Origin of the sequence: Virgibacillus sp. LDC-1 (assembly GCF_030137545.1) — a bacterium.
GTDB lineage: Bacteria > Bacillota > Bacilli > Bacillales > Amphibacillaceae > LDC-1.
The window spans coordinates 57,672-99,326 of the sequence record NZ_JARUVL010000010.1 but is presented as its reverse complement, the minus strand read 5'-3'; the positions used below and the strand labels follow the sequence as shown (position 1 = coordinate 99,326).

Genomic DNA, 41,655 nt, shown 5'->3' with positions numbered 1-41,655 from the left:
TCGCTTTGACTTGGTCAATAGAATAACCTCCCAATCGCTATATTTTTATCTTACAATAAAAAAACTGAACTGCGAAGCAAGAGCCGTACGCTCTCCTACTTACACAGTTCAGTTTACACTCCCGAAACAAGTGGACCGTTATTCTATTCTATCTCACATAATCGGAAGTTCACCCAATTAGGCTAAGTGAAAGGTAGTTCAACGTGTTGTTTCCCACTCACTAAATGGGTATATAATAAATTCAGAACGACCTATAATATCCTCTCTATCGATTAGCCCAAGTCCGTTGCGACTATCTTTACTTATCGCTCGGTTATCTCCCATCACAAAATAGCTTTCTTCAGGAATCTCAAAAGGACCAAAATTTCCTGTTCGATTCAATGCTTCTTCTGTTAAGAAATCCTGATTGAACACCTTTTTGTTAACATATAAAGTATGATCTTTCACTTCAATTGTATCCCCAGGCAATCCAATAACACGTTTCACATAATTTTTAAAGGGCCGTTCAATAATAACGATATCTCCTCTTGCAGGCTCGTTTATAATATAAATAAATTTATTGAAAATAACTCTTTCCCCATCTTCAAGTGTCGGTTCCATACTTTCACCTTCCACAATTGATGTGGCGAAGATAAACGAGCGGAGGAAGAGAGCTAATAAAATAGCAACAAAAATAGCTTTTATCCACTCGATTAATTCATTCTTTTTCTTTTCTTTTGCCAAAGAAGACATCCTCTCTTCAAAAACCATCATCATTTAAAATATATTATGTAGTTGACGATAGTAAATATAATGCCATAAGCAAAACTAAATATAAAATAATTTGCTTTTGCTTTTATAGTATCATAATCAAGCATTGCTTACGACTAATGGGTGCTATTAAATAATAAATTTACAAATAGGTTGTTAAGAAGATTCATGTATACTATTTTCTTGAAAAGTAGAAAAAAATGTTATTTACAGAAATATTATGCTAATGTTAATAATAACTAGAAAAAGGAGGATGATGACAAATTAACATGTATACGAATGACAGACTCAAACTCCTTCAACGAATTGAATCACTTCGTCAACGAATGACAACGGTTGCCCTAGAAAAAGGATTGACCAGCTTGGAATCTATCTCCATTAGTCAAGAGCTAGACCGCTTACTAAATAATTACGAGCATATGAAGCAAAACGATTTTCAAGCTACCAGAAATAGAGAAGTAAACTCAAAAACTCCACAATAACGTTAACGGGATAAAGTAGTAAAACCAACTGCTTTATCCCGAATTTCTTATTGAACGTAATTTTATAGGAAGAGAAATTAAGAGTCTCCGAAAAACAATATAAAGGGAATGGATACCTTATTGGAGAGGAACAACATTGCTAGCTCCTAAGACAACAAATTATCGTTCTCTTTGTGCTCGTTGTATGTCATTGCTCCTATCTAATGCTAGATAATTTATATTAAATGAGAAAAATAGGATAATTCGATTCCTTTTTGTTTAAAATGGGAAGAATACCATTTTCTGAAATGAGGAGGAATTCTCTATGAAGGGGCTCGATTTCTCAAGGTTTTATTCCTTTGGTCTAACGGATGAACATATGCTTGCACTAGTTATCTTAGCTGGAGTGATTTGTTGCTATTATATATTTCGTCCTATCAGTTCTTTATTGATTTTACTAAAATCAAAAATGCTGCTTTGCTACATTAATGGGAGCTTGTTATTTCTAGTTCTCTTTTTTGTGATTGGTAATTGGATAGAGGTATCGACAGAGATGCTGCTTTCATCGTTAAAAATTGCATTACAAACTTTAGCTTTATTTGGAGTCCTATTATGGTTTATTCATCTTTTCCTGCAATGGACGCGGAGGACTGGTTCCTAGATAGAATGGAAAGCTAAGAAGTAGCCAAAGTTTACATAGAAGCTTTGGCTACAAAAAGTGTAGTTACATTAACTTTTCCGTTCGAACGATTTCTTAGTCGGAGGCCATTCCATTTTTCCTAAAGATGAGGGAGTGAAGTAGGATGAGTAATGTCTCTGCTTTGGACTGGATTGCTTTTTGGGTTTCCAGTCAATATATTGATAGATTATTTTCTTTGCATAAGACAAAGACATTTTTGTCTGAGGGTTACGATAGCTTTGATCAATTTTTCCTAAATGCTCGAGTTCTTTAAAATCTTCTTTTGATGGAGGAATATGAAAAAAGTAATGATCTACCTTAACAAGCAGGGTTGAATGCTGATTACTAAATTTAGGATGCTCGGAAAAATGAAGTCCGACCTTTTTAGCTTTATCTTCTTGAAGTAGCTGTTTAATTGCTTCTTTTTTAATAAAATATAAGTGCTGAGGCTCTGGTGCAGTTTTAGCATGTCTATTAATCGTATAAAGTGCTTTAGCTAACTCGCCGATCGAAATATTCTGTTTCATAAAAAGTATGCCTCCTTTCTTTATTCGATATCGATAGCTTGTCCATTTCTAAGTTGTATGTGTCTAGGTGGATTTCTATTCCAATCGTACAGTAAAGCTAGTTTAGATGCAATTGGGAAAATCAAAACTATTGTTTGCATGATAAAGGAAATTTAGTCAAACATAGCAAGAGCGAATACATGTAACACATGAATTCGCTCTTGCATGAAAAAAGATAGGTTGATTGAGGGGATACGTTAATAGCTGCTAGTAATATCTTGGATAAAAATACGGGTTATTTCCGTAACCACCATATCCGCCATATCCGCCATAACCGCCGTAACCACCATAACCGCCAAAGCCTCCGCCATATCCATATGGTGAAGGTGGATAGAAAGGACGACCTGGACGACCATAAGGGAATCCATAGCCACCGCCACCGAATAGGAATGGACTAAAGGCAAGCCCAGTTAGAAAAGGAAGGAACCGTTCATCTTCTTCCCGATTTTCCGATTGGCGGTTATACGGGAAGTATACTGGATGTTGGTAATTCATACGAACACTCCCTTATACAGATTTACAATTTCAGTATATGCATCTGTCCATAAAGTGCGCCTGCCTATATAGAAGTGTATTAAATCTTATATTTAATTAGTTACATTCCATTTAATGTGATAACTTGAATTTCCGGCTTGCAAAGAAAGCGGTATGGCACACGTGTCGTACCAATACCTTTACTTACAAGCAGTGTTAGGTCCTTGCTCAATTCATATCTACCTTGCACATATTCTTCAGCAAATGCTGGGGTGTATACATGCCCGATAAATGGGAGACGAACCTGGCCTCCGTGGCTATGACCTGAGAGCTGTAGGTCAACCGGAAACGCTTTGGTCGTATTTGCATAATCGGGTTCATGGGAAAGGAGAATTGCGAATAGATCAGGGTTACTGTTTTTTAATGCTAAATTTAAATCAGGTTTACCTAGCATCACATCATCGATCCCCGCAACGATAATTCGATCTGTTTGGTTTTCTATAGTGGTGTGACTGTTTTTTAATAGCTTAAAATCAGCCTGCTCCATGACATTTTTTACGATTTCTGTCCCATAACCTCCATGATCATGATTACCGTAAACCCAATACTTTCCCTGAGGAGCTGTTAATGTTGCTAATAGATTAACAAGCTCGTTATTCCATTTGTATTTATTCGGTTCATCTACTAGATCGCCTGTAAAAACGATTAAATCTGGTTTTATTTCATTTATTTTAGCTACTAGTTTTTTAAGTTGATCAAGTGTATATTGAAATCCAATATGTGTGTCTGAAAATTGGACAATGGTAAATCCGTTAAAGCTAGTCGGAACTTTTGGCGATGAAATAGTTTCTCTTTGAATATGGAGTAATGTAGGTTCAATTTCTCTAGCATAATAGTATGAACCACCACCAAGACCGACGAACGTTAAAAAGCTTCCAAGCATTTTTTTGAGAAACGACCGCCTGTTCATTCTGTCAAACCTTTCTCTAATCAGTATATTTATCTATTCGAATTATAGCACGAAAATAGAAACTATAACTGGTAAAAATGTAACAATTTCAGCTGGTATATTTTGACTTCATTAATAAAATAGAATAGTATGAATAATGAGTAAAAAATGAAGGGGGATTCAGTTATGAATGGAAAGACAGTGATTGTTACTGGTGCTTCAAGTGGAATGGGAAAATATATGGCAAAAAAATTTGCTGATGAAGGGGCTAATGTCGTTCTAACAGGGAGAAAAGAAGAAAAACTAGAGGAAGCAAAAAAAGAACTACTTACTACTGCAAAGGGAAATCTTTTAACTGTATCCATGGATGTTCGAAACACAGAAGATATTGCTAGATTAATTAAAGAAACAACCGCTGCCTTTGGATCAATCGATTATTTAGTGAATAATGCAGCTGGGAATTTTATATGTCCTGCAGAAGATCTGTCTAAAAATGGCTGGGATGCGGTTATCGATATTGTTTTGAATGGCACTTTTTATTCTAGTCAAGCTGTTGCAAAGTATTGGATAGATAATAAGATAAAAGGAGCAATCATCAATATGGTTGCAACGTATGCGTGGAATGCAGGAGCGGGTGTTGTGCATTCTTCTGCCGCAAAAGCAGGTGTATTGAATATGACACGGACGTTGGCGGTAGAGTGGGGGTCAAGATATGGTATTCGAGTGAATGCAATTGCACCTGGACCAATTGAACGAACAGGTGGAGCAGATAAATTGTTTCAATCAGAAAAAGCTGCCTTGCGCACCATTCAATCTGTCCCATTAAAACGCCTAGGAAAGCCAGAGGAAATAGCAGAGCTTGCCTTCTTTATGCTGTCGGAAAAGGCTAGTTATATGAATGGAGAAGTAGTTACTTTAGATGGAGGACAATGGCTAAATCAATACCCGTTTTAAGACGAGTTGCGGCTAACCGAAGAATCGTAATTTGGTTAGCTGCAACTAAATGAGCGTTAGGTGTTAGTTACACGAATCACAATTGCCATCTAAAAAGATTTTTTCCCCTTCGAGTTGGATAGTGCAATGTGAAATATTATATTGTTTCGTAATTAAGTTGGTCGCCTTAAGGAGTAACTGATCTCGATTAATTCCTTCATTAACAACAAGGTGACAGCTCATCGCTGGAAATTCATTTGTAATCGACCATACATGTAGATCGTGAATCTTTTTTACACCTTCTAAATCGGATAAGGTTTTCTTCATTTTTTCAACATCGATTCTTTCCGGTTTTCCTTCCATTAACACATGAAGCGAATCCTTTGATATTCTTATTCCGGAGATTAATATTAATGCAGCTACAACTACACTAGCAATTGGATCAGCTAGGTTCCATCCGAACAAATAAATAAGTATCCCTGCTATAATTGCTCCAACAGAACCTAATAAGTCGCCTAAAACGTGAAGTAATGCACTTCGAATATTTAAATTATCGTGTGAATCTCCACGCATTAAAAGCCATGCAACAACAACATTAACGAGTAGTCCAATAAACGCAATGATCATCATACTAGCATTAACTTCAGGAGGCTCCAGAAATCGACCGAAAGCTTCATAAAAAATATAGAGGGAAATAATGATTAATGTAGCTCCATTAAGAAAAGCTGCCACGATTTCAAAGCGTTTATAGCCGAATGTTTTATCTACTGTGGCATTTTTTTCGCCAATTTTAAAAGCAAATAAGCTTAACCCCAGTGCAGCGGCATCACTCAGCATATGCCCAGCATCTGAAAGCAGTGCTAAGCTGTTCGTTAGTAAGCCTCCTATTACTTCAATAATCATAAAGGTTGAAATTGCAATAAAGCTCCAAAATAAAACGCGTTTGTTTGCCGTGTGATGATGTGCATGTCCTGCACCATGGTCATGATGATGGCCCATAATTACCCTCCTAATGTATGTTTTGTATGTTCAATAGTTTGCTCCAGTAAGTTCATAACATGATAATCGTCTGGTGAATAATAGTACATCGTTTTTTCACGTCGTTTTTTCACGAGATGAAGCTGTCGTAAGTATTTTAATTGATGTGAGATCGTCGATTGCTGCATGTTCAATTCGCTTGCAATTTCATTTACGGAACACTCCTTATAAAATAAGAGATGTAATATCTTTATTCTCGTTGGATCAGAAAGTGCTTTAAATATATAGGCTACATCTTCAATTAACTTATCATCTAAAGGTTGATAGGACATAACGTTCACCTCTTTATAATATGAGCATATGTTCATATTATAAAATAGTTGCGTGTTAAATTCAAGTCAATACCATTTTTCTTGGAAAGTAACTGTGGTAAACTAGATATGGAAACTCCTTTAGTGGGATAAAGTAACAATAGTTTGAATGAAGGAGCGTATGCAATGAGTTTGATAGAAGATAAAAAGCTTGCTGATGTGTATGTTGCTGATTTAATGATTCCATCAGAAAAGGTGGCTCATGTTCAAGTAAATAATCCATTAGAGCACGCATTATTAGTGCTCGTAAAATCAGGATATTCTGCAGTGCCTGTATTAGATGCTTCCTATAAATTAGCAGGTACGATTGGGAAAACGATCATTTTAAACCAAATACTTGGTCTTGAACGATTTGAATTTGAAACGTTAGCAGACAGACGTGTCGAAGAAATCATGCATACAGATATACCAATTCTGTCTCGAGAGGCTTCGTTCATGGAAGGACTTCATGCAGTGATTGATTATCCTTTTGTATGTGTTGCTGATCAAGAAGGGTACTTTGATGGGATTTTAACACGTAGAGCAATCTTAAAGCAGCTAAGAAGGAATATAAGTATGGAACCAAACGAAGAAAAATAACTATCTTTTTAACGTATTTCCAAAAGTATTATCCTTTCTTAAAAAACGTGAAGCGTGTAAGTTCAGTTTTTAGGTGTAGTTCACTTGATTCGCTCTCTAATGTATACCTTTATTAACTCTGGTGATAATAAGCATGAATATACGGATAATAAAGAGGAGTGAAAGAAGTGGCACGTATTGGAGTAGAACCTACATTGACTCAAGTGAAGGAAGCTTTAATGGAGATGGGACACGAGGTAGTTGATGTGCATACAGAGCAAGATGTCGCACAATGCGATTGTTGTGTTATTTCCGGGCAAGATAAGGATATGATGGGTGTATCAGATACATTCTTAGAAGGACCAGTCATTAATGCACAAGGTCAAAGTGCAGCAGATGTTGCACAAGAAGTAAATGACCGCTTTTCGTAATGGTTGTTTGGAAGGCTCTCAACAATTGTTGGGGGCCTATTGTATGGAAGGATAGCAGTTTAGTATTTGAATGGACAATACTAACATACAAATGTTAGGGTATATAAGGATAAAATGAATATTTAATGACTTTATTACAATAATTATCACTTAAAATTGACTTAAAAAAAGAGGTTTCTTATAATAGTAATCGAAGCCAATAATCAAAACAATTCTGGAGGGATTACATATGGCAGAAAGAATGGTAGGAAAACAAGCACCACGCTTTGAAATGGAGGCAGTACTTCCAAATAAAGAGTTTGGAAAGGTTAGCCTAGAGAATCTTATGAAAGAAGATAAATGGACAGTTCTTTTCTTCTATCCAATGGACTTCACATTTGTATGTCCAACAGAAATCACTGCAATGTCTGATCGCTATGATGAATTCGAAGACTTAGATGCAGAAGTAATTGGTGTATCTACAGATACTATTCATACACATAAAGCATGGATCAATACGTCACGTGATGAAAATGGGTTAGGGGATTTAAAGTATCCACTTGCTGCAGATACGAATCATATTGTTTCCAAGGATTATGGTGTGTTGATTGAAGAAGAAGGAGTTGCATTACGTGGATTGTTCATCATCAATCCGGAAGGCGAATTGCAATATCAAACCGTATTCCACAATAATATTGGTCGTGATGTAGATGAAACATTACGTGTACTTCAAGCGCTACAAACTGGTGGGCTTTGTCCAGCAAACTGGAAGCCTGGTCAAGAAACACTTTAATAAATAAGCAATACGTACAGACGAGATTATAAAATAAGAATAAAATGCAAAGAAAGGGCTGGCCCCATGATTGCTGGAGGTAACTAGCTCCAGGCGGGCCAGTTTCTTTAATTGAATAAAAAAATAATCGACGTAGTATAGAAGGAGGCAACTAGAATGAAATTACGCGATCAAATGCCCGAATTAGAGGGAGCAACAACGTGGTTAAATAGCGATCCAATACAAAAATCGGACCTATTAGGTGAACGACCAACTTTAATTCATTTCTGGTCTGTTAGCTGTGGCTTATGTAAAGAAGCGATGCCTAATGTGAATGAATTTAGAGATGAATATAAAAATGAATTAAATGTGATCGCAGTTCATATGCCACGCTCTGAAAAAGATCTTGATCTTGAACAAGTAGAGGAAGTGGCTAAGGAACATGATATTACACAGCCGATATTTGTGGACAATGCCCATAAATTAACGGATGCTTTTGATAATCAATATGTTCCAGCGTACTATGTTTTCGATAAGGACGGCCAATTACGTCATTTTCAAGCTGGTGGCGGTGGTATGAAAATGCTACGTAAGCGGGTCAACCGGGTATTAGGAAAAACAGATAAATAATAGATACATTTTAAATGATTAGACCGAGAATGGTTATGGTGCAATTGCATGCATAACTGTTTTCGGTTTTTTAATGAAATTTATATTAAATCACACGTGACAACATATGTTCGTATTGTTATAATGGAATAACAATTAATGGAAGGGAGCAAATTAAATATTTTTTGAAATTTCGAAAAAGCTATGGCGTTTTATTTCGGAAACCGTTATATTAGATATTACGAAATAAAATACGCTTGAGGGGGGAACCTTTTGGATACGTTTAGAAAATTAAAACAATACTATTGGCCATACAAACGGTATTTCTTTGTATCGTTGTTCTTTTTATTTTTTGTAACAGGTATTACCGTTGTATATCCAATCATTCTACAGCTAACGATTGATGAAGTTGTATTAAAGGATAAATATGCTTTAATTCCTTATATAGCAGCCGCATTTATTGGACTAATGGTCATAAAAGGGATTGCTACTTTTTTTCATCAATATTTAGGAGATATGTTTGGCATAAAGTCTGTTTATAAGGTAAGGAATGCACTTTATGAAAAACTACAAGTACTTTCTTTTAAATACTATGATAATGCAAAAACTGGCGATATCATGTCAAGATTGACTTCAGATGTCGAAGGATTTCGTTTTTTCCTCTCTTTTGGTTTCTCAGAGCTTATCCGTATCCTGTTATTAATTGGATTAAGTCTTAGCGTTATGTTTTATTATTCTATTCCACTTGCATTGGTAACAATGGCCGCAATGCCATTTCTAGCGGTTGTTGTTTTTAAATTTGATAAACGAGTTCACCCTGCGTTTCGGGGTATTCGAAAGTCATTTGGAAGATTGAATACGAGGGTTCAAGAAAATATTAGTGGAATGAACACAGTAAAGTCTTTATCACGCGAGGATTTTGAGATTGGGAGATTTTCTACGAATAATCATGACTATCGTCAAAACTATATTAAAACTGCAAATATATGGTCTAAATACTTCCCGCTAATGGAGTTTATTGGCAACTTCTGTGCTGTTGCTTTGCTTGCTTTTGGAGGATATTTAGTAATCAATCAAGAGCTGGAGCTTGGCGAATTGGTTGCGTTCTTTAGTCTTGTTTGGTATATCATGGGGCCGTTAATGAACCTTGGTTTTGTCGTTAATATGTTCTCACAAGCAAAAGCATCTGGTGAACGATTAAATGAAATTTTAGATGCAGTCGAGGATATTGTAGAACGAGAGGATGCACTAGATACGCCGATAAAAGGGCATGTAACGTTTAAAGATGTAACATTAACATATGTACAGGATGATGACACAGCATTAACAAATATTAATTTCGATGCGCCGCCAGGAAAAGTAATCGGACTCATTGGAGCAACTGGCTCTGGAAAAACGAGTATCACACAATTACTGACGCGATTTTATGAGCCAGAGTCTGGAGAAGTACTTGTAGATGGGCGTCCTGTTTCCCAATATAAATTAAAGACGTTACGAAAACATATTGGATTCGTGCTTCAGGAATCATTTTTGTTTTCTACCTCTATTCGTGAAAATATAGCTTACGGGAGTCCAGATGTAACAGAGGAAGAAATTATCGATGCTGCCAAGCGAGCGCAAGCACATGATTTTATTATGGAAATGCCAAAAGGCTATGACACGCTTCTTGGAGAAAGAGGGATGGGATTATCAGGAGGTCAAAAGCAACGAATAGCAATTGCGAGAGCTATCTGTATTAATCCAAGTATATTAGTTCTTGATGATGCAACCTCTGCAGTAGATATGGAAACGGAATTTAAAATTCAGCAAGCATTAAAGGAAGTGATGAAAAATCGAACAACATTTATTATTGCGCATCGAATTTCTTCCCTTAAGCATGCAGATGAAATACTAGTGTTGGATGATGGGGAAGTAGTTGAGCGTGGGACGCATGACTTCCTACTACAAAATAACGGACCTTATCAACGCATTTATAATATCCAGTATCAGGATCGAGAAGCTATTATGAATGCAGCACATTCATCATGATGAAGATAAAAATTATAACAAAGATGAAGGTTCACGCGCTGAGTAGGGGTAGAAGCTCTATTCACCCCTACTGTATGCATGTGTACGTTGAAAAGGAGGGTAAATAAATGACTGCAAAAAAGGCAGAGAACGGTGAGAAGCGTCATTTGAAAAGGTTTCATTATACAATTGATCAAGCAATTGAGAAACCGTTTAATTGGAAGCAAATGTGGCGCTTACTGAATTATTTAAAACCATATTCGAAAACATATTTGCCTGGTGCAATTCTTATGATGCTATTATCAACAGCAGTTCGTTTAATTGTTCCGATATTAATTGGAAAAGTAGCTATTGACGTCGCGATTGCAGAGAAGGATCCGACATTACTCACATACCTCGTTCTTGGTATAGGTGTACTATATCTCCTAAACTATGTAGGTAATATATTTCGCATTAAATGGGTTAATATACTTGGGCAAAATGTTATTTATGATTTAAGAAAACATTTATTTACACACGTGCAATCTTTGTCCCATCGATTTTTTGATTCCCGGTCTGCAGGCTCTATTTTAGTGCGAATTATGAATGACACGAATTCATTACAAGAGCTTTTTACGAACGGTATTATTAATCTCCTTATGGACATTGTGACATTAATTGGGATTATTATAATTTTGTTCTCGCTAAGTCCAAAGCTCGCTTTGGCAATTATGGTCGTTTTGCCATTAATGTTTTATATCTCTACGAAGCTGCGAAGAAATATTCGCCGCTCTTGGCAAAATGTTCGTATTCAGCAATCGCGCATGAATTCTCACTTAAACGAAAGCATTCAAGGTATTCGAATTACTCAGTCGTTTTCTCAGGAAAAAGAAAATACGGAATTTTTCCATGGATTGAATAACGATAACTATTTAAGCTGGCAGGAAGCAACAAAGAAAAGTGCGATGTTTCGTCCATTAGTAGAATTAAGTAATGCTATTGGAACCGTGATTTTAATTGCCTATGGTGCATACCTCATTTTACTTGGAGTAGATAATGGAGGAATTGAAATTGGCACATTCGTTTCTTTCGCTTTCTTTCTCGGCATGTTTTGGGATCCAATTTCTAGGTTAGGACAAATGTATAATCAGTTATTAATGGCGATGGCTGCCTCAGAAAGAATTTTTGAGTATTTAGATGAGCAACCGATTGTCGATGAAGTAAAAAATGCACATGAATTTAAAGAGATGAATGGAGAAATTGAATTTGAAAATGTTCAGTTTTCCTATAATGAAGACCGCATTGCTTTAAAAGATATTTCATTACGCATTAAAGCCGGGCAAACGGTCGCATTGGTTGGACACACTGGTAGTGGAAAATCGACGATTGCTAATTTAATTAGTCGCTTTTATGATCCAACATGTGGGTCCGTAAAGGTTGATGGTCATGACTTGTGTAATGTTAGTTTACGAAGTCTTCGAAATCGAATAAGTGTCGTTCTTCAGGATACATTTATTTTCTCTGGAACAATTATGGAAAATATCCGCTTTGGACATCCTGCTGCAACAGATGAAGAAGTAATCGAAGCTGCAAAAGTAGTCGGTGCTGATGAATTTATCCAACGACTTGCAAAAGGATATGAAACAGAAGTAGAAGAACGAGGCAACATTTTATCAGCAGGTGAAAGACAATTGCTATCGTTTGCACGTGCATTACTAGCAGATCCAAGCATTCTAATTTTAGATGAAGCAACAGCTAGTATTGATACGGAAACAGAAGTTAGAATTCAAACAGCGCTTCGACGCTTGTTAAAAGGAAGAACAGCTATCATCATTGCGCATCGATTATCGACTATTCGCGAAGCAGATAATATTTTTGTCTTGGAAAATGGAACGATCTTAGAAAATGGAAACCACGAAGCGTTAATGGAGCAAAAAGGAGAATACTTTGACCTAGTTAAATCTCAATTTCAAATGCTTGATGCGATTTAACTATAGAGCAATCTCTATTACAGATAGAGATTGCTTTCTATTTGCGTTATAATAAGTTTATCCATCAATCTTCCTATTTATGGAGGAAGAAACTAGGCATTTTAGAGCTTGGAGGAAATGATATGAAAAGAGAATTTGCAGTAATTGGACTTGGTCGTTTTGGGGGCAGTATTTGTAGGGAATTGTGTATGGAAGGTATGGAAGTGTTAGCAATTGATAACGATGAGGATAAGGTAAATGAATATAAAAACATCGCTTCCCATGCGGTGATTGCAGATTCGACAGATGAAGCAACGTTAAAGGAAATAGGAATTAAGAATATTGACCATGTTATTGTGGCGATTGGCGATAATATTCAAGCAAGTATTTTAACGACAGTTATTCTAACGGATTTAGGGATTAAGAAAATAACGGTTAAAGCGCAAAATGATTATCATGAGAAGATATTAAACCGAATTGGGGCGAACCATGTTGTTCACCCAGAACGAGACATGGGGAAAAGAATTGCACATAGTATTATTTCAAATAACATACTTGATTACTTAGAATTATCGGAGGATCATAGTATTGTTGAGGTTAAGGTCGGCACAAAAATGCTTGGTAAATCGTTAATAGACCTTGATATTCGTGCAAACTATGGTTGTAACGTAGTGGCGATTAAGCAAGGTAAAGATATTAATGTGTCACCTTTAGCGGAAGAGATTTTAATGGAGAATGATATTCTGATTGTAATTGGGGCAGATAAAGATATTTCTCGCTTTGAAAAGCATTTAGTCATTGATGATGAATAATAAAAGGTTCTCTGATAGACGTGGTGGTGGATTTTTACTCCACCATTTCTTTTTTATTAGATGTAGGTTAAATTTTGCGGTGTCGTCTTCTATTGAAGCCTTAATTGAACAGAGGGCACCACCACATTAGTATAAAGCCTAATAGAAAAATCCACGGAGTTTTATATACTCCGTGGATTTTTTTTATACTTCCATAATGATTGGTAAAATCATANAATTGAACAGAGGGCACCACCACATTAGTATAAAGCCTAATAGAAAAATCCACGGAGTTTTATATACTCCGTGGATTTTTTTTATACTTCCATAATGATTGGTAAAATCATAGGGCGTCGTTTAGTTTTTTCATATAGAAACGGTGCAATTGTATCTGTAATTTCATTCTTAATTTGTGACCATTGTGTCGTTTTGCGCTTCATAATCTTACTTAAATGTGCTGCCACAAGCTTTTGCGCTTCGTTGATTAAGTCCTCAGATTCACGCATGTATACAAACCCACGTGAAATAATGTCAGGACCAGCTGAAATTTTGAATTCTTTCATATTAATGCTTACAACGACAATCACAAGTCCTTCTTCAGACAAGATGCGACGGTCTCGTAAGACGATGTTTCCGATATCACCGATACCATTACCATCAACGTAAATGGATCCAGAAGGAATCTTCCCAGCTATTTGTGCACTATCTTTTCCGAGTGCTAACACATCTCCATTATCCATTACAAAAGAGTGAGAAGGATCTACATTACAAAGCTCTGCAAGCTTTGTATGTTCTTTTAGCATCCGATATTCTCCATGAATAGGCATGAAGTATTTAGGCTTCATTAATCGGAGCATGAGCTTTTGCTCTTCTTGACTACCATGGCCAGAAGTATGAATGTCACTTACCTTATGATGAATAACATCCGCGCCAGCTCGATAAAGACTGTTAATCGTTCGGCTTACACTAATTGTATTTCCAGGGATTGGTGAGGAAGAAAATACAACGGTGTCACCAGGAATAATTTGAATTTGACGATGCGTTCCGTTGGCAATTCTTGAAAGAGCTGCCATTGGCTCACCTTGGGAACCAGTACAAAGAATCGTTACTTCATGTGCTGGAAGGCGATTAATTTGATTCGCTTCGATAAACGTATCCTTAGGTGCTTGAATATATCCTAACTCTTGTCCAAGTGTAATGGATGACTCCATGCTTCGTCCAAATACTGCAATTTTACGATTGTTTTTAACAGCAGCCTCTACAACTTGCTGTAAACGATAGATGTTAGAAGCAAATGTCGCAAAAATAATTCTTCCATCTACACGTGCGAATATATCATTAATATTTGCACCAACTACTTTTTCTGATAGAGTGAAGCCGGGAACTTCACTATTTGTACTATCGGAAAGTAGGCATAGAACGCCTTCTTTTCCAATCTCCGCCATCCTAGTTAGGTTGGCTGGCTCTCCAACTGGTGTAAAATCAAATTTAAAATCTCCAGTATGAACGATATTTCCTGGAGGAGTTTTAACTACAATTCCATAAGAATCAGGGATACTATGTGTCGTACGGAAAAAACTAACGGATGTTTTACGGAACTTGATAACATCATCTTCTTGAATCGTATTTAACTTTGTTGATCTTAATAGACCATGCTCCTCTAATTTGTTGCGAATTAAACCAATTGCAAGCTTTCCTGCATAAATAGGAATCTTTAACTCGCGTAATAAATAAGGAATACCTCCGATATGATCTTCATGACCATGCGTAATAATGAGACCTTTAATTTTTTCTTTGTTTTGAATTAAATAGGAATAATCTGGAATTACATAATCGATTCCAAGTAGTTCATCCTCTGGAAATTTTATTCCAGCATCGATCAGGATGATTTCATCTTGGAATTGCACACCATACGTATTTTTTCCGATTTCACCTAATCCACCTAATGCAAAAACAGCGGTTTGATCATTTTTAACAAATTTCATCGGTTATACTTTCTCCACAGAAAAATGTTCTGATTTTTTCTCATAATCCAGGTGTGCGCCCTCAAGTGGCTGGATAAATTCAATATTGTAATTGCGATCGATTATTTTTTTTCTTGCTTCTCGGTTTGATTCGGCCTCAATATATAAGCTTTTTGTATGTTCTCGAACAGGAACTTGATGCATGGATTCCTGGTATAATACTTTAAAAATCATTTCATCTCTCCTAACATGTATTGTTTTTATTGAATTAAAAAGGTTCTCCAAATGACATGGAGAAAAAAGGTCATACTATGAATTTTGCAATTATAAATAGCACTACTACCTAGAGCGGTAGTACCCCTCTTGTTTGCAGTTGGTAATATTAACCGATCCATAATACGAATCCCCTCATGCTTCCGTAAAACATTCAGGTATTGTAGTTGTGATTGGGTTTTTGTGGTAGTCCCTGTTTCCACTATCAGATTTATTTTAAGCTCTAATATCAGCTCATATCGTAACAACAAAGGTTCATACTCATCCGTACCGAACACGGTTCAAATTAATTTTCCTTATAAGTAGTTGGTACACGACCTCGGCCTAAAAAATCCTTCCAGCGTTTTTTAAGCTTTTCTTTTAAACGCTTTAGCATGAATGATGCATCTCCTTTCGAATATTTAAGAAAAGCATAAAAACGTTCTACCGATCCAATCCCTCTTAATATATAGTATAGTATGATTTACTGGTTTTTTAAATAAAAATACTTTATTTATCCAAAAAATTATTTATATAACAATTTTATTGATACAATAAAGCTAAATAATTTTACTATAAAATCATAAAAAATACTCTGTTAAGAAGGTCAGATTAATTAGCTATTTGTATTTTTCGCAGGGTATAGATTCTTATGCATCGAATCTAAAAAGGAGTATGAACATGACAAAGAACATCGTATTTTTTGATATCGACGGCACCTTACTAAATGACGCAAAACAAATTCCATCATCTGCAAAAAAGGCGATTCAAGCATTGCAAAAAACGGGTGTGATGGTTGCAATTGCTACAGGAAGAGCTCCTTTTATGTTTAAAGAGCTTCGGGAGGAATTAGGAATAGACTCTTTTGTAAGCTTTAATGGTCAATATGTTGTGCTAGAAGGGAAAACAATATATGAAAATCCTCTTGAAAAAGAAGAACTTATTCATTTGTATGAAGCGGCTTCTAGAGAAGAATTTCCGATGATTTTTATGCATAGTGACGAAATGCGGGCGTCTGTTGAGAATCATCCGTATATAGAAAAGAGTATGGTTTCTACTTTGAAATTTGATTATCCACCGATTGATACGACGTACTATGATAAACAAAAGATCTATCAAGCGCTCTTGTTTTGCAAGGATCAGGAAGAAAGGAAGTTTCGTGAGCTGCATCATGCGTTTGATTTTATTCGGTGGCATGATGTTTCCTGCGATGTTTTGCCCGGAGGAGCATCAAAAGCAATCGGAATCAAAAAATTAATTGAAGCGTATGGAGTAGATATCGCACATACTTATGCGTTTGGCGATGGGTTGAATGATATTGAAATGATAAGAGAAGTAGGAACAGGTGTTGCAATGGGGAATGCGGTAGCGGAGCTCAAAGAAATTGCTGATTATGTCACTGATCCTGTTAATCAAGGTGGCATTGCAAATGGATTAAAGCATCTTCAGCTAATCTAAAATAAAAGGCTGTTCCACGAATACGTGTGGAGCAGCCTTTGAATTACAACTTATTATTCGATTACTTTTGCGTTTTCTGGAATTGCAAATGGATTTTTTTCATTAATATGATCATAAAACATAATCCCATTTAGATGGTCGATTTCATGTTGGAAAACAATGGCAGCATAATCCTTTAAGCGAAGTTTGATCGGGTTTCCTTCTAAATCAATTGCTTTTATAGTAATACGCGCATATCTCGGAACATACCCTTCTACACTTCGGTCAACGGATAAACAGCCTTCACCAGCAGCTAAATAAGCTTTCTCTACTGAATGGCTAATAATTTTGGGATTAAATAAACCATAGCTATAAAATTTCCCATTAAAATCTTCAAAATGTACAGCAATCATTCGTTTAGAGATACCTAGCTGTGGTGCTGCTAGTCCAACTCCAGGTCGAAGGTTATGTGCTTCACAAACCTTCTCGTCTTGACTGTTTTTTAAAAATTGTAGCATATCCGCTAAAAGTTGCTTTTCTTCGTTTGTAGCAGGTAAAGATACTTCGTTTGCTATTTCTCTTAAAGCGGGATGACCTTCCCGCACAATATCCTTCATCGTTATCATCCTGTGTCACTCCAAACATTATTTCAGCTTTCTAAATTCTAATTAAATAGTTTAACATAATTTATGCAAGAAAAGCATAATTTGTCTATAGGACAAGTATAACTTATTTTTATTCAAAAATTAACATACTTCTATGGTATACTGATTTACATGGAAATTTGATAAAATCATCATGAACGGACGATGAATAAAGGGGAGTGCTTTCATGCCTGCTAAGAAGAAAATAGGAGCAATTATTATGCTTGGGCTTGCTGTCTTACTATCTGCCTGTGGCGAATCTACACAAGAGAAAATATATACTCATTTAGAAGAAGCGGTGGCATTAGAAGCGGATTTTGAAGCGCAGCAGGATGAAATAACTGCATTAGAAACACAGGAAAAGGAAATATATGATAAAGTAATTGCACTTGGTACGGATGAATTTGATCAAATTAAAAAGCTTTCCAAGGAAGCGACGGAGATTATTGAAGCGCGTCATGAAAAGATACAGCTAGAAAAGAAAAGCATCGATGCATCTAAAAAAGAGTTTCAGGAAATAAAAGATTTATTGGATGATTTAAAGGAAAAGACAATTAAGCAGAAGGCTCGCAATATGTACGAAACGATGATGGAACGATATCAAGCATATGAACAGCTTCATGATGCATATGTTGATTCCATTAAATTGGAAAAAGAGTTGTATGCACTTTTTCAAGATGAAGATTTAGAACAAGCAACCTTAACAAAGCACATCGATAAATTAAATGCCAGTTATGAAACGGTAATCAAAGCTAATGAACAATTTAACAAATCTACAGCAAATTATAATGCACAAAAAAAAGAATTCTATGAAGCATCAGATTTAGATGTAACCTATGAATAAGTGTGAAACTTATTAAAGGGCATCCTTCAAAAAAGAAGGGTGTCCTTTTGATTTTTTCGTTTATTCTTATGGATAAATCAGTAATTTTCAAATAATGTCTTAAAATAATACAGATTACATTATGAATGTAACAGTTTGTATCTGATTTATAATATTGGAGTAACATTTTGAAAGCGTTTCACGATTAAATAATAGTATGAAACAAAGTAGTTGACCTATGATGGGGTATTAGGCTAAACTTTAAATGTATTCAAAGTTGTATCAATTTTTTTTGTGGTATTTATGTAACAGAATTGAGCGCATCTAGATTAACAGGAAAAGAAAGTGGGTACATAAATAAGACAAAATGGTACACAATTTTTCTTTGTTTGGGAACGCTAGAAATAGATTATTAAATTGGAGATAAGAAAGGAAGAGGTGAACGATTTGAAACACGTATTAGAAAGTGTTGAAAGTAAGTTCGAGATGTTTCAGATTCTTAATGAAGATGGAAAGGTAGTCAATAAGGATGCAATGCCGGAGTTGTCTGATGATGAATTAAAAGAGCTTATGCGCAGAATGGTTTATACGCGTATTCTTGATCAACGCTCTATCGCATTAAATCGTCAAGGACGTCTTGGGTTTTATGCACCGACGGCCGGACAGGAAGCATCGCAATTAGGGAGCCATTTCGCGTTAGAAAAGGAAGATTTTATTTTACCTGGGTATCGTGATGTACCTCAATTGATTTGGCATGGCCTTCCACTTTATCAAGCTTTCCTCTTTTCAAGAGGTCATTATCATGGAAATCAAATGCCTGAGGGTGTTCATGCGTTAAGTCCACAAATTATTATCGGGGCACAATATATTCAGGCTGCTGGTGTTGGACTTGGCATGAAGATGCGAGGTAAAAAAGCTGTAGCGATCACATATACAGGGGATGGTGGTACATCCCAAGGAGATTTCTACGAAGGAATTAACTTCGCAGGAGCATATGATGCGAATTGTATCTTTATGGTTCAGAACAATGGATTTGCTATTTCGGTACCGCGAGAAAAGCAAACAAAAGCGAAAACATTAGCGCAAAAAGCAGTTGCAGCTGGAATAGAAGGAATCCAGGTGGATGGTATGGATGTGCTTGCTGTATATGCTGCTACAAAGCATGCACGTGAGCGCGCAATTGAAGGAAAGGGACCTATGCTCATTGAAACAATGACTTATCGTTATGGACCACATACAATGGCTGGAGACGATCCGACGCGTTACCGTACTTCTGATTTAGATTCTGAATGGGAAAAGAAAGATCCGCTCGTTCGTTTCCGTAAGTTTCTAGAAGATAAGAAGCTCTGGTCTGAGGAAGATGAGAACAAAGTTATTGAAGAAGCAAAAGATGATATTAAAAAAGCGATTAAAGAAGCAGATAAATATCCGAAGCAAAAAGTAACTGATTTAATCGGACACATGTTCGAAGAGCTCCCAACGAATTTAAAAGAGCAAATGGAAGAATATAAAGAAAAGGAGTCGAAATAAATTATGGCACAGATGACAATGATTCAAGCCATCACTGATGCATTACGTACAGAACTTAAAAATGATGAAAATGTATTAGTGTTTGGGGAAGATGTCGGTAAAAATGGTGGTGTATTTCGTGCTACAGAGGGATTACAAGCTGAATTTGGTGAAGAGCGTGTATTTGATACACCGCTAGCTGAATCTGCGATTGGTGGTCTCGCGATTGGACTAGGGCTTGAAGGATATCGTCCAGTGCCGGAAATTCAATTCTTCGGCTTCGTTTATGAAACAATGGATTCCATTAATGGACAAATGGCTCGTATGCGCTATCGCTCAGGAGGAAAACACCATTCTCCGATAACGATTCGTTCTCCTTTCGGTGGTGGGGTGCATACACCAGAGTTACATGCGGATTCGCTTGAAGGACTCATTGCTCAGCAGCCAGGAGTGAAAGTAGTAATCCCTTCCACGCCTTATGATGCGAAGGGGCTATTAATCGCTTCTATCCGAGATAATGATCCGGTTGTTTACCTTGAGCATATGAAGTTATATCGTTCATTCCGTGGAGAAGTTCCTGAGGAAGAATATACGATAGAATTAGGAAAAGCGGATGTAAAGCGAGAAGGAAAGGATGTTACGATAGTAACGTACGGAGCAATGGTTCATGCTTCACTGAAAGCCGCCGAGGAGTTAGAAAAACAAAATATTGATGTTGAAGTAATTGACTTACGAACTGTTTCTCCAATTGATATTGATACGATTTTAGCTTCTGTAAAGAAAACTAATCGTGTTGTTATCGTTCAAGAAGCTCAGCGCCAAGCTGGGATTGCGGCTCATGTTGCAACAGAAATTCAAGAAAGAGCAATTCTTCATTTAGAAGCCCCAATATTACGAGTTGCGGCTCCTGATACTGTATATGCGTTTTCCGAAGCGGAAGAAGTATGGCTACCAAATCATCAAGATATTATTGAAAAGGTTCAAGCAGTCATAAACTTTTAACATTAACGGATAGGAGGTAAGGATATTATGGCATATGAATTTAAACTCCCTGACATTGGTGAAGGTATTCATGAAGGTGAAATAGTAAAATGGTTCGTCAAAGAAGGCGATGAGATCAAAGAAGACGATGTGTTATGTGAAGTGCAGAATGATAAAGCTGTCGTTGAAATTCCATCCCCGGTTGACGGTACAGTAAAGAAGATCCATGTAGATGAAGGAACAGTAGCGGTAGTTGGTGATACGTTAATCACTTTTGACGCGGAAGGGTATGAATCAGAGGATAATGATTCTGACCAAGCTAAACAGGAAGAGCCACAGCAAGAGGCGTCTGTAAAAGAAGAGAAAAAAGAGGAAGATACAAAAAGCGAACCAGCATCAGAGTCATCAGAAGAGCTAGAAAACACACGGGTAATTGCAATGCCATCCATTCGAAAATACGCACGTGAGCAAAGTGTGGATATTCGAAAAGTAGCTGGAACTGGTAAAAATGGTCGTGTATTGAAAGAAGACATCGATCGTTACTTAAATGGTGATCAGAAGGTAGCTTCAGGTGAAGAAAAAGAAGTAGAAAAGTCGACTCAAACTGAAGAAAGCAAATCTACTACAGCCGCACCAATTGTTCAAGGAGAATATCCAGAAACAAGAGAAAAAATGAGTGGAATTCGGAAAGCAATTGCTAAAGCAATGGTTAATTCAAAAACGAAGGCACCTCATGTTACATTAATGGACGAAGTTGATGTAACTGAATTGGTTAATCACCGTAAGAAATTTAAGGAAATAGCAGCAGAGCAGGATATAAAGCTTACTTACTTGCCTTATGTTGTGAAGGCGCTAGTATCTGCTCTGAAAAATTATCCGATTTTAAATGCTTCTATTGACGATGATACAGATGAGATCATTCAAAAACATTATTACAATGTTGGTATTGCTGCTGACACAGATAAAGGGTTACTCGTACCAGTTGTAAAAGATGCAGATCGTAAATCTATATTTGCTGTTTCTAAAGAAATTAATGAATTGGCAGAAAAGGCACGTAGTGGTAAACTAGCACCTGAGGAGATGAAGGGAGCTTCTAGTACAATTACAAATATCGGTTCTGCTGGGGGACAATGGTTTACACCGGTTATTAATTATCCGGAAGCAGCTATCCTCGGTATCGGAAGAATTGCAGAAAAGCCGATTGTTCGTAATGGTGAAATTGTAGCAGCACCAGTACTTGCGTTATCACTAAGCTTTGATCATCGCATTGTAGATGGAGCTACTGCTCAATTAGCCCTAAATCAAATCAAGCGTTTATTGAACGATCCACAACTAATCATGATGGAGGCGTAAGTATATGGTAGTAGGAGATTTTCCAATTGAAGTCGACACATTAGTCGTTGGAGCTGGTCCTGGGGGATATGTAGCTGCTATTCGAGCAGCACAGCTTGGACAGAAAGTAACCATTGTTGAAAAAAACGCTTTAGGTGGTGTGTGCTTAAATGTAGGTTGTATTCCTTCCAAAGCTTTGATACAAGCAGGACACTTAGCTGAGCATGCACATGGATCTGAAGAATTGGGAATTAAAACGGAAAATGTTTCTGTTGACTTTTCTAAGGTGCAGGAATGGAAAGGCAAAGTAGTTAATAAGCTTACTTCTGGAGTAGAATCTTTATTGAAAGGAAATAAAGTGGATATTGTTGCGGGAGAAGTATACTTTGTTAATGACCATACAGTAAAAGTAATGGATGATAAGAGCTCGCAAACATATACATTCAATAACTGTATTATTGCTACTGGTTCTAGTCCAATTGAAATCCCAGGCTTCCCATTTTCGGATCGAGTTCTTGACTCCACTGGAGCATTGAATTTAAATGAAATTCCGAAGAAGATGGTTGTCATTGGTGGCGGTTATGTTGGAACAGAGCTTGGCTCTGCCTATGCTAACTTTGGTACTGAAATTACGATATTAGAAGGAACAAAAGATATATTAAGTGGTTTTGAAAAACAAATGAGTCAGCTTGTTAAAAAACGCTTAAAGAAAAAAGGAACGACAATTATTACAGAAGCAATGGCAAAAGGTGTCGAGGAAACAAAGAATGGTGTTAAAGTCACCTATGAAGCTAAAGGAAAAGAAGAAATAATTGAAGCTGATTATGTTCTCGTAACTGTTGGTCGTCGTCCAAATACAGAAGAAATTGGACTAGAGCAAGCTGGCGTGGAAGTCACAGATCGAGGATTGGTGAAGATTGATAAGCAATGTCGCACAAGTGTGAAAAACATATACGCGATTGGCGATATTGTTGAAGGACCACCATTAGCTCATAAGGCTTCTTATGAAGCTAAAATTGCTGCTGAAGCGATTAGTGGTGAAAAATCAGAGATTGATTATTTAGGTATACCAGCTGTTGTGTTTGCTGATCCTGAGCTTGCATCAGTTGGATATACAGAAAAACAAGCGAAAGAGGCTGGAATTGAAGCAAAAGCTTCGAAGTTTCCATTCGCGGCAAATGGTCGTGCATTATCATTAAATAATAGTGATGGGTTCTTAAAGCTGGTTACTCGTAAAGAAGATGGTCTTGTAATTGGTGGGCAAATTGCTGGTCCGAATGCTAGTGATATGATTGCAGAAGTTGGCTTAGCAATTGAAGCAGGTATGACTGCAGAAGATATAGCACTCACGATTCATGCGCACCCATCATTAGGTGAAATTACAATGGAAGCTGCTGAGGTTGCAATTGGTAAACCTGTTCATATGATGAAATAATAAAACAAACTGTTCTTCTCATCTAGAGAAGAACAGTTTTTTATCTTTGTAATAGGTAATTTTAATTGTTCGCAAGGTTACGATCTTGCTTGAGACAACTTTAGGTTTTAGTCCTATAAACTAAAATTTTGTTGGTTGTTTTTTTCGATTCCTTTCTGCTTCCTTTACTTCAAGTCGAAATGATTTAATTAATGAGAAGACGACTAAAATCATAATAAATGCAAATGGAAATGCCGCGATAATAGAAGCCGTTTGTAATGCACCTAACCCACCTTGCCATAAGAGGATGGCCGCTGCACTTGATTGAATAATTCCCCAAATAAATTTAACACGATTAGGAGGATATAGACTTCCACCAGTCGTTTGCATTCCTAAAACGAATGTCGCAGAGTCGGCGGAGGTGATAAAAAAGGTACTAATGAGTAAAATCGCTATCATGGACATAACCGTTCCAAATGGAAAATTCTCAAGGACAGCAAATAGCGCTGTTTCTGTTCCTAACTCATGTACATCTTTGATGATGTTGGCATCCTGAAAGAATTCTAAGCTAATAGCGGAGCCACCAAAAATCGAAAACCATAATGCCCCAAAAATCGTAGGAACAAGTAATACGCCTAAAATAAATTCACGAACAGTTCTACCTCGTGACACGCGTGCAATAAATGTGCCGACAAATGGCGCCCAAGCAATCCACCATGCCCAATAGAAAATAGTCCAGTCTTTAATCCAAGTTGCATTTTCTTCATTGAATGGTGTCATACGCAAGCTCATACTAGGTAGATTTTGCAGGTAACTACCGAATGTCGTTGTAAATAAGTTCATGATAAAATTAGTAGGACCTAGAAAAAGTAGGAAAAGCATTAAGACCAGTGCTAATACAATATTTGCATTACTTAAATATTTGATCCCTTTATTTAGGCCAGTCATAGCAGAGGCCATATAAAGTACAGTGACAATTAAAATGATAATTAATTGGATTAAAAAGGACTGATCTATTCCAAATACATAAGATAACCCACCACTTATTTGAATGGCACCAAATCCAAGTGATGTGGCTACCCCAAAGATTGTTGCAAATACAACAATAAAATCGACAAGCGTTCCCCATGCTCCTTTTATTCGATCCCCGAATAATGGCTCTAGTACAGCACTAACTACCCCAGCAGATTGCTTGCGGAATTTAAAGTATGCTAATGCAAGGGCAATAGTTGCATAGGTAGCCCAAGGATGTAATCCCCAGTGAAAAAAGCTATACCTTAAAGCCGTTTTTGCTGCATCGTTGGTTTCTGATTCTCCGAATGGAGGTGTATGGAAATGGGATAGGGGTTCTGCAGCTCCCCAAAAAACTAATCCAATTCCCATTCCTGCACTAAACAGCATTGCAAACCAAGTAATATAAGAATACTCAGGTTCATCCTGTGGCTTTCCTAGCTTGATGTTCCCGTACTTGGAAAAAATCAAAAAAATCGCAAATAACAAGAACCCAGTTGTGCAAAATAAGTAGAACCAACCAAATTTATCAACTAAAAAATTTTGAATAATTCCTGTAATATGATCTAAATTGCCAACAGGTAATACTTCTTTTGGAATGACGCCCCATAAAATAAATAATGCCGCAACAATAGTCGATATGTAAAACACACGTGTTACCTTTTTCATATTCATTTCCTTTCTTTTCTTTTTTCGATAATTATGAAGTTTACATTTTCACAAAGCTATGCTTTCGTTATTATTTCCTGTCTTCATCATTTACATTCGATATATTCCCTATACCTTTCATTTGATTACTTGAAACATAAAAATAGAGAATCCCTATAATGGGTAGTCATAATCTTCTTCTATCCTTTATAATGGTGGTATCGTATGGACAGCATGGCATATACATAACGGAGGAGAGGTTTGCATGAAAAAAATAATCGTACTTTTATTTGCTTGTGTATGGATGGTGCTTAGTATAGGTTGTTCTAATTCTTCTTTAAAGGAAGAAGGATCGGATACAGAAAAAAATGAGGAAACAAAGCCTCAAACGACTACACCATCAGAGAAAGCGGAGAAACAGGAGGAAGAATCGAATACAGTAGCGAAAGAAGAGGAGCAAACAAAGGAAGAACCAGATGCAAACAAGCCGATGTATCGTATAAATGATAAAACTTGGCATATTCAACCAATTGATCCAGAAGGAAATAAAAAAATAGTATTACTAACGATTGATGATGCTCCTGATGAACATGCATTAGAAATGGCAAAAACGTTGAAAAAGCTAGATGCAAATGCGATTTTCTTTGTAAATGGACATTTTCTCGAAACAAATGAGAAAAAGGAAATTTTAAAAGAAATTCATGATATGGGATTTGTTATTGGAAACCATACATACAGTCATCCGAGTTTGAGCGATATTGATGAACAAACACAAAAAGAAGAAATATTACGTGTGAATGATATGGTGGAAGCAATCACTGGTGAACGTCCTAAGATTTTTCGGGCCCCTTTCGGAGATAATACGTCATATTCAAACGAACTCTTACAGCAAGAAAACATGATAAGAATGAATTGGGTGTATGGCCATGATTGGGAAAAGCAGTATCAATCGAAAGACGCGATTACGGATATTATGCTTCATAATCAGTTTTTAGGAAATGGAGCAAATCTTTTGATGCATGACAGAGAATGGACAGCAGCAGCTTTAGAAGATATTGTAAACGGATTACGAGAGCAAGGCTTTGAAATAGCTAATCCTGCTTTAATTGAAACAAAATAATCATCTAAACTAAACAACACTCTAATGGCTTCTTTATTTAGGCGATTAGAGTGTTTTGTTTATCCCTCATATAAAGTGTAGTAAGCATTCTGTAAGTCTAAGAGTTGTTGTAAAGAAGGAACTCCACCTCCAATCTCATTCTATTTGAGACACATTTTCCAAATGTGTTATACTATTTGTGTTGAAAAATCAATTGTGACATATTATAATATAAATATGATAACCTTTTAAAAAGGAGCTGGATCAAATGGGGACGATCGTCTGTCAAGAATGTCAACAGGTTATTGACCATTATGATGATGAAAAAGTAACAACCCTTTATGGAACCTGCCCAAATTGCAATCAAAAATAGAAGGATAAAGTATGTGTCATATTCCACAGTAGCGTGCTTGTGCTACTGTGTTTTCTTTACTTTTATTTTAAACATGCTAGGATGGAATTGGAAAGCGAGGGGATGATATGAAGTGGCAGACACGCGTAACCAAGCTGTTTGGTATTGAATATCCAATTATTCAAGGTGGCTTAGCACATCTAGCATATGCAGATCTAGCAGCAGCGGTATCAAATGCTGGAGGGCTTGGACAAATTACAGCGATGAGTCTACCTCACCCAGAGCACTTAAGAAAAGAAATTCAAAAGGTGAAACGAATGACCTCTAAACCATTCGGGATAAATTTCGCAATTGGACAACATGGTCGACCGTATGAGGAAATGGTAGAAGTAGCAATAGAGGAACAAGTGCCCGTTGTATCTGTAACAGGCGGAAATCCAAAGCATGTATTAGATAAGCTTGTGGGTCAACCGATGAAGAAATTAGTGCTTGTTGCTTCTAAACGACAAGCGATAAAGGCGGAAGAATTAGGAGCAGATGCAGTAATTGTAGTAGGCCAAGAGGGTGGTGGTCATTTAGGTCGAGCAGATACAGGCACGTTTGTCTTAATTCCTCAAGTAGTAGATGCTGTTTCTATTCCAGTAATCGCCTCAGGTGGAATTATTGATGGACGTGGGTTCGTTGCATCACTCGCACTTGGAGCAGAAGGAATCGAGATGGGAACAAGGTTTATCGCAACAAAAGAATGTGTTGATGCGCACCCAATGTATCAGAATGCGATTTTAGCGGCAGATGAAACGGCAACCGTTGTAATTAAACGGTCACTCGGAATGCCTGCTCGAGCATTAAAGAATCAATGGACAGAAGAAATCTTAAAGCTAGAAAAGGCTGGCAAAGGCTATGAAGATTTAAAAACATACATAAGTGGTGTTGCTAATAAGCGGTTTATACATGACGGTGATGCCGAAAATGGGTTTGGATGGGCAGGTCAAGGTGCTGCCGGAATTACGGATATCCCGACTGTTCACGAATTGGTTTCTAGAATAGTAAACGAGGGTAACAACATCCGTCAAAGCTTGATAAAAAAGGAGAAATAGTATGAGCTATCAATATCCAATTGATATAACGTGGACGAAGGAAGAAATCGTTGCTGTTGTGCAATTTTTTACCTTTATCGAAAAAGCGTATGAAGGTAAAGTAGAACGAGGCGCGTTGCTAGATAATTATAATCGCTTCAAGGAAATTGTTCCTTCTAAAGCGGAAGAAAAGCGTCTTTTTGCTCAGTTTCAAAATGAATCCAATTATTCAAGTTATCACGTAATCAAAAAAGCACGTGAAGAACAAACGAAGATATTTACGATGAAATAAACAAGGTTTTACGATTCGGATTGTGGGATCTGCGTACTAGCCGAATGCGCTTCACTTGCCGTAGGCAACGCTTTTACTTCCTCAGAAAATGCGGGCTTCCATACTAAAATAAGACTGAATATATTCAGTCTTATTTTTTATGATTGAACCTTGTAAGATTTTATAACGTTTTTCTCGCTTGTAATGCTTTATGGTAAAACGGAATAAGAGGATCAATTGTTTGCTTCGCGTTTTCCATAAATTTTGCCCCATTTGTAACAATGGAATCCTCAGGAGAAAAGTGTTGACCAATGAGAAACTCTGCTTTTTTCACATTGCGAAAACGTTCTAAATGGTCCATTTCCAACTCTTCTAATGGAATTGCCGCTTTTTTCATATGATCCAGGGAAATAACAAAACTAGCAGGTAATGCTTTTAATTCCTCAAAGCTATCCATGAAAGCTTCGGCAATTTCCCGTTTAAAATCAAGTTCATAGATAAGGGCGAGCCAAATGAATACATGATCATCGAATAAGCCAACTTGGAAGTGTGGATGCTTTTTATAACCGCGTTTATTATCAGCGATAGCAAGCCACGTATCGTTCGGTGGATTCACTGTTCTTCTCGCATGCTTGGCAATATGTAAATGCATTTCATTGCCTGTTTGTACAGCTAAATAGTCAACTAATTCATTACCTATTTGCTTGAATTTTGGTTGTATTCTTGTTTGGATTGCTTCCATTCTTCCTTCAAGTCCAGGAATGGAAAAAGTGTTAAAGTCTTCTTTACTAAAACCGCTGAAAGTCATTTCTAGTAATCCTCTCTTGTTTATATTCTATAGAAGTAACCTAAGCTATCATTAATTATAATAATTATTATTAAGGATTTAGTTCGTTCAGTCAAGCCTTACAGCTCATGTTTAATTTTATACCAATTGGGTATTTTTAAAATAATCGTTCTGATTTTAGTGAACGAAATGATGGGAGCATCATATATATAAAGAAAACTAAAAGATATGTTGAAAAGGTTGCATGAATTTTTAAACTGGAGAAATGACTAATAGAAGAAGATGCACTTGTTGAAATTTATTATGGTGAAAGGTGTGATTAGGTTGAAATACGTCATTGAAGCAATGCGAAGAAAAGAAGAACAAGAAAAGCTCCCAGTACTACGAATGGAAATTGATTATGAACTATTAACCCTTTATGAAGCAATGCAGGATGAGGATAAGATAAAAATTATTAAGACAAAAGAAAGGTTGCTGCAATTGACACGGCAATTGCAAAAGATAGAAAATGATGTGCTCTTATAATTTTTAAGAATGGTCTCTATTTATTATTATACATAGAGATCTTTTTTTGAATTTGTATCACGTATAAATTGATAAGGATAATCAATGGACTCATTTCATAGTAGTTTCGCTTTGTGAATGACTCTTTTCTTTTGTTTTGATAAGCTAAAGGAGAATGAAACGTATTGGGGGCATAATCATGAATAAAGAGACACGTGATCTACTATTTGACCAAGCGAAGCAATGGATACTTGAGGCAGGTGCAACAATACGGAGAAAAATAAATGATCCAATTACAATTCAAACGAAATCGAATGCAAATGATTTAGTGACAACGATGGACAAGGAAACAGAGCAATTCTTTGTTGGAAAAATTAAATCGAAATATCCATCGCATTATTTGTTTAGTGAAGAGGGCTTTGGAGATAAGCTTTCCTCATTAGAAGGAACGGTATGGATCATTGATCCAATTGATGGAACGATGAATTTTGTTCATCAAAAGCGTCATTTTGCTATTTCAGTAGGGATATATCAGGATGGAATAGGGGAAATTGGATTTATTTATGATGTGATGGCAGATATATTATATAGTGCTAAAAAAGGGGAAGGCGCAATGAAAAATGGTGCAAAGCTTCCGCCTTTAAAAACGGATTTGACCTTACAGGAATCCATTGTAGGGATGAATCACTATTGGCTTTGTAAAAATAACCTTGTTAAAGAGACCGCGATGCAAGAGCTTGTGAAACAAGTGAGGGGAACGCGAACATATGGATCAGCTGCACTGGAATTTGCCTATGTTGCAGAAGGGATAATCGATTGTTATTTAGCAATGAAGCTTTCCCCATGGGATATTGCTGCTGGAAAAATAATTGTTCATGAAGTAGGAGGAATAACAACAAATATTAGCGGAAATGAATTCACGATGCTAGATAGTGATGCAGTGCTTACGTGTCATCCAGCAATTCATGAATCGATTCTATCTGAATTCTTAATAAAAGGAAAGAAGTGACAAGCTAGCTGTCACTTCTTTTACGCTTTAAAGTCAAGCCATATCCCATGAAGCCAAATCCTAATAGCAAAAATAGAATAATAAGCCATGTATTACGCATGGCTATCGCTGCTCCACTGCCAATAAACATTAAAATAACTAGAAAAGCTAATAAAAACATCGGAACATTCAATTGCTTCATTTTGTCACCTCTGCTTCTTAATTGCCCTTAAAGGTATATAGGAATGAAGGGGGATCCTATATTTAATCCTATAACTTACTTTAGCTATTATAATGGAAATAGAAATAATGTTCAAAGACAAGGAAGATAAACAGGAGGATGGATTTAATTAAGAAGAGAAACAACTAGCGGGATGTAAAAAGATTTAGTAAGATAGAAAATAGGGTAGAAAATTCATGATCTATATATAAAGAAATATATTAGTGGGGGAAAACAATGGATGTAAACTTTAGTATTATTTTTGATTTTATTTTAAAACAGTATGGTACATCGCATATTTTTGAAATTTTATATGTGTTGAATCTTATTTTTGCTGCAATTGCTTACAAGCTTGGGTTTGCTCGGAAGCTTCCATTAGTTAAAAATATTTTTGTTTATGTAATGCTGGCAATTGGTACTTATATCATGACGATTTTTAGTATATTTAAACTTCCTATTACAGAAAGCTTAATCATTATATCGCTTGTTTTAGCTATATATCGTTTCCGTTTGCATAACCAACGCAAACAAAATCAACAATAATTCAATAGTTGCTTAAACAAGAGCAGTCACCAACGTGTTAAACATTGGTGACTGCTTTATTTTATCAATTGCATATTCTTATTAAATTAATCCATTGATTTCCTTTTCTTCCTGGTAAAGCTTAAAATTTCCACTAGCATGACGTTCCAATGTGCTTACCTTAATTCGATTGTCACATGTTGCGCAGAGATACATGGAAATTTTACGGTTTCGAAGCCGCTTCGCTTGTAATGAATTGTCTTCGATTCCCTCAATTTGATCACATAGTACACATTTTACTTGCATTTTTTCACCTCAAACTAGTTAGATAACTGCGTTTGTATCTATGATAGCATATTTTTCCCATGCATAGTAAAGTATGTTTTATTGGAAAATAATTAGGGAATAACGTTTTTAACTAATCATAGAGAGGTGTATCACGAATGAAAAAAAGATATATCGGGACTACAGTTGGAATAGTTGGTGCAGCAGCAGGGTATTACTTCTTAAATCGTAGTAAAAAAACATCCGGATTTACGAATACGATTGAGGATGCTGGGGTACCAGATCAAACAAATGACAAGGATATCACCCAATTAGAAAATGCGAAAATGGTTTCAGAGGGATCACAATTCGGTGTTCATTATTATAATGAACTAAAGGAAAAAGAAACAGAACAAGCCAATCCAATTCAATAATTGTGTGTTTTTAAAGGCACCCCATAAGTTAGATGTTTATGCTAACTTATGGGGTGCACTATCAAGCCATCATTTTTTATGAGCTAATCTTTTTTATCCTTTTGTTTATTCGATTGATCATTTTGAATGTCATCTAGCTCTTGTTTTTCTCCTTCGGGAACAAGTTGTTTGTTTTCATCCGGTTCTACTGGCTGCTCTCTCGGAACTGGAAACTCGGGCATATATCTTCCAACGATAGCAGCAACCTCATCTACAATACCTTGAACTGGATGTCCTTGCCTCATTTTATCTGCCATCATGCGAATGCGCTCATTCACATCACCATCTGCGACAACAATCGCTGTTTTTCCATAAGGATCCTCACGTAATGCCTCAGATACGGAGAATTTAATTGTTCCTACTCTAGAGCGATCAAGATCTTTATCAACATCAATTCCAACAACTGCATAAGGACCGGCAATAAGTGCCGTCGCATTATTTACATTCGGTACCTTAGTAGCTACATTAGCTAGGTGGGTTGCAATTTGTTCATTTGATAAATTTTGTTTCTTTGCTTCACTTGAGTTTTCGACTTGTAAAAAACGATCACTATTATTATCTGATGGAAGGGCATCTTGCGTATTCTCACGGTTACAACCTATTGTGAATAGAAGAACAACGGATAGAATAAAGATTAATTTATACATTTTGGCACTCCTCCTAAAATATTCCCACCTTATGTTCCTTATTTTTAGATAGGATATGCCAAAATATGCAGACAAAAATTACCTTCATAAAATAGGTTGAGCATAAACCAAATTCCTGTGCTTTAATCACTAATTATTGAATGACAATCTTTTTTACACCCGTGATTGGATTATTTTTATTTGAACCATCACGATACATTAAATGTACCGGTCCATCTTCTTTTAATGGCTTGCCATTCATTGCGAAAAGCAAGTAGCTTTTTTGCAAATCAGAAATAGAAAGTACTACATCTCCTTGCAGTGTTTCTAAGCGGGCGTTTTTTGCATCCGCTTTTATTTCCGCATGGTTTAAAAAATCAGTTATTGGCATAACATAAGAATGCGTTAATATTTTTTCGCGCTCGAACTTATTGATGCTTTGGTTAACGGGTGGCTTCACTACATCTTGCTGAAGCTCACGATCCCATCTTTTTGCAGCTTTTTCAAGTTCATTTGTTGTATCTGGCGAGCTAGCTTGAGTTAAAAACGCATCTTCTAAAATAATCTTTCGGTCATCAAAAATCCAAACAGTAGGGTCTAATGTAATTGGATAAGTAACCTTACCAGTAATTGGAACAATCATCTTGATCCACCTTTCTATTTATATCTTGTTTAAGAATAGCAGACATGCTCTTTTTTTTCATTCCTTTACTCTATCGATGTGTCATTTTTGTTTGCATTTTTTTGTAGCAACCGCTAATATAATATAAAGGAAGATATTTTCTTTTTATGAATTTGTACTTTATTTTACTTTTTGAGTAATCGCAGGCTTTTTATCGATTGCTAAGTTTTCCTAATGGAGGGGATATATTTGATGCCAGAGGTAACGATCGATCATCGTGAAAAAGCCTATGCCCTTCTTAAGGCTGATGCTGATAAAATTCTACGGCTCATCGAGGTTCAGATTGAAAATTTAACAATGCCACAATGCCCGTTGTATGAAGAAGTACTCGATACACAGATGTTTGGTCTCTCTAGAGAGATTGACTTTGCTGTACGGTTAGAGTTAATCAGCGAAAATGAAGGAAAAGCGCTTCTTGAAAATTTGGAGAGGCAGCTTAATATATTGCATGAAGCAGCGCAGAAATCCATTTAATGCCTTTAGATTTGTGCATCTGGGTTAAGGTAGACATTATAGCAAAACTTTGCCGACATTCACGAGGGCAAGGTTTTTTTGTTTATATAGCTATATTAGGATGAATAAATAAATAAAAATACATTAAAAGTGATATACTATTATCTTGAATGTGTTATACTATTATTAAAATTCATCTTATATTTACCTGACAAATTCATTCTGCTTCTATGTAATAGAAAAAAACATTAAAATAGATGAAAGGAACAGAAACCCTTTCATTAACTTATAGCATGCATGGCAATAAGCTGTATACAGGTAGAATAATTAATATCTGAAGTAGAATAAGAGAGAGCGAGACAATTTATGCTTTGGATTAGTTGGGGAGATCTAAGATGAAGGGAAAATTAAAATATTTTGACTTTACATTGATAATCGCACCATTATTATTAGCTGCATTTGGAATTGTAATGATTTACAGTGCCAGCATGGTATCAGCTATTGTAGAAGGATTTGAAGCAACGCACTATTTATTCAAGCAAATGCAATGGTTTTTCATTGGATTGGGAGGATTTATATTTTGCAGCATATTCCCTTACAAGTATTATCAAAAGCTAATGAAAATAATTGTGCTAGGTATCTTGGCGCTATTAATTAGTGTTTTAATTTTCGGAGAAGTAAGAGGAAATGCAAAATCCTGGTTTGTACTAGGTCCGATTAGCTTGCAACCTTCTGAATTCGCAAAAATAGGGCTTATTATGTATTTAGCATCTGTTTATTCTAAAAAACAAGCCTACATAAATGAATTTAATAAAGGTGTGCTACCTCCACTAATTTTGACGGGTGTAATGCTTGGACTGATTGTCATGCAACCAGATATCGGGACGGCGGCCATTATATTTTTAATTGCTTGTTCCGTTATTTTCAGTTCCGGAATTCGATTGAAGCATTTGTTGTTACTTATTTTAATCGGCGTGATAACATTAATGGTAGCACTGCCAAATATGGTGACTGACGTGCGGGTTTCTAGGTTTACAGGAGCATATCAGCCTTTTAATGCACCTGATGATGCAGGTTATCACTTAATTCAGTCCTATCTTGCGATTGGTGGTAGTGGATTATCAGGAGAAGGATTAGGACAAAGCGTACAAAAGCTTGGCTACTTATTTGGAGCACACACAGATTTTATCATGGCAGTCATTGCAGAAGAACTTGGCTTTCTTGGTGTGATTATCGTCATTGGGTTACTTGCCACAATTGTCTTACGTGGCATCTTCATAGCTAGAAAATGTGAGGATAGCTTTGGTGCTTTATTAGCAATCGGGATATCTTCGATGATAGGAATACAAGCATTTGTGAACTTAGGCTCCATTAGTGGAATTCTGCCAATTACTGGTGTTACATTACCATTTGTTAGTTATGGTGGCTCATCATTGCTTGTGTTAATGGTTTCCATGGGAATCATGAATAACATTGCGATGTCTATCAAAAAAAGAGAGCAAGAACCAAGGCCTTCGCATACAAAGCCAATACCTACACAAAAAGCTTATTTTAAAGGAGGAAAACAATGGTCCAGTTAAAAAAGATTCATAAATTATTAGTTGCAAATCGCGGTGAAATAGCGATTCGAGTATTTCGTGCATGTACAGAATTAAATATTCGTACAGTAGCAATTTATTCAAAAGAGGATTCAGGTTCTTATCATCGCTATAAAGCAGATGAATCCTATTTGATTGGAGAAGGTAAAAAACCGATTGATGCCTACTTAGATATTGAGGGAATTATTCAATTAGCTAAAAATGTAGGGGCGGATGCAATTCATCCTGGCTATGGATTCTTATCGGAAAATATTGCGTTTGCAAAACGATGTGAAGAAGAGGGTATTATTTTTGTTGGCCCAACAAGTGAACACTTGCACATGTTTGGAGATAAAGTAAGAGCACGAGAGCAAGCTGTAAATGCTGGTATTCCGGTAATCCCTGGAAGTGATGGTCCAGTAACAACGGTTGCTGATGTGGAAGCATTTGGCGAAAAGCACGGCTATCCAATTATTATTAAGGCCACATTAGGTGGAGGTGGTCGTGGAATGCGTATTGTGCGGAATGCAAGCAATCTTGCAGAAGCTTTTGACCGTGCAAAATCCGAAGCTAAAGCAGCGTTTGGCAATGATGAAGTTTACGTAGAGAAATTAATCGAAAATCCAAAACATATTGAAGTGCAAATTGTTGGGGACAAGGATGGCAATATCGTTCATTTATATGAGAGAGACTGTTCAGTACAACGTCGTCATCAAAAATTAGTTGAGATTGCGCCAAGTGTATCCTTAACTTTAGAGATGCGTGAAGCAATATGTGATGCAGCTGTAAAGCTTATGAAAAACGTGAACTATATAAATGCAGGTACAGTAGAGTTTCTTGTTACGAATGAAGGATTTTATTTTATTGAAGTAAATCCGCGTGTGCAAGTAGAGCATACGATTACAGAGATGATTACGGGTGTAGATATTGTTCAAACACAAATAAAGGTTGCAGAAGGGCATGAGTTGCATGATGCATCCATAGGTATTCCAGAGCAAGCCGATATTCAAATTAATGGATATGCCATTCAATCAAGGGTTACAACAGAGGATCCATTAAACAACTTTATGCCAGACACAGGAAAAATCAATGTATATCGAACTGGTGGTGGGTTTGGCGTAAGATTAGATGCTGGTAATGGCTTCCAAGGTGCTGAAATTTCACCACATTATGATTCTTTACTTGTCAAAGTATCTACATGGGCGTTAACCTTTGAACAGGCAGCACAGAAAATGGTCCGTAACCTAAAGGAATTCCGTATTCGTGGCATTAAAACAAATATCCCATTTTTAGAAAATGTGATGCTTCATTCTAAATTTATGTCAGGCGAATATGACACGACATTTGTTGATCAAACACCAGAATTGTTTGTGTTTCCAAAGCGTAAGGATCGTGGAACAAAAATGCTTACGTATATTGGTCATACGACAGTTAATGGATTTGAAGGCATGACGAAAAGAAAGAAGCCAGAGTTTGAAAAGCCGGTTGTTCCTACATTTAATCCATTAGAGGCATTTCCGAATGGTACAAAGCAATTGCTGGATGAACAAGGTCCTGAAGCTGTATCAAAGTGGATGCTTGAACAAAAGGAAGTACTGTTAACAGATACAACGTTTCGAGATGCACATCAATCCTTATTAGCAACGAGAATTCGAACGAAGGATTTAGATCGAATTGCTGAGCCGACAGCACGTTTGTTACCAGATCTATTTTCTGTAGAGATGTGGGGGGGAGCAACATTTGATGTTTCCTATCGCTTCTTGAAAGAGGATCCGTGGGAAAGATTACTTAAACTGCGCGAGAAAATGCCAAATGTATTATTTCAAATGCTTCTTCGTGCAAGTAATGCAGTAGGCTATAAAAATTATCCTGATAATTTAATAGATGAATTTGTAGAAAAAAGTGCAAATGCAGGAATTGATGTCTTTCGAATTTTTGATAGCTTGAACTGGGTAGAAGGAATGATTCCAGCGATTAAAGCAGTAAGAAAGAACAACAAAATCGCTGAAGCTGCTATTTGCTATACAGGAGATATATTAGACGCTGGTCGAACAAAATACGACCTGGAATATTATAAGAATATCGCGAAAGAGCTTGAACAAGCTGGCGCTCATATTCTTGGAATTAAAGATATGGCAGGGTTATTAAAGCCTGAAGCGGCTTATCAATTGGTGAAAGCATTAAAAGAGACGGTAGACTTACCAATTCATTTACACACGCATGATACAAGCGGAAATGGCGTTTATACGTATGCACGTGCAATTGAAGCTGGTGTAGATGCGGTTGATGTAGCGTGCGATAGTATGGCAGGGTTAACTTCTCAGCCAAGTGCGCAATCTCTATACCATGCGTTAGAAGGAACAAAGCGCCAACCACATGTTAACATACGATCCTATGAGAAACTTTCACAATACTGGGATAATGTTCGTGCTTATTATCAGGAATTCGAAAGTGGTATGAATTCACCACATACGGAAGTATATTTTCATGAAATGCCTGGGGGACAGTATAGTAATTTGCAGCAACAAGCAAAAGCGGTAGGCCTTGGTGAACGATGGAATGAGGTAAAACAAATGTTTCGTCGTGTAAACGATATGTTTGGGGATATTGTTAAGGTAACGCCGTCTTCAAAGGTTGTTGGCGATCTTGCTTTGTTCATGGTACAAAACAATTTAACAGAGGACGATATATATGAAAAAGGAGAGTCAATTGATTTTCCAGATTCAGTTATTGAGTTTGCCCAAGGGTATATTGGTCAGCCTTATCAAGGCTTCCCACAAGAGTTACAAAGAATTATCTTAAAAGGGAAGAAACCAATTACAGTTCGTCCAGGTGCACTTATGGATCCGATTAACTTTAGTCAGTTAAATGAAGAACTGTTTAAATCCCTTGATAGACATGTAACAAGCTTTGATATTATTGCCTATGCATTATATCCAAAAGTATTTATGGATTACCACAAGTTTTATGAAACATATGGCAATGTCTCTGTCCTGGATACACCTACCTTTTTCTACGGTATGAAGCTAGGTGAGGAAATTGAAGTTGAAATTGAGCCAGGAAAAATTTTAATTGTGAAGCTTATTTCTATCTCTGAGCCTCGTTCAGATGGTACACGTGTTATTTATTTTGAAATGAACGGGCAGCCGCGAGAGGTTGTTGTAAGAGATGAAAGCATTAAAGCCGAAACTGCGGCGAAACCAAAGGCAGATGCAACAAATGAAAAACAAATTGGTGCTACAATGCCTGGAACGGTCATTAAAGTGCTTTGCGAAAAAGGAGAGCATGTTCAAAAAGGTGATTACTTGTTAATTACAGAAGCGATGAAAATGGAAACGACGGTACAAGCACCATTTGCAGGTGTTATTAAAAATATTCATTGTTCAGATGGAGATGCAATTACAGTAAATGATTTACTAATTGAATTTGAATAAAGCATCAAATAATAAGAAAGCAGTGGGATGAGTTCAATTCATCCCACTGCTTTTTATGAACTTGATTTATTTTAGTGCTTCGTTTTTAGTATTTCGTAAATTGTTTTGTTTTTCTGCTGCTGCACTCCGTGAAGCAAGTAAAATAAAGTAGCATAAGACGGCAAAAAAACAAGATATAATCAGTGCGTGCAGTAAGGCTATACCAAGATTTAATAGCGTAAAGATGATAAGAGCCCCAAAAAGCACTTGAAGCGATATAAAGATTATTTGTGTAAGTGAGCCCCAAAAAATCACCTTACTTCCTTTGTAATTCCGAATTAATCGTGCAAAGAAAATGATTGTCCATATAAAAAGAATACCAGCAGCAAACCGATGCCCCATTTGAATCCATTGATCAAAACGATAGTCCATTATAGCAAATGGTGCATCATTAAAGCAGAACGGCCAATCCTTACAAACAAGATTTGCATCTGTATGACGCACAAGTGCACCAGTATATACGACAACTAGCGTATAAACAGCTAATAAATATATTTCTATTCGATGCTTTTTTTCTAGTAGTAATGTGTTCGTATCAAACTTTTGATCGATTTCAAAAATGAGCAATGTGAGTAAAAATACAGCAGCAAACGAAATGAGCGATATTCCGAAATGCATGGCTAGGACAAAGTCTGACTGCCCCCACATAACTGCAGCTGCACCGATTAACCCTTGTAATACAAGAAAAAACAAAGAGAGGAAGGATAAGAATTTTACCTCTCGAATATGTCCAATAAACACCCATGACAAAATAGAAAGTCCTAGAACAACAACACCAATAATCCCAGAAACAAGTCGATGGCTTAATTCGATAATCAACTCTGGCGTAATTTCAGAAGGGATAAGTTGTCCGTGACATAGCGGCCAGCTTGAACCACAACCTGCCCCTGATTCTGTTTTTGTAACGAGCGCTCCACCCATTAATATGAATATCATCCCAATTGTTGCAACAACAGACAGTGATTTTAGTGTTTTTATCATATGTTTTCCCCACTTTATGTAACTTCCAATATTTGATGTAAATAAATACCCCGATGTCCATCATAATATCATATAAATGGATAAAGCAAACAAATTAAGAATGGAAAGGATATTTGTCACAGAATTGTAACGAATTATCGTTTTCACTATGAAAATATAAAAAACGCTTGCAAAGTTTAGCATTGTTTGCTAGAAATAAGTGTAGGGATATTTGATAAGCTTTACATAATTATGCCCGTTTTTCTTGGGTTCGTGCATATTTTCGTTTAATGATAGAGGCTTTTACGCCTTTTCTTTGTTTGTGTTCACATTTCACAAAATTGTCACATTTAAAATTGTACTGGCCAACCAACTATTGGTAAAATGGACAACGTATTGGTCGATGGTAAAAAATTCAATTCATGATACAATGATTGTAAAAGTAGTGAAGAAATTAAGAATATGATAATTTATTTCCACTATATTTTTAGTTGAATATGTTCATTTATCTTGGAACAAAGGGGGGATTAGCATGAACAAGATGGAAACAACTGCGTCGACACAAATTATGAGTAACCCAGCTGTTCCCGCAAAAAAGAGTACACTCTTTATGAAGGATTTTAAAGCACTTATTAAAATAGGCATTGTCAACTCAAATTTAATCACGACGTTTGTCGGATTTTGGCTTGCGCTTTATTTTACGAATGCTTCCATATTGGATAATTGGCAGTTATTTTTGCTTACCATGTTCGGAAGCGGATTTGTAATTGCTGGAGGTGCAATATTAAATAATTGGTTTGATGTTGATATTGATCCCGTTATGTCAAGAACAAAATCACGTCCTACTGTAACGGGGAATATCTCTATGCAGACAACACTTGTACTAGGAATAGCCGCATCGACTTTTGGACATCTAATATTATTATTTACTACAGTTGAAGCGACGTTGTTTGCATTTTTTGGATGGTTTACATATGTTGTGCTTTATACAATGTGGTCAAAAAGACGATATACACTTAATACAGCAGTAGGAAGTTTTTCTGGAGCCATTCCACCTTTAATTGGTTGGGCTGCGGTCAGTCCAGAAATACACATTGTACCAATGGTATTATTTTTAATTATGTTTATTTGGCAAACACCACATTTTCTTGCTTTGGCAATGAAAAAGTGCGATGACTATAAAGCAGCTGGCATACCAATGCTGCCTGCAGTGTATGGATTTGAAATAACGAAACGACAAATTGTTGTTTATATTACTTGCCTATTACCATTACCATTCTTTTTAGCTTCATTAGGAACAACATTTTTAATCATTGCAACCATCCTTAATATTGGATGGCTAGCATTAGGTATTGCTGGCTTCTTTGTGAAAAATGATTTGAAATGGGCAAATCTTATTTTTATCTATTCGTTAAACTATTTAACTATATTATTTTTATTAATGGCAGTAGTAACGATTAATTATCCTATTTAATATGGTTATCCTTTATGCAACATTTATATATAAGGAAGACACAAAGAGAAAGAGAGGTATAATTCATGAAAGGTTGGATGGGAAAACTTAGGGCTTTGTTTTTGTTAGGCTTGGTAGCACTTATATTATCCGGCTGTGGCAGAGAAAACTTAACAGCCCTTGTACCGAAGGGGTATGGATCAGAAAGTTCGATGAAGCTGATCATTTTAACAACGGTTATCATGAGTGCTGTATTTGTAATTGTAATGATAGTTTATGTAATTGTATTGCTTCGTTTTCGTAAAAAGAAAGGGCAAGAAAATTTTATACCGAAGCAAGTGGAAGGTCATAAAGGACTAGAAGCGGTTTGGACAATTATTCCAATCATTTTAGTTATTATAATGGCAGTACCTACCACACTCATTTCTTTTGATTTGGCAAAGACAAATGATCAAAAGGATAGCATTAATATTGATATTACTGGAAATCAGTATTGGTGGCATTTCGACTACAAAGGGGAAGAAATACAAACGAGTCAGGATTTGTATATACCAGTAGGTAAGAAAGTATACTTAAACATGCTGTCCTCAGATGTTACGCACT

Annotated in this window: 45 protein-coding genes (1 of these 45 cut by a window edge); 29 read left to right on the top strand and 16 right to left on the bottom strand. The window is 36.4% G+C overall.

The window, feature by feature from the left end:
- Nucleotides 1-198 precede the first annotated feature (198 nt).
- The gene (lepB, locus tag QBK89_RS10365) at nucleotides 199-732 is read right to left on the bottom strand and encodes a signal peptidase I (RefSeq protein WP_443089739.1); all 534 of its coding nucleotides are present in this window, start codon (nucleotides 730-732) and stop codon (nucleotides 199-201) included.
- Between the two features lie 287 nt (nucleotides 733-1,019).
- Between lepB and QBK89_RS10360 the strand changes: the two genes are divergently transcribed.
- Both QBK89_RS10360 and QBK89_RS10355 read left to right on the top strand, forming a co-directional pair.
- Nucleotides 1,020-1,232, top strand: coding sequence for an aspartyl-phosphate phosphatase Spo0E family protein (locus tag QBK89_RS10360; RefSeq protein ID WP_284140974.1), 213 nt, complete (start codon nucleotides 1,020-1,022; stop codon nucleotides 1,230-1,232).
- A gap of 304 nt (nucleotides 1,233-1,536) precedes the next feature.
- Nucleotides 1,537-1,872, top strand: a complete 336-nt coding sequence (locus tag QBK89_RS10355; RefSeq protein WP_284140973.1) for a hypothetical protein — start codon at nucleotides 1,537-1,539, stop codon at nucleotides 1,870-1,872.
- A gap of 68 nt (nucleotides 1,873-1,940) precedes the next feature.
- On the opposite strand, the gene QBK89_RS10350 is transcribed toward QBK89_RS10355, so the two are convergent.
- The 3 genes from QBK89_RS10350 to QBK89_RS10340 form a co-directional block, all read right to left on the bottom strand.
- A complete protein-coding gene (locus QBK89_RS10350; protein WP_284140972.1) occupies nucleotides 1,941-2,417 on the bottom strand; it encodes a YkyB family protein in 477 nt (158 codons plus the stop codon).
- A gap of 246 nt (nucleotides 2,418-2,663) precedes the next feature.
- The gene (locus QBK89_RS10345) at nucleotides 2,664-2,951 is read right to left on the bottom strand and encodes a hypothetical protein (RefSeq protein WP_284140971.1); all 288 of its coding nucleotides are present in this window, start codon (nucleotides 2,949-2,951) and stop codon (nucleotides 2,664-2,666) included.
- A gap of 100 nt (nucleotides 2,952-3,051) precedes the next feature.
- Nucleotides 3,052-3,900 (bottom strand): metallophosphoesterase, encoded by an 849-nt coding sequence (locus tag QBK89_RS10340; protein ID WP_284140970.1) that lies wholly within the window; start codon nucleotides 3,898-3,900, stop codon nucleotides 3,052-3,054.
- 165 nt (nucleotides 3,901-4,065) lie between these two features.
- Here QBK89_RS10340 and fadH point away from each other — a divergent pair, with 165 nt between their 5' ends.
- Entirely contained in the window at nucleotides 4,066-4,833 is a 768-nt protein-coding gene (gene fadH / locus QBK89_RS10335; protein WP_284140969.1) for a 2,4-dienoyl-CoA reductase, read from the top strand.
- 63 nt (nucleotides 4,834-4,896) lie between these two features.
- Here fadH and QBK89_RS10330 read toward each other — a convergent pair whose 3' ends face one another.
- Both QBK89_RS10330 and QBK89_RS10325 read right to left on the bottom strand, forming a co-directional pair.
- A complete protein-coding gene (locus QBK89_RS10330; RefSeq protein WP_284140968.1) occupies nucleotides 4,897-5,811 on the bottom strand; it encodes a cation diffusion facilitator family transporter in 915 nt (304 codons plus the stop codon).
- A 2-nt stretch (nucleotides 5,812-5,813) separates the two neighbouring features.
- Nucleotides 5,814-6,122, bottom strand: a complete 309-nt coding sequence (locus QBK89_RS10325; protein WP_284140967.1) for an ArsR/SmtB family transcription factor — start codon at nucleotides 6,120-6,122, stop codon at nucleotides 5,814-5,816.
- Nucleotides 6,123-6,287: 165 nt separating this feature from the next.
- Here QBK89_RS10325 and cbpB point away from each other — a divergent pair, with 165 nt between their 5' ends.
- The 7 genes from cbpB to QBK89_RS10290 all read left to right on the top strand — a co-directional run bounded on the left by cbpB (nucleotide 6,288) and on the right by QBK89_RS10290 (nucleotide 13,278).
- A complete protein-coding gene (gene cbpB, locus QBK89_RS10320) occupies nucleotides 6,288-6,740 on the top strand; it encodes a cyclic-di-AMP-binding protein CbpB (RefSeq protein WP_284140966.1) in 453 nt (150 codons plus the stop codon).
- A 167-nt stretch (nucleotides 6,741-6,907) separates the two neighbouring features.
- A complete protein-coding gene (locus QBK89_RS10315) occupies nucleotides 6,908-7,150 on the top strand; it encodes a YkuS family protein (protein WP_284140965.1) in 243 nt (80 codons plus the stop codon).
- A 229-nt stretch (nucleotides 7,151-7,379) separates the two neighbouring features.
- A complete protein-coding gene (locus QBK89_RS10310) occupies nucleotides 7,380-7,922 on the top strand; it encodes a peroxiredoxin (protein WP_284140964.1) in 543 nt (180 codons plus the stop codon).
- 156 nt (nucleotides 7,923-8,078) lie between these two features.
- Nucleotides 8,079-8,531, top strand: coding sequence for a TlpA family protein disulfide reductase (locus QBK89_RS10305; protein WP_284140963.1), 453 nt, complete (start codon nucleotides 8,079-8,081; stop codon nucleotides 8,529-8,531).
- Nucleotides 8,532-8,783: 252 nt separating this feature from the next.
- The gene (locus tag QBK89_RS10300) at nucleotides 8,784-10,538 is read left to right on the top strand and encodes an ABC transporter ATP-binding protein (protein WP_284140962.1); all 1,755 of its coding nucleotides are present in this window, start codon (nucleotides 8,784-8,786) and stop codon (nucleotides 10,536-10,538) included.
- A 107-nt stretch (nucleotides 10,539-10,645) separates the two neighbouring features.
- Nucleotides 10,646-12,487: an ABC transporter ATP-binding protein gene (locus tag QBK89_RS10295; RefSeq protein ID WP_284140961.1), complete on the top strand. Its 1,842-nt coding sequence runs from the start codon at nucleotides 10,646-10,648 to the stop codon at nucleotides 12,485-12,487.
- A 122-nt stretch (nucleotides 12,488-12,609) separates the two neighbouring features.
- Nucleotides 12,610-13,278 (top strand): potassium channel family protein, encoded by a 669-nt coding sequence (locus QBK89_RS10290; RefSeq protein ID WP_284140960.1) that lies wholly within the window; start codon nucleotides 12,610-12,612, stop codon nucleotides 13,276-13,278.
- A gap of 296 nt (nucleotides 13,279-13,574) precedes the next feature.
- On the opposite strand, the gene rnjA is transcribed toward QBK89_RS10290, so the two are convergent.
- Complete coding sequence (gene rnjA, locus QBK89_RS10285) at nucleotides 13,575-15,242, bottom strand: ribonuclease J1 (protein WP_284140959.1); 1,668 nt, start codon at nucleotides 15,240-15,242, stop codon at nucleotides 13,575-13,577.
- A gap of 3 nt (nucleotides 15,243-15,245) precedes the next feature.
- Entirely contained in the window at nucleotides 15,246-15,455 is a 210-nt protein-coding gene (locus QBK89_RS10280; protein ID WP_284140958.1) for a DNA-dependent RNA polymerase subunit epsilon, read from the bottom strand.
- Nucleotides 15,456-16,154: 699 nt separating this feature from the next.
- Here QBK89_RS10280 and QBK89_RS10275 point away from each other — a divergent pair.
- Nucleotides 16,155-16,931: a Cof-type HAD-IIB family hydrolase gene (locus QBK89_RS10275; protein WP_284140957.1), complete on the top strand. Its 777-nt coding sequence runs from the start codon at nucleotides 16,155-16,157 to the stop codon at nucleotides 16,929-16,931.
- Nucleotides 16,932-16,984: 53 nt separating this feature from the next.
- Here QBK89_RS10275 and def read toward each other — a convergent pair whose 3' ends face one another.
- Nucleotides 16,985-17,536 (bottom strand): peptide deformylase, encoded by a 552-nt coding sequence (def, locus tag QBK89_RS10270; protein ID WP_284140956.1) that lies wholly within the window; start codon nucleotides 17,534-17,536, stop codon nucleotides 16,985-16,987.
- 205 nt (nucleotides 17,537-17,741) lie between these two features.
- Here def and QBK89_RS10265 point away from each other — a divergent pair, with 205 nt between their 5' ends.
- From QBK89_RS10265 to lpdA, 5 genes are all read left to right on the top strand, one after another.
- A complete protein-coding gene (locus QBK89_RS10265; RefSeq protein ID WP_284140955.1) occupies nucleotides 17,742-18,398 on the top strand; it encodes a YkyA family protein in 657 nt (218 codons plus the stop codon).
- Between the two features lie 465 nt (nucleotides 18,399-18,863).
- Nucleotides 18,864-19,907, top strand: a complete 1,044-nt coding sequence (gene pdhA / locus QBK89_RS10260) for a pyruvate dehydrogenase (acetyl-transferring) E1 component subunit alpha (RefSeq protein ID WP_284140982.1) — start codon at nucleotides 18,864-18,866, stop codon at nucleotides 19,905-19,907.
- Nucleotides 19,908-19,910: 3 nt separating this feature from the next.
- Nucleotides 19,911-20,888, top strand: a complete 978-nt coding sequence (locus tag QBK89_RS10255) for an alpha-ketoacid dehydrogenase subunit beta (RefSeq protein ID WP_284140954.1) — start codon at nucleotides 19,911-19,913, stop codon at nucleotides 20,886-20,888.
- Nucleotides 20,889-20,915: 27 nt separating this feature from the next.
- Nucleotides 20,916-22,220: a dihydrolipoamide acetyltransferase family protein gene (locus tag QBK89_RS10250; protein ID WP_284140953.1), complete on the top strand. Its 1,305-nt coding sequence runs from the start codon at nucleotides 20,916-20,918 to the stop codon at nucleotides 22,218-22,220.
- Nucleotides 22,221-22,224: 4 nt separating this feature from the next.
- Entirely contained in the window at nucleotides 22,225-23,634 is a 1,410-nt protein-coding gene (lpdA, locus tag QBK89_RS10245) for a dihydrolipoyl dehydrogenase (protein ID WP_284140952.1), read from the top strand.
- Nucleotides 23,635-23,754: 120 nt separating this feature from the next.
- On the opposite strand, the gene QBK89_RS10240 is transcribed toward lpdA, so the two are convergent.
- Complete coding sequence (locus tag QBK89_RS10240) at nucleotides 23,755-25,293, bottom strand: glycine betaine uptake BCCT transporter (RefSeq protein WP_284140951.1); 1,539 nt, start codon at nucleotides 25,291-25,293, stop codon at nucleotides 23,755-23,757.
- Between the two features lie 244 nt (nucleotides 25,294-25,537).
- On the opposite strand from QBK89_RS10240, the gene QBK89_RS10235 reads away from it, so the two are divergent.
- The 4 genes from QBK89_RS10235 (at nucleotide 25,538) to QBK89_RS10220 (ending at nucleotide 28,091) form a co-directional block, all read left to right on the top strand.
- The gene (locus QBK89_RS10235) at nucleotides 25,538-26,392 is read left to right on the top strand and encodes a polysaccharide deacetylase family protein (protein ID WP_284140950.1); all 855 of its coding nucleotides are present in this window, start codon (nucleotides 25,538-25,540) and stop codon (nucleotides 26,390-26,392) included.
- Between the two features lie 247 nt (nucleotides 26,393-26,639).
- Nucleotides 26,640-26,744, top strand: a complete 105-nt coding sequence (locus QBK89_RS10230) for a GapA-binding peptide SR1P (RefSeq protein WP_284140949.1) — start codon at nucleotides 26,640-26,642, stop codon at nucleotides 26,742-26,744.
- A 107-nt stretch (nucleotides 26,745-26,851) separates the two neighbouring features.
- Nucleotides 26,852-27,820 carry an NAD(P)H-dependent flavin oxidoreductase gene (locus QBK89_RS10225; protein ID WP_284140948.1) on the top strand — a complete coding sequence of 323 codons (969 nt, stop codon included), beginning with the start codon at nucleotides 26,852-26,854 and terminating at the stop codon, nucleotides 27,818-27,820.
- A 1-nt stretch (nucleotide 27,821) separates the two neighbouring features.
- A complete protein-coding gene (locus tag QBK89_RS10220) occupies nucleotides 27,822-28,091 on the top strand; it encodes a UPF0223 family protein (protein WP_284140947.1) in 270 nt (89 codons plus the stop codon).
- Between the two features lie 160 nt (nucleotides 28,092-28,251).
- Here the strand turns inward: QBK89_RS10220 and QBK89_RS10215 are convergent, their stop codons facing one another.
- Nucleotides 28,252-28,878 carry a YktB family protein gene (locus tag QBK89_RS10215; protein WP_284140946.1) on the bottom strand — a complete coding sequence of 209 codons (627 nt, stop codon included), beginning with the start codon at nucleotides 28,876-28,878 and terminating at the stop codon, nucleotides 28,252-28,254.
- Nucleotides 28,879-29,172: 294 nt separating this feature from the next.
- On the opposite strand from QBK89_RS10215, the gene QBK89_RS10210 reads away from it, so the two are divergent.
- Both QBK89_RS10210 and QBK89_RS10205 read left to right on the top strand, forming a co-directional pair.
- On the top strand, nucleotides 29,173-29,382 hold the full coding sequence (locus tag QBK89_RS10210) for a hypothetical protein (RefSeq protein WP_349774628.1): 210 nt from the start codon (nucleotides 29,173-29,175) through the stop codon (nucleotides 29,380-29,382).
- A gap of 178 nt (nucleotides 29,383-29,560) precedes the next feature.
- The gene (locus QBK89_RS10205) at nucleotides 29,561-30,370 is read left to right on the top strand and encodes an inositol monophosphatase family protein (protein WP_284140944.1); all 810 of its coding nucleotides are present in this window, start codon (nucleotides 29,561-29,563) and stop codon (nucleotides 30,368-30,370) included.
- A 4-nt stretch (nucleotides 30,371-30,374) separates the two neighbouring features.
- Here the strand turns inward: QBK89_RS10205 and QBK89_RS10200 are convergent, their stop codons facing one another.
- The gene (locus QBK89_RS10200) at nucleotides 30,375-30,551 is read right to left on the bottom strand and encodes a DUF5325 family protein (protein WP_284140943.1); all 177 of its coding nucleotides are present in this window, start codon (nucleotides 30,549-30,551) and stop codon (nucleotides 30,375-30,377) included.
- 255 nt (nucleotides 30,552-30,806) lie between these two features.
- Between QBK89_RS10200 and QBK89_RS10195 the strand changes: the two genes are divergently transcribed.
- On the top strand, nucleotides 30,807-31,112 hold the full coding sequence (locus QBK89_RS10195) for a YlaH-like family protein (protein ID WP_284140942.1): 306 nt from the start codon (nucleotides 30,807-30,809) through the stop codon (nucleotides 31,110-31,112).
- 81 nt (nucleotides 31,113-31,193) lie between these two features.
- Here QBK89_RS10195 and QBK89_RS10190 read toward each other — a convergent pair whose 3' ends face one another.
- The gene (locus QBK89_RS10190; RefSeq protein ID WP_284140941.1) at nucleotides 31,194-31,397 is read right to left on the bottom strand and encodes a YlaI family protein; all 204 of its coding nucleotides are present in this window, start codon (nucleotides 31,395-31,397) and stop codon (nucleotides 31,194-31,196) included.
- Between the two features lie 137 nt (nucleotides 31,398-31,534).
- Between QBK89_RS10190 and QBK89_RS10185 the strand changes: the two genes are divergently transcribed.
- A complete protein-coding gene (locus QBK89_RS10185) occupies nucleotides 31,535-31,789 on the top strand; it encodes a hypothetical protein (protein ID WP_284140940.1) in 255 nt (84 codons plus the stop codon).
- Between the two features lie 83 nt (nucleotides 31,790-31,872).
- Here QBK89_RS10185 and QBK89_RS10180 read toward each other — a convergent pair whose 3' ends face one another.
- Both QBK89_RS10180 and QBK89_RS10175 read right to left on the bottom strand, forming a co-directional pair.
- The gene (locus QBK89_RS10180) at nucleotides 31,873-32,475 is read right to left on the bottom strand and encodes a YhcN/YlaJ family sporulation lipoprotein (protein ID WP_284140939.1); all 603 of its coding nucleotides are present in this window, start codon (nucleotides 32,473-32,475) and stop codon (nucleotides 31,873-31,875) included.
- A 133-nt stretch (nucleotides 32,476-32,608) separates the two neighbouring features.
- On the bottom strand, nucleotides 32,609-33,097 hold the full coding sequence (locus QBK89_RS10175) for a molybdopterin-binding protein (RefSeq protein WP_284140938.1): 489 nt from the start codon (nucleotides 33,095-33,097) through the stop codon (nucleotides 32,609-32,611).
- 231 nt (nucleotides 33,098-33,328) lie between these two features.
- Here QBK89_RS10175 and QBK89_RS10170 point away from each other — a divergent pair, with 231 nt between their 5' ends.
- The 3 genes from QBK89_RS10170 (at nucleotide 33,329) to pyc (ending at nucleotide 38,600) form a co-directional block, all read left to right on the top strand.
- Nucleotides 33,329-33,610 carry an Fpa/YlaN family protein gene (locus QBK89_RS10170; protein WP_284140937.1) on the top strand — a complete coding sequence of 94 codons (282 nt, stop codon included), beginning with the start codon at nucleotides 33,329-33,331 and terminating at the stop codon, nucleotides 33,608-33,610.
- Between the two features lie 374 nt (nucleotides 33,611-33,984).
- Nucleotides 33,985-35,169, top strand: a complete 1,185-nt coding sequence (locus QBK89_RS10165) for an FtsW/RodA/SpoVE family cell cycle protein (protein ID WP_284140936.1) — start codon at nucleotides 33,985-33,987, stop codon at nucleotides 35,167-35,169.
- Complete coding sequence (pyc, locus tag QBK89_RS10160; RefSeq protein ID WP_284140935.1) at nucleotides 35,157-38,600, top strand: pyruvate carboxylase; 3,444 nt, start codon at nucleotides 35,157-35,159, stop codon at nucleotides 38,598-38,600. The genes QBK89_RS10165 and pyc overlap by 13 nt, the downstream gene beginning before the upstream one ends.
- Nucleotides 38,601-38,666: 66 nt before the next feature.
- On the opposite strand, the gene QBK89_RS10155 is transcribed toward pyc, so the two are convergent.
- Nucleotides 38,667-39,620: a COX15/CtaA family protein gene (locus tag QBK89_RS10155; protein ID WP_284140934.1), complete on the bottom strand. Its 954-nt coding sequence runs from the start codon at nucleotides 39,618-39,620 to the stop codon at nucleotides 38,667-38,669.
- 511 nt (nucleotides 39,621-40,131) lie between these two features.
- On the opposite strand from QBK89_RS10155, the gene cyoE reads away from it, so the two are divergent.
- Nucleotides 40,132-41,073 (top strand): heme o synthase, encoded by a 942-nt coding sequence (gene cyoE, locus QBK89_RS10150; RefSeq protein ID WP_284140933.1) that lies wholly within the window; start codon nucleotides 40,132-40,134, stop codon nucleotides 41,071-41,073.
- A 65-nt stretch (nucleotides 41,074-41,138) separates the two neighbouring features.
- A protein-coding gene (gene coxB / locus QBK89_RS10145) for a cytochrome c oxidase subunit II (protein WP_284140932.1) crosses the window boundary here: on the top strand, nucleotides 41,139-41,655 show its beginning. Its footprint extends 536 nt past the window's final position; the window shows 517 of its 1,053 coding nt (coding positions 1-517); it begins with the start codon at nucleotides 41,139-41,141; its stop codon lies off the right edge, out of view.

Excerpts from the sequence above, each read along its gene's own strand:
- lepB (WP_443089739.1), bottom strand. The coding sequence starts at position 732 with ATGTCTTCTTTGGCAAAAGAAAAGAAAAAGAATGAATTAATCGAGTGG.
- QBK89_RS10360 (WP_284140974.1), top strand. The coding sequence starts at position 1,020 with ATGTATACGAATGACAGACTCAAACTCCTTCAACGAATTGAATCACTT.
- QBK89_RS10355 (WP_284140973.1), top strand. The coding sequence starts at position 1,537 with ATGAAGGGGCTCGATTTCTCAAGGTTTTATTCCTTTGGTCTAACGGAT.
- QBK89_RS10350 (WP_284140972.1), bottom strand. The coding sequence starts at position 2,417 with ATGAAACAGAATATTTCGATCGGCGAGTTAGCTAAAGCACTTTATACG.
- QBK89_RS10345 (WP_284140971.1), bottom strand. The coding sequence starts at position 2,951 with ATGAATTACCAACATCCAGTATACTTCCCGTATAACCGCCAATCGGAA.
- QBK89_RS10340 (WP_284140970.1), bottom strand. The coding sequence starts at position 3,900 with ATGAACAGGCGGTCGTTTCTCAAAAAAATGCTTGGAAGCTTTTTAACG.
- fadH (WP_284140969.1), top strand. The coding sequence starts at position 4,066 with ATGAATGGAAAGACAGTGATTGTTACTGGTGCTTCAAGTGGAATGGGA.
- QBK89_RS10330 (WP_284140968.1), bottom strand. The coding sequence starts at position 5,811 with ATGGGCCATCATCATGACCATGGTGCAGGACATGCACATCATCACACG.
- QBK89_RS10325 (WP_284140967.1), bottom strand. The coding sequence starts at position 6,122 with ATGTCCTATCAACCTTTAGATGATAAGTTAATTGAAGATGTAGCCTAT.
- cbpB (WP_284140966.1), top strand. The coding sequence starts at position 6,288 with ATGAGTTTGATAGAAGATAAAAAGCTTGCTGATGTGTATGTTGCTGAT.
- QBK89_RS10310 (WP_284140964.1), top strand. The coding sequence starts at position 7,380 with ATGGCAGAAAGAATGGTAGGAAAACAAGCACCACGCTTTGAAATGGAG.
- QBK89_RS10305 (WP_284140963.1), top strand. The coding sequence starts at position 8,079 with ATGAAATTACGCGATCAAATGCCCGAATTAGAGGGAGCAACAACGTGG.
- QBK89_RS10295 (WP_284140961.1), top strand. The coding sequence starts at position 10,646 with ATGACTGCAAAAAAGGCAGAGAACGGTGAGAAGCGTCATTTGAAAAGG.
- QBK89_RS10290 (WP_284140960.1), top strand. The coding sequence starts at position 12,610 with ATGAAAAGAGAATTTGCAGTAATTGGACTTGGTCGTTTTGGGGGCAGT.
- rnjA (WP_284140959.1), bottom strand. The coding sequence starts at position 15,242 with ATGAAATTTGTTAAAAATGATCAAACCGCTGTTTTTGCATTAGGTGGA.
- QBK89_RS10280 (WP_284140958.1), bottom strand. The coding sequence starts at position 15,455 with ATGATTTTTAAAGTATTATACCAGGAATCCATGCATCAAGTTCCTGTT.
- QBK89_RS10275 (WP_284140957.1), top strand. The coding sequence starts at position 16,155 with ATGACAAAGAACATCGTATTTTTTGATATCGACGGCACCTTACTAAAT.
- def (WP_284140956.1), bottom strand. The coding sequence starts at position 17,536 with ATGATAACGATGAAGGATATTGTGCGGGAAGGTCATCCCGCTTTAAGA.
- QBK89_RS10265 (WP_284140955.1), top strand. The coding sequence starts at position 17,742 with ATGCCTGCTAAGAAGAAAATAGGAGCAATTATTATGCTTGGGCTTGCT.
- pdhA (WP_284140982.1), top strand. The coding sequence starts at position 18,864 with ATGTTTCAGATTCTTAATGAAGATGGAAAGGTAGTCAATAAGGATGCA.
- QBK89_RS10255 (WP_284140954.1), top strand. The coding sequence starts at position 19,911 with ATGGCACAGATGACAATGATTCAAGCCATCACTGATGCATTACGTACA.
- QBK89_RS10250 (WP_284140953.1), top strand. The coding sequence starts at position 20,916 with ATGGCATATGAATTTAAACTCCCTGACATTGGTGAAGGTATTCATGAA.
- lpdA (WP_284140952.1), top strand. The coding sequence starts at position 22,225 with ATGGTAGTAGGAGATTTTCCAATTGAAGTCGACACATTAGTCGTTGGA.
- QBK89_RS10240 (WP_284140951.1), bottom strand. The coding sequence starts at position 25,293 with ATGAAAAAGGTAACACGTGTGTTTTACATATCGACTATTGTTGCGGCA.
- QBK89_RS10235 (WP_284140950.1), top strand. The coding sequence starts at position 25,538 with ATGAAAAAAATAATCGTACTTTTATTTGCTTGTGTATGGATGGTGCTT.
- QBK89_RS10230 (WP_284140949.1), top strand. The coding sequence starts at position 26,640 with ATGGGGACGATCGTCTGTCAAGAATGTCAACAGGTTATTGACCATTAT.
- QBK89_RS10225 (WP_284140948.1), top strand. The coding sequence starts at position 26,852 with ATGAAGTGGCAGACACGCGTAACCAAGCTGTTTGGTATTGAATATCCA.
- QBK89_RS10220 (WP_284140947.1), top strand. The coding sequence starts at position 27,822 with ATGAGCTATCAATATCCAATTGATATAACGTGGACGAAGGAAGAAATC.
- QBK89_RS10215 (WP_284140946.1), bottom strand. The coding sequence starts at position 28,878 with ATGACTTTCAGCGGTTTTAGTAAAGAAGACTTTAACACTTTTTCCATT.
- QBK89_RS10205 (WP_284140944.1), top strand. The coding sequence starts at position 29,561 with ATGAATAAAGAGACACGTGATCTACTATTTGACCAAGCGAAGCAATGG.
- QBK89_RS10200 (WP_284140943.1), bottom strand. The coding sequence starts at position 30,551 with ATGAAGCAATTGAATGTTCCGATGTTTTTATTAGCTTTTCTAGTTATT.
- QBK89_RS10195 (WP_284140942.1), top strand. The coding sequence starts at position 30,807 with ATGGATGTAAACTTTAGTATTATTTTTGATTTTATTTTAAAACAGTAT.
- QBK89_RS10190 (WP_284140941.1), bottom strand. The coding sequence starts at position 31,397 with ATGCAAGTAAAATGTGTACTATGTGATCAAATTGAGGGAATCGAAGAC.
- QBK89_RS10185 (WP_284140940.1), top strand. The coding sequence starts at position 31,535 with ATGAAAAAAAGATATATCGGGACTACAGTTGGAATAGTTGGTGCAGCA.
- QBK89_RS10180 (WP_284140939.1), bottom strand. The coding sequence starts at position 32,475 with ATGTATAAATTAATCTTTATTCTATCCGTTGTTCTTCTATTCACAATA.
- QBK89_RS10175 (WP_284140938.1), bottom strand. The coding sequence starts at position 33,097 with ATGATTGTTCCAATTACTGGTAAGGTTACTTATCCAATTACATTAGAC.
- QBK89_RS10170 (WP_284140937.1), top strand. The coding sequence starts at position 33,329 with ATGCCAGAGGTAACGATCGATCATCGTGAAAAAGCCTATGCCCTTCTT.
- QBK89_RS10165 (WP_284140936.1), top strand. The coding sequence starts at position 33,985 with ATGAAGGGAAAATTAAAATATTTTGACTTTACATTGATAATCGCACCA.
- pyc (WP_284140935.1), top strand. The coding sequence starts at position 35,157 with ATGGTCCAGTTAAAAAAGATTCATAAATTATTAGTTGCAAATCGCGGT.
- QBK89_RS10155 (WP_284140934.1), bottom strand. The coding sequence starts at position 39,620 with ATGATAAAAACACTAAAATCACTGTCTGTTGTTGCAACAATTGGGATG.
- cyoE (WP_284140933.1), top strand. The coding sequence starts at position 40,132 with ATGAACAAGATGGAAACAACTGCGTCGACACAAATTATGAGTAACCCA.